The 57,671-nt window shown below is 40.1% G+C and carries 55 protein-coding genes (1 of these 55 running past the window's edge); 39 read left to right on the top strand and 16 right to left on the bottom strand.

Going from position 1 to position 57,671, the window contains the following annotated elements:
• Positions 1-547, bottom strand: the start of a protein-coding gene (gene dnaA, locus K3T81_RS16875) for a chromosomal replication initiator protein DnaA (protein ID WP_106898436.1). Its footprint begins 800 nt before the window's first position; only the first 547 of its 1,347 coding nucleotides appear in the window; it begins with the start codon at positions 545-547; its stop codon lies beyond the left edge, outside the window.
• A gap of 867 nt (positions 548-1,414) precedes the next feature.
• Here dnaA and rpmH point away from each other — a divergent pair.
• From rpmH to K3T81_RS16820, 11 genes are all read left to right on the top strand, one after another.
• A complete protein-coding gene (gene rpmH / locus K3T81_RS16870) occupies positions 1,415-1,549 on the top strand; it encodes a 50S ribosomal protein L34 (protein WP_019377820.1) in 135 nt (44 codons plus the stop codon).
• A gap of 256 nt (positions 1,550-1,805) precedes the next feature.
• A complete protein-coding gene (rnpA, locus tag K3T81_RS16865) occupies positions 1,806-2,147 on the top strand; it encodes a ribonuclease P protein component (RefSeq protein WP_036578112.1) in 342 nt (113 codons plus the stop codon).
• A gap of 109 nt (positions 2,148-2,256) precedes the next feature.
• Entirely contained in the window at positions 2,257-3,024 is a 768-nt protein-coding gene (gene spoIIIJ / locus K3T81_RS16860; RefSeq protein WP_106898435.1) for a YidC family membrane integrase SpoIIIJ, read from the top strand.
• The gene (gene jag / locus K3T81_RS16855) at positions 3,021-3,635 is read left to right on the top strand and encodes an RNA-binding cell elongation regulator Jag/EloR (RefSeq protein WP_106898434.1); all 615 of its coding nucleotides are present in this window, start codon (positions 3,021-3,023) and stop codon (positions 3,633-3,635) included. The genes spoIIIJ and jag overlap by 4 nt, the downstream gene beginning before the upstream one ends.
• A gap of 434 nt (positions 3,636-4,069) precedes the next feature.
• Entirely contained in the window at positions 4,070-5,446 is a 1,377-nt protein-coding gene (mnmE, locus tag K3T81_RS16850; RefSeq protein ID WP_238021125.1) for a tRNA uridine-5-carboxymethylaminomethyl(34) synthesis GTPase MnmE, read from the top strand.
• Positions 5,447-5,595: 149 nt separating this feature from the next.
• Positions 5,596-7,482: a tRNA uridine-5-carboxymethylaminomethyl(34) synthesis enzyme MnmG gene (gene mnmG, locus K3T81_RS16845; RefSeq protein ID WP_238021124.1), complete on the top strand. Its 1,887-nt coding sequence runs from the start codon at positions 5,596-5,598 to the stop codon at positions 7,480-7,482.
• A gap of 113 nt (positions 7,483-7,595) precedes the next feature.
• A complete protein-coding gene (gene rsmG / locus K3T81_RS16840) occupies positions 7,596-8,312 on the top strand; it encodes a 16S rRNA (guanine(527)-N(7))-methyltransferase RsmG (RefSeq protein WP_106898431.1) in 717 nt (238 codons plus the stop codon).
• 479 nt (positions 8,313-8,791) lie between these two features.
• Entirely contained in the window at positions 8,792-9,673 is an 882-nt protein-coding gene (noc, locus tag K3T81_RS16835; RefSeq protein ID WP_238021131.1) for a nucleoid occlusion protein, read from the top strand.
• Positions 9,674-10,027: 354 nt separating this feature from the next.
• Positions 10,028-10,801 (top strand): ParA family protein, encoded by a 774-nt coding sequence (locus tag K3T81_RS16830; protein ID WP_036578103.1) that lies wholly within the window; start codon positions 10,028-10,030, stop codon positions 10,799-10,801.
• Entirely contained in the window at positions 10,782-11,621 is an 840-nt protein-coding gene (locus K3T81_RS16825) for a ParB/RepB/Spo0J family partition protein (protein WP_238021123.1), read from the top strand. The genes K3T81_RS16830 and K3T81_RS16825 overlap by 20 nt, the downstream gene beginning before the upstream one ends.
• Before the next feature lie 143 nt (positions 11,622-11,764).
• Positions 11,765-12,469, top strand: coding sequence for a DUF554 domain-containing protein (locus K3T81_RS16820; protein ID WP_106898429.1), 705 nt, complete (start codon positions 11,765-11,767; stop codon positions 12,467-12,469).
• A gap of 63 nt (positions 12,470-12,532) precedes the next feature.
• Here the strand turns inward: K3T81_RS16820 and yyaC are convergent, their stop codons facing one another.
• On the bottom strand, positions 12,533-13,165 hold the full coding sequence (gene yyaC, locus K3T81_RS16815) for a spore protease YyaC (protein ID WP_106898428.1): 633 nt from the start codon (positions 13,163-13,165) through the stop codon (positions 12,533-12,535).
• An 86-nt stretch (positions 13,166-13,251) separates the two neighbouring features.
• Between yyaC and K3T81_RS16810 the strand changes: the two genes are divergently transcribed.
• From K3T81_RS16810 to rpsR, 7 genes are all read left to right on the top strand, one after another.
• Positions 13,252-14,262, top strand: coding sequence for a YkvI family membrane protein (locus tag K3T81_RS16810; RefSeq protein WP_106898427.1), 1,011 nt, complete (start codon positions 13,252-13,254; stop codon positions 14,260-14,262).
• Between the two features lie 34 nt (positions 14,263-14,296).
• On the top strand, positions 14,297-15,196 hold the full coding sequence (locus K3T81_RS16805) for a mechanosensitive ion channel family protein (protein WP_238021122.1): 900 nt from the start codon (positions 14,297-14,299) through the stop codon (positions 15,194-15,196).
• Between the two features lie 48 nt (positions 15,197-15,244).
• Positions 15,245-15,442, top strand: coding sequence for a DUF951 domain-containing protein (locus K3T81_RS16800; protein ID WP_161464219.1), 198 nt, complete (start codon positions 15,245-15,247; stop codon positions 15,440-15,442).
• 250 nt (positions 15,443-15,692) lie between these two features.
• Positions 15,693-16,793, top strand: a complete 1,101-nt coding sequence (ychF, locus tag K3T81_RS16795) for a redox-regulated ATPase YchF (RefSeq protein ID WP_106898424.1) — start codon at positions 15,693-15,695, stop codon at positions 16,791-16,793.
• Positions 16,794-16,965: 172 nt separating this feature from the next.
• Positions 16,966-17,256 (top strand): 30S ribosomal protein S6, encoded by a 291-nt coding sequence (rpsF, locus tag K3T81_RS16790; RefSeq protein ID WP_036578087.1) that lies wholly within the window; start codon positions 16,966-16,968, stop codon positions 17,254-17,256.
• A 15-nt stretch (positions 17,257-17,271) separates the two neighbouring features.
• Positions 17,272-17,772 carry a single-stranded DNA-binding protein gene (gene ssb / locus K3T81_RS16785; protein ID WP_106898423.1) on the top strand — a complete coding sequence of 167 codons (501 nt, stop codon included), beginning with the start codon at positions 17,272-17,274 and terminating at the stop codon, positions 17,770-17,772.
• 20 nt (positions 17,773-17,792) lie between these two features.
• Complete coding sequence (rpsR, locus tag K3T81_RS16780) at positions 17,793-18,023, top strand: 30S ribosomal protein S18 (RefSeq protein ID WP_106898422.1); 231 nt, start codon at positions 17,793-17,795, stop codon at positions 18,021-18,023.
• 117 nt (positions 18,024-18,140) lie between these two features.
• Here the strand turns inward: rpsR and modA are convergent, their stop codons facing one another.
• Together modA and K3T81_RS16770 are read right to left on the bottom strand one after the other, a co-directional pair.
• Positions 18,141-18,917 (bottom strand): molybdate ABC transporter substrate-binding protein, encoded by a 777-nt coding sequence (modA, locus tag K3T81_RS16775; RefSeq protein WP_106898421.1) that lies wholly within the window; start codon positions 18,915-18,917, stop codon positions 18,141-18,143.
• A 41-nt stretch (positions 18,918-18,958) separates the two neighbouring features.
• Complete coding sequence (locus K3T81_RS16770; protein ID WP_238021121.1) at positions 18,959-19,441, bottom strand: DUF1189 family protein; 483 nt, start codon at positions 19,439-19,441, stop codon at positions 18,959-18,961.
• A gap of 354 nt (positions 19,442-19,795) precedes the next feature.
• Here K3T81_RS16770 and K3T81_RS16765 point away from each other — a divergent pair, with 354 nt between their 5' ends.
• The 11 genes from K3T81_RS16765 to K3T81_RS16715 all read left to right on the top strand — a co-directional run bounded on the left by K3T81_RS16765 (position 19,796) and on the right by K3T81_RS16715 (position 33,654).
• Positions 19,796-20,740 (top strand): YybS family protein, encoded by a 945-nt coding sequence (locus K3T81_RS16765; RefSeq protein ID WP_238021120.1) that lies wholly within the window; start codon positions 19,796-19,798, stop codon positions 20,738-20,740.
• A gap of 39 nt (positions 20,741-20,779) precedes the next feature.
• On the top strand, positions 20,780-22,750 hold the full coding sequence (locus K3T81_RS16760) for a DHH family phosphoesterase (protein WP_238021119.1): 1,971 nt from the start codon (positions 20,780-20,782) through the stop codon (positions 22,748-22,750).
• Positions 22,747-23,193 (top strand): 50S ribosomal protein L9, encoded by a 447-nt coding sequence (gene rplI, locus K3T81_RS16755; protein WP_036578077.1) that lies wholly within the window; start codon positions 22,747-22,749, stop codon positions 23,191-23,193. The genes K3T81_RS16760 and rplI overlap by 4 nt, the downstream gene beginning before the upstream one ends.
• Positions 23,194-23,382: 189 nt before the next feature.
• A complete protein-coding gene (dnaB, locus tag K3T81_RS16750) occupies positions 23,383-24,750 on the top strand; it encodes a replicative DNA helicase (protein WP_238021118.1) in 1,368 nt (455 codons plus the stop codon).
• A 418-nt stretch (positions 24,751-25,168) separates the two neighbouring features.
• Positions 25,169-26,455, top strand: coding sequence for an adenylosuccinate synthase (locus tag K3T81_RS16745; RefSeq protein WP_238021117.1), 1,287 nt, complete (start codon positions 25,169-25,171; stop codon positions 26,453-26,455).
• A gap of 320 nt (positions 26,456-26,775) precedes the next feature.
• The gene (gene yycF, locus K3T81_RS16740; RefSeq protein WP_106898416.1) at positions 26,776-27,480 is read left to right on the top strand and encodes a response regulator YycF; all 705 of its coding nucleotides are present in this window, start codon (positions 26,776-26,778) and stop codon (positions 27,478-27,480) included.
• Between the two features lie 6 nt (positions 27,481-27,486).
• Positions 27,487-29,328 (top strand): cell wall metabolism sensor histidine kinase WalK, encoded by a 1,842-nt coding sequence (walK, locus tag K3T81_RS16735; protein WP_238021116.1) that lies wholly within the window; start codon positions 27,487-27,489, stop codon positions 29,326-29,328.
• Positions 29,325-30,641 carry a YycH family regulatory protein gene (locus K3T81_RS16730; protein ID WP_238021115.1) on the top strand — a complete coding sequence of 439 codons (1,317 nt, stop codon included), beginning with the start codon at positions 29,325-29,327 and terminating at the stop codon, positions 30,639-30,641. Before walK ends, K3T81_RS16730 begins: the two co-directional genes overlap by 4 nt.
• Positions 30,622-31,566 carry a two-component system regulatory protein YycI gene (locus tag K3T81_RS16725; protein WP_238021114.1) on the top strand — a complete coding sequence of 315 codons (945 nt, stop codon included), beginning with the start codon at positions 30,622-30,624 and terminating at the stop codon, positions 31,564-31,566. The genes K3T81_RS16730 and K3T81_RS16725 overlap by 20 nt, the downstream gene beginning before the upstream one ends.
• A 2-nt stretch (positions 31,567-31,568) precedes the next feature.
• A complete protein-coding gene (locus K3T81_RS16720; RefSeq protein WP_238021113.1) occupies positions 31,569-32,354 on the top strand; it encodes an MBL fold metallo-hydrolase in 786 nt (261 codons plus the stop codon).
• An 82-nt stretch (positions 32,355-32,436) separates the two neighbouring features.
• Complete coding sequence (locus K3T81_RS16715; protein WP_238021112.1) at positions 32,437-33,654, top strand: S1C family serine protease; 1,218 nt, start codon at positions 32,437-32,439, stop codon at positions 33,652-33,654.
• Positions 33,655-33,917: 263 nt separating this feature from the next.
• Here the strand turns inward: K3T81_RS16715 and K3T81_RS16710 are convergent, their stop codons facing one another.
• The gene (locus K3T81_RS16710; protein ID WP_238021111.1) at positions 33,918-34,304 is read right to left on the bottom strand and encodes a DoxX family protein; all 387 of its coding nucleotides are present in this window, start codon (positions 34,302-34,304) and stop codon (positions 33,918-33,920) included.
• A gap of 348 nt (positions 34,305-34,652) precedes the next feature.
• Here K3T81_RS16710 and K3T81_RS16705 point away from each other — a divergent pair, with 348 nt between their 5' ends.
• Positions 34,653-36,368, top strand: coding sequence for an ABC transporter ATP-binding protein (locus K3T81_RS16705; protein ID WP_238021110.1), 1,716 nt, complete (start codon positions 34,653-34,655; stop codon positions 36,366-36,368).
• 118 nt (positions 36,369-36,486) lie between these two features.
• On the opposite strand, the gene K3T81_RS16700 is transcribed toward K3T81_RS16705, so the two are convergent.
• Entirely contained in the window at positions 36,487-37,086 is a 600-nt protein-coding gene (locus K3T81_RS16700; protein ID WP_238021109.1) for a TetR/AcrR family transcriptional regulator, read from the bottom strand.
• 192 nt (positions 37,087-37,278) lie between these two features.
• On the opposite strand from K3T81_RS16700, the gene K3T81_RS16695 reads away from it, so the two are divergent.
• Positions 37,279-38,040, top strand: a complete 762-nt coding sequence (locus tag K3T81_RS16695) for an SDR family oxidoreductase (RefSeq protein ID WP_238021108.1) — start codon at positions 37,279-37,281, stop codon at positions 38,038-38,040.
• A 120-nt stretch (positions 38,041-38,160) separates the two neighbouring features.
• On the opposite strand, the gene K3T81_RS16690 is transcribed toward K3T81_RS16695, so the two are convergent.
• The 3 genes from K3T81_RS16690 to K3T81_RS16680 form a co-directional block, all read right to left on the bottom strand.
• Entirely contained in the window at positions 38,161-38,925 is a 765-nt protein-coding gene (locus K3T81_RS16690; protein WP_238021107.1) for a class I SAM-dependent methyltransferase, read from the bottom strand.
• 350 nt (positions 38,926-39,275) lie between these two features.
• Positions 39,276-39,770, bottom strand: coding sequence for a GNAT family N-acetyltransferase (locus K3T81_RS16685; protein ID WP_238021106.1), 495 nt, complete (start codon positions 39,768-39,770; stop codon positions 39,276-39,278).
• A gap of 57 nt (positions 39,771-39,827) precedes the next feature.
• The gene (locus K3T81_RS16680) at positions 39,828-40,406 is read right to left on the bottom strand and encodes a histidine phosphatase family protein (protein ID WP_106898404.1); all 579 of its coding nucleotides are present in this window, start codon (positions 40,404-40,406) and stop codon (positions 39,828-39,830) included.
• A gap of 129 nt (positions 40,407-40,535) precedes the next feature.
• On the opposite strand from K3T81_RS16680, the gene K3T81_RS16675 reads away from it, so the two are divergent.
• The 4 genes from K3T81_RS16675 to K3T81_RS16660 all read left to right on the top strand — a co-directional run bounded on the left by K3T81_RS16675 (position 40,536) and on the right by K3T81_RS16660 (position 46,088).
• Positions 40,536-40,874, top strand: coding sequence for a DUF3889 domain-containing protein (locus K3T81_RS16675; RefSeq protein WP_238021105.1), 339 nt, complete (start codon positions 40,536-40,538; stop codon positions 40,872-40,874).
• A gap of 695 nt (positions 40,875-41,569) precedes the next feature.
• Positions 41,570-42,160: a CalY family protein gene (locus K3T81_RS16670; RefSeq protein ID WP_161463977.1), complete on the top strand. Its 591-nt coding sequence runs from the start codon at positions 41,570-41,572 to the stop codon at positions 42,158-42,160.
• 30 nt (positions 42,161-42,190) lie between these two features.
• Complete coding sequence (locus K3T81_RS16665; protein ID WP_238021104.1) at positions 42,191-43,786, top strand: M4 family metallopeptidase; 1,596 nt, start codon at positions 42,191-42,193, stop codon at positions 43,784-43,786.
• A 79-nt stretch (positions 43,787-43,865) separates the two neighbouring features.
• Positions 43,866-46,088: a M6 family metalloprotease domain-containing protein gene (locus K3T81_RS16660; protein ID WP_238021103.1), complete on the top strand. Its 2,223-nt coding sequence runs from the start codon at positions 43,866-43,868 to the stop codon at positions 46,086-46,088.
• Positions 46,089-46,269: 181 nt separating this feature from the next.
• Here the strand turns inward: K3T81_RS16660 and K3T81_RS16655 are convergent, their stop codons facing one another.
• The gene (locus K3T81_RS16655) at positions 46,270-48,450 is read right to left on the bottom strand and encodes a Xaa-Pro dipeptidyl-peptidase (protein WP_238021102.1); all 2,181 of its coding nucleotides are present in this window, start codon (positions 48,448-48,450) and stop codon (positions 46,270-46,272) included.
• 246 nt (positions 48,451-48,696) lie between these two features.
• On the opposite strand from K3T81_RS16655, the gene K3T81_RS16650 reads away from it, so the two are divergent.
• Positions 48,697-49,110 (top strand): GNAT family N-acetyltransferase, encoded by a 414-nt coding sequence (locus K3T81_RS16650; RefSeq protein ID WP_106898399.1) that lies wholly within the window; start codon positions 48,697-48,699, stop codon positions 49,108-49,110.
• Positions 49,111-49,174: 64 nt separating this feature from the next.
• Here the strand turns inward: K3T81_RS16650 and K3T81_RS16645 are convergent, their stop codons facing one another.
• The 5 genes from K3T81_RS16645 to K3T81_RS16625 form a co-directional block, all read right to left on the bottom strand.
• Positions 49,175-50,041: an SDR family oxidoreductase gene (locus K3T81_RS16645; RefSeq protein WP_238021101.1), complete on the bottom strand. Its 867-nt coding sequence runs from the start codon at positions 50,039-50,041 to the stop codon at positions 49,175-49,177.
• A gap of 569 nt (positions 50,042-50,610) precedes the next feature.
• Positions 50,611-51,744 carry a DUF4179 domain-containing protein gene (locus tag K3T81_RS16640; protein WP_238021100.1) on the bottom strand — a complete coding sequence of 378 codons (1,134 nt, stop codon included), beginning with the start codon at positions 51,742-51,744 and terminating at the stop codon, positions 50,611-50,613.
• The gene (locus K3T81_RS16635; protein ID WP_234368408.1) at positions 51,737-52,261 is read right to left on the bottom strand and encodes a sigma-70 family RNA polymerase sigma factor; all 525 of its coding nucleotides are present in this window, start codon (positions 52,259-52,261) and stop codon (positions 51,737-51,739) included. The genes K3T81_RS16640 and K3T81_RS16635 overlap by 8 nt, the downstream gene beginning before the upstream one ends.
• Positions 52,262-52,514: 253 nt before the next feature.
• Positions 52,515-53,276: a GNAT family N-acetyltransferase gene (locus K3T81_RS16630; RefSeq protein WP_420830849.1), complete on the bottom strand. Its 762-nt coding sequence runs from the start codon at positions 53,274-53,276 to the stop codon at positions 52,515-52,517.
• Between the two features lie 99 nt (positions 53,277-53,375).
• Entirely contained in the window at positions 53,376-53,744 is a 369-nt protein-coding gene (locus K3T81_RS16625) for a group-specific protein (RefSeq protein ID WP_238021098.1), read from the bottom strand.
• A gap of 202 nt (positions 53,745-53,946) precedes the next feature.
• Here K3T81_RS16625 and K3T81_RS16620 point away from each other — a divergent pair, with 202 nt between their 5' ends.
• Positions 53,947-55,416: an MDR family MFS transporter gene (locus K3T81_RS16620; protein ID WP_106898395.1), complete on the top strand. Its 1,470-nt coding sequence runs from the start codon at positions 53,947-53,949 to the stop codon at positions 55,414-55,416.
• 50 nt (positions 55,417-55,466) lie between these two features.
• On the opposite strand, the gene K3T81_RS16615 is transcribed toward K3T81_RS16620, so the two are convergent.
• Complete coding sequence (locus tag K3T81_RS16615; RefSeq protein WP_036578047.1) at positions 55,467-55,814, bottom strand: winged helix-turn-helix transcriptional regulator; 348 nt, start codon at positions 55,812-55,814, stop codon at positions 55,467-55,469.
• A 150-nt stretch (positions 55,815-55,964) separates the two neighbouring features.
• Here K3T81_RS16615 and K3T81_RS16610 point away from each other — a divergent pair, with 150 nt between their 5' ends.
• Both K3T81_RS16610 and K3T81_RS16605 read left to right on the top strand, forming a co-directional pair.
• Entirely contained in the window at positions 55,965-57,023 is a 1,059-nt protein-coding gene (locus K3T81_RS16610; RefSeq protein WP_238021097.1) for an LLM class flavin-dependent oxidoreductase, read from the top strand.
• A gap of 12 nt (positions 57,024-57,035) precedes the next feature.
• Positions 57,036-57,602, top strand: coding sequence for an NADPH-dependent FMN reductase (locus K3T81_RS16605; protein ID WP_238021096.1), 567 nt, complete (start codon positions 57,036-57,038; stop codon positions 57,600-57,602).
• Positions 57,603-57,671: the final 69 nt, after the last annotated feature.

Here is a 57,671-nt window from a genome sequence, read left to right as displayed (position 1 = left end):
CTGAAGATAAGTAAACAACCTTCGCATTTGGGTCGTGTTCACGTACATAATGGCCGATCGCATGCATTAAATGGGTTTTCCCCAATCCTACGCCACCATAAATGAATAGCGGATTATAGGCCTTTGCAGGAGCTTCTGCTACAGCAAGTGATGCAGCATGAGCGAATCTGTTACCTGCACCTATGACAAAGGTATCAAAGGTATATTTCGAATTCAGCATGGATCTTGGAGATTCGTGATTTGCTTCATTACCTGCAGTTTGCTTGGGTGCGACCTCTGAATCTTCAATTGGCGGTGTAGAATCTGGAATAATGAATTTAGTAGCCAAACGAGAACCTGTGATGTCTAGCAAAATATCAGATATGAGTGCGGTATATTGGTTCTCAAGCCAGTCTCTGGCAAATTCGTTGGGTGCTGAAATGACGAGTGTATTTTCTTCAAGAAATTCAGCTTTTGTGTTTTTCAACCAGGTATCGAAGCTAGGCTTACTAATTTTTTCTTCAATTTTTTCAAGGGTTGCGACCCAAAGTTCTTCAATGTTTTCCAAGCGGTTATTCACTCCTTCCTGGGTTTATATCATGACAGAAAAAGCCTCTCTCAATCATAACGATGGACAGGCATTCATTCATAAAAGGCGGTTTATTTGACCTTGAGTAGGCATGCTGTAATGAACGATATAAAAATGGGACTTGTGGACAGTTGCGTACAGTACACTAATACATCTGAAAAGCTTATAAACGTTATTAACATTTCTGTGGATAACATTATAAACGATGGTGTTAATAAATATCCACATGTTATCCACAGTTTGTGAATAACTAAAATCCCTCAAATCGATTTACACAAGTTAAACACAATTATAATACCAAAAAAAGTCGCGGTATGCAATGTTCTTTCGACATTTATCCACAAGGTCCATTGCTTGTAGATAATAAATATCCACACCACTATATTTTGTGATTTTCCTGTCGATATGTGTTGTGGATAGTATTTTTTTGTCATAAAAGAGTGAACAATAGATTGTGGATAGTAGAATATAAGGCAAACTCTTTTTTAAATGAGCCTCTCTAGAAAAGTTGTTCACTTATTCATCGATTTTGAAGAATATCGTCTAGTGGAAGTAAAGGTATGTCGACATGGAGTTGATCAACCGAATTTTGGAATGTAATAATTTTTCGTCGAAGAGAATTTTTTATTGGTAGAGGTATGGTATGGCTGCTAACCACCAAGTAGGTAGAGAAAAAGGTGATATTCTATCCACACGTGAGCAGACCAGGGGTATAATTCTGTAAAAAACAGCCAATAACAAAAAGGAAGTTGACAGAAGGGCTGGTTATTATTTATAATTACAAAGACTGTCTATGAATATGACTTTTAAACAGGATATTTCATCCCTTGGGGAGGTGCATGATAAATGAAAAGAACGTTTCAACCAAATAACCGTAAACGCAAAAAAGTACATGGCTTTCGTACGCGTATGAGTACTAAAAACGGACGTAAAGTTTTAGCTCGTCGTCGTCGTAAAGGAAGAAAAGTATTGTCTGCATAGGCCACTGAAAAGTCAGTGGTCTTTTTTCACACTTAGGAATTTATGAATGGTTAGCTAAGAAGTAAATCGTTATCGTTTTTATTATTAAATTCCAAGTAGAGGGAGTACTTACAAATTCGCTACATGATGGCGAATTTGAGTATTTCTAACTGACTTTAGGCCATAGCAACAATCTGGTACATCGGGTTTTATCCCGGTACCATTACATAGAATACGAAGGACAAGCTGTATATGTAGAGTAGTAAAGGTGATCATGATGAAAAAAGAGTACCGCATCAAAAAGAACGAAGAATTTCAACAAACATTTAAGCATGGAAAGTCTTTTGCAAATAGACAGCTTGTCATCTATTATATAGAGAAAAAAGGTCAAGAACATTATCGTGTAGGTCTTTCAGTAGGAAAGAAAATTGGAAATGCGGTCACCAGAAATCGCATTAAACGCTATTTACGACAGGCTTTCCAGGAGATGGATGACCGGATAAAATATCCCCATGATATTGTGATCATTGCAAGACAACAAACGAAAAAAATGTCGTATGAAGAAATTAAAAAAAGTCTCAATCATTTACTTTATAAAGAGCGACTACTAAAAAAATAACGTTATTATATAGAAAGCTATATGGTTTTAAGGTAAAATTTATATAGGACAATCTGTATAAGGCTTATGTTAAGCGTTTGCGCTTTTCATATAGTTAGGAGGAAACAATTTGCGTAAAAAGTATTTTCTGCTTGTAACACTGATTTTGTTGCTGGCAATCCTTTCTGGTTGTACACAGGTTAACGAACCAATCACACCAGAAAGTGAAGGATTTTGGAATACTTACTTCGTGTATCCATTATCCAAGGTTATTATTTATTTTGCCGAGTTATTCAACGAAAACTATGGTCTTTCCATTGTAATTGTGACCATTTTAGCCCGGTTAATCCTAGTACCGTTAAACGTTAAGCAATTAAAAAGCTCGAAAGCGATGCAGGATGTTCAACCGGAATTAAAAGAAATTCAGAAAAAGTACAGTTCCAAGGATGCAAATACGCAACAAAAACTGCAACAGGAAACAATGGCGCTGTTCCAAAAGCATGGTGTAAATCCGCTAGCTGGTTGTTTACCTATTTTTATTCAAATGCCGATTTTAATTGCGATGTATCATGCTATCATGCGAACTGAAGAGATTAGTACACATAGCTTTTTATGGTTTGAACTAGGTTCACCAGATCCAATTTTCTTATTACCGTTAATTGCAGGTGGGGCAACCTTTATTCAACAAAAGCTTATGATGGCTGGTAGTCCGGCAGCAAACAATCCGCAAATGGCAGTTATGCTATATGTTATGCCGATCATGATTGCTGTATTTGCAATTTTCTTCCCAGCAGCACTAGCACTATACTGGGTTGTAGGGAATATCTTTATGGTTATACAAACTATTTTTATCCGTAAACCAATGATGAAACAAGTAGTTGGAGGAGACAAAAAGTGAGAGAAATAACTGCGAGTGGACAAACAGTTGAGGAAGCGGTCCAGTCAGCATTAGAGCAGTTGAACACCACAAAGGATCAGGTTGAAATTGATATAATAGACGAGGGTAAGAAGGGCTTGCTTGGTCTATTTGGTTCCAAACGTGCTTTTGTAAAAGTGACGTTAGCAAAGAACAAAGTGGAAGAAACACAAGTATATCTTAGCCAAGTGATTGCAAATATGAATGTAGAAGCAGAAATCAAGATGGACGTGGTGGGGAACCATGTTAATTTTGAGCTGAGCGGTGATAATATTGCTGTATTGATTGGGAAACGTGGTCAAACACTAAATGCGATGCAATATTTGCTACACCTTGCAATAAATAAAGATGGAAAGCAGTTTTACACCGTCTCCCTTGACGCAGAAGGGTATCGCCAACGCAGGAAAGACACACTAGAGTCTCTTGCTGCAAAAATGGCTGATAAAGCTGTTCGGTTAAACAAAAAAGTTGCACTAGAGCCAATGCCTTCATTCGAACGCAAAATTATTCATAGTGCCCTGCAATCCAATAAAAACATCAACACCTATTCAGATGGAGTCGAGCCACACCGACACATCGTCATCAAGCCATAATTGAAAAACAATTTAAGTTTCTATGTTTTAATCTAAGTGTAGAGAATACATGGCGACTCCGACGGGAAAGCGAAATGTTTTCTCAGAACGACATAACGTATAAGTTGAATGAAACTAAAATCCGTTTGGTTTTCAAGTGAAACCAAACGGATTTTTTGCGTTATAAAAGTGTAAAACTGTACCAGTCTAGCAAGTTCAATCTTTGGTGAGCGTAGTAATAGAACCTCCACTATCCACAAATAGAGGTTTAAAGTCGGCGATTCAGTTTCAGGAACTATACACATGTGGATAAAAACACAATAAAGAGAAGTGAAAAACTGTTGTGGATAACTTTATTTTTGGGTAAAGATGTGGTATTCTATTAAGTTAGTGGCGATAAAAATATAATTCGTTATTAATATAGATAAAGAACACGTTTCTGGAGGTGAAATGTAGTGGAGACAGATACAATTACAGCAATATCCACACCTATTGGCGAAGGAGCGATTGCCATCGTCAGGCTAAGCGGTCCTGAGGCAATCTCCATTACCGAACAAATTTTTAAAGGAAAAAGCTTAAGCGAAGCTGATTCTCATACGATTCACTATGGCAAAATCCTTGATCCACAAACCCAAGAGGTTGCCGAGGAAGTTATGGTTACCTTAATGCGTGGGCCAAAGACATTTACACGGGAAGATGTCGTGGAAATCAACTGTCATGGTGGAATGGTCGCCGTAAACCGTGTGTTGGAAATTATTTTGAGTAAGGGTGCAAGACTGGCTGAACCCGGAGAGTTTACAAAGCGCGCCTTTTTGCATGGAAGGATTGACCTTTCTCAAGCAGAGGCAGTAATGGACTTGATCAGAGCAAAGACAGACAAAGCGATGTCTGTTGCCTTAAAGCAGATGGATGGAAGGTTATCCGGGCTGATTCAAACTCTGCGGCAGGATCTACTCGAAACAGTAGCCCATGTTGAGGTAAACATCGACTACCCGGAGTACGATGATGTAGAGGAAATGTCCAATGAAGTGATGCGTGATAAAACAAAAGAAGTGCATCGCGAAATTGATAATCTTTTACAGGTTGCCAAACAAGGAAAGATATTACGTGAAGGGCTTGCTACAGCGATTATTGGCCGGCCAAATGTCGGCAAGTCTTCCTTGATGAATGCACTAGTTCAAGAAAACAAAGCCATTGTAACCGAAATACCTGGCACGACTAGAGATATCATTGAAGAGTATGTAAATGTTCGCGGGGTTCCCTTGCGTCTTGTAGATACTGCAGGGATAAGAGAAACAGAAGATATAGTAGAAAAGATAGGGGTAGAGCGTTCACGCAAGGTTTTAAAGGAATCTGACCTTATCTTATTTGTTTTAAACCATAACGAAGTACTGTCCGAAGAAGATGAAAAGCTTTTTGAAGCAATTCAAGGACTTGAATATATCGTAATTATTAATAAAACTGATTTAGAACAAAACTTAGATCTAGATAGAGTAAAAGAGCTAGCAGAAGGAAACCCGATTGTGACAACCTCTTTATTGGTAGAAGCAGGGATTGATAAGCTAGAACAAGCCATTGCTGACACGTTTTTCTCTGGTGAGATTGATACCGGTGATTTAACCTATGTATCAAACATACGTCATATCCAACTATTGAAACAGGCGAAAGAAGCATTGGAAGAAGCGATGCAAGGGTTGGAAATGAACATGCCACTGGATATCGTGCAAATTGATGTAACGCGAACGTGGGAATTTTTAGGTGAGATTATTGGTGATACTGCTAGTGACAGCTTGATTGATCAATTGTTCTCCCAATTTTGTTTAGGAAAATAATCGATGAGGTAGGGACAGAACAAAAAGTTTTAGCTAAAAGACGGATGATAGTAGAGAAGCGGTTTTTCAAAAGTCATTCATCGGATTATTCTTTAGCGTAAATATTATTGTCCCAACAACACTTTAAATAATAGGAAGGATGAAAAACAATGACATATGATGCTGGGCATTATGATGTAATCGTGATTGGTGCAGGGCATGCTGGTGTAGAAGCAGGATTAGCTTCAGCACGTATGGGTGCAAAAACTTTAATGCTGACACTCAATTTGGATATGATTGCTTTTATGCCATGTAACCCCTCTATCGGTGGGCCGGCTAAGGGAATTGTTGTCCGGGAAATAGATGCGCTTGGTGGCGCGATGGCAAAGGTAATTGATAAGACGCATATCCAAATGCGTATGCTGAACACAGGGAAAGGTCCAGCTGTTCAAGCGTTAAGAGCACAAGCTGATAAGCCTTTATATATAAAAGAAATGAAAAATATTATTGAAAACGAAGAAAACCTAACAATCAGACAAGGTATGGTAAATGAGTTAATTGTTGAGGATGGGGTATGTAAAGGAGTAATAACAGAATCAAAGGCTGCATATAGCGCCGAGACAGTTATTATTACGACAGGTACGTTTATGCGTGGTAAAGTGCTGATGGGAGATTTAGAATACGAAAGTGGTCCAAATAACCAAAGAGTATCTGTAAAACTTTCAGAGCATCTTGAGGAGCTAGGCTTTGAGCTTACTCGTTTTAAAACAGGGACTCCACCACGAGTGAACAGTCATACCATTGACTATTCGAAGACGGAGATTCAACCAGGGGATGAGAAGCCGCAAAGCTTTTCATACGAAACAACTGAATATATTACAGATCAAATTCCATGCTGGTTGACCTATACAAATGAATTCACACATGAAATTATTAATGAGAATCTTTCCTTATCTGCCATGTATTCGGGAATGAAACGTGGTACAGGACCGAGATATTGCCCATCTATTGAAGATAAAATTGTGCGTTTTAATGATAAACCACGTCACCAAATCTTTTTGGAGCCAGAAGGAAGAGATACAGAAGAGGTTTATGTTCAAGGATTATCAACCTCACTTCCTGAATCGATCCAACATGACATGGTGCGAAGTGTAGAAGGGTTGGAAAACGCAGAAATTATGCGTGCTGGTTATGCCATTGAGTATGATGCAGTTGTTCCAACACAGTTATGGCCAACATTAGAAACGAAAAAAATTCCTGGGCTTTATACAGCTGGCCAAATTAACGGTACTTCTGGTTATGAAGAAGCAGCTGCCCAAGGGATTATGGCAGGAATTAATGCAGCAGCAAAAGTGCTTGGAAAAGATCCGGTTATTTTAGATCGTTCACAAGCCTATATTGGTGTTCTCATTGATGATCTTGTTACAAAAGGAACTAATGAGCCATATCGACTGCTTACCTCACGTGCGGAATATCGTCTGTTGCTTCGTCATGACAATGCTGATCTACGTTTGTCAGAAACAGCAAATGAGCTGGGCTTGATTACGGATGCTCGTTACCAAAAATTTGTTAATAAAAAGCGTTTGGTAGAGGAAGACAAGAAACGGTTGAATAAGCTTATTATTAAACCAAGTGAAGCCATCAATCAGGTGATGGAGGAAGCAGGAGCAACCCCATTAAAAGAAGCAGTAAAGGCGTACGATTTATTAAAGCGACCGGAGCTTTCTTATGACATTATTGAACAAATGATAGAACCTAATCCGGAACTTTCAGAAGAAATGAAGGAACAGGTTGGCATCCAAATTAAGTATGAAGGTTATATTAAAAAAGCCTATGAACAAGTTGCTAGAATGCTTAAAATGGAAGATAAAAAAATTCCAGTTGATATCGATTATGATGAAATAGGGGGAATTGCCACAGAAGCGAAAGAGAAGCTTAAAAAGGTCCGTCCATTATCTGTTGGGCAAGCGTCACGGATCTCTGGTGTTAACCCGGCTGATGTTTCGATCCTGCTTGTTTATATCGAACAAGGTAATATTGCGAGGATGGCTAACTAGTTTAAAAAAGTGGAAGAATAAAGTAGTAAAGGTTATATGGTGCGGGATAGATGCAATCTACCCGCATTATAATACATATTAAAAGTGTAAAAACGTAAAGGAGATTCCATACTATGAATCCAGAAGAATTTGCTGCTGCATTGAAAGAAAAGGGGATTGAGCTAACAGCATATCAGCTCGAGCAGTTTGCCACTTACTTTCAAACCTTAACAGAATGGAATGAAAAGATAAATTTGACAGCGTTGACAGCTGAAGAGGATGTTTATTTGAAGCATTTTTATGATTCTATTTCTGCTGCGTTTCATTTTGACTTCATTGGTCCTTTGCATATTTGTGATATAGGGGCAGGTGCGGGATTTCCAAGTATTCCGTTGAAAATTTGCTTCCCAGAGTTAAAGGTAACGATCGTAGATTCATTGCAAAAGCGGATAGGTTTTCTTAACCATTTAGCAGCACAACTCGGGCTTAGCGATGTAGCCTTCTATCATGATAGAGCGGAAACTTTTGGTAAAAATAACAACTTCAGGGAGAGTTTCGATATTGTGACGGCTAGAGCGGTGGCAAGGATGTCTGTTCTCAGTGAATTATGCTTGCCGCTAGTTAAAAAAGGGGGCGTCTTTATTGCGATGAAAGGAGCCCAGGTTAAGGAAGAACTTTCTACAAGCAAAGCTGCGGTAGAGTTATTGGGTGGAAAGACAGCCGATACCTTCTCATTTACATTACCCAAAGAAGATAGTGAACGTTCAATAGTTGTAATAGATAAAGTACGAAAGACACCAAAGAAATATCCGAGAAAGCCTGGTACACCCAATAAGGAACCTATCGAATAAGTTTTAAAAAAATTCTATGTAATATGGGTCATATAGTTACAATTAATTACTTTCTTCTGCTTTATTATGGTAAAATAGAAGTAGAGTCTGCGTGACGTTGATTTTAACGTATTTAAAATTTATTCCGGTGTAACTGTCCGTAAGACTCCCCCTTTCAAGACATTAAGTTAAAGCGTCATGTTAAAGTGGGAGTAACGGACGCTAACACCTCGATTCGTTCAACTAACAATCAGTGGGGGAAGAATAAAGAACTCCACTGATTGAAGGTTCACTTTATTGTGCTAGGGATCCTTTATTTTGGCATGTCGAATAAAGTGTTTTTCTTTGCTAGCATTTAATAGTAGGGCTACATGCCATGAAAACAATAATGTTTCACGTGAAACATTTGATACATAGATCATCATTATTTGAGGAACGCAGTCGCTTACCAGGACTAACACGTTTCTTTAAACTAGTAAATCAAAAGGTGGTGTCTGATGATGGTAAAGCCTTTTAATAAAATTTTTGGTTTGGGAGAAAAACCTTCTTCTGACTCTGAAACAGAAGTAGAGGTAGAAGTAGAAGCCTATCATCCGGATGAAGTGATTCAGCTTCCAGTAAGTGATATTGAGCCCAATCGTTATCAACCAAGAACTATTTTTAAGGAAGAGAAAATAAAAGAACTCGCACAAACCATTAATACACATGGTATGATCCAGCCGATTGTTGTGCGTAAAATGGAAGATGAAGAAGGCAAGTATGAACTGATTGCAGGAGAGAGACGCTGGCGCGCTGTACAGTTTTTAGGCTGGGAGAAAGTCTCTGCAATCGTTCGAGAAATGACAAATACAGAAACGGCTTCTGTAGCATTAATAGAGAACCTGCAACGTGAAGAATTAACAGTCATTGAGGAAGCAAAAGCATATGCCCAATTATTGGAGCTCCATTCTTTAACACAGGAAGCATTGGCACAACGGTTGGGGAAAAACCAATCAACCATTGCCAATAAACTTCGATTATTAAAGCTTCCGGAAGAGGTTCAAGAAGCGTTACTAAATAAAATGATTACCGAACGTCATGCACGCGCATTAATTAAATTAAAAGATCCAGTAAAGCAGCTCGAAATTCTTAAGGATATACTTGAGAATGAATTAAATGTAAAACAGACAGAAGAGCGGATCGCGAAGATCAATGATCCAAAAGAGGCCCCGCCTAAAAAGAAGGCAACCCTAAAAGGCTTCAGCAAAGATATTCGAATTGCGATGAATACTATTCGGCAGTCCTTAAGCATGGTTTCTGATACTGGGGTCGAAGTGGAGTCAGACGAGCAGGAAATGGATGACTATTATCAAATAACAATTAAAATACCGAAACAGAAATAATTCTCCTACTTTATCTTAAATAATCCATACCCATCTTAAAAGGAGATGGGTATTTTTCTCACACATTAGGAAAAAGTATAAAATTTCAGCTAGGAAGCAATTACGATGCAGTTAGAATTTTAATGTTCCAAGTATATGAAAAACGTATACATTCGCTAAGAGGCGTGCGAATGCGGGTTTTCTAATAACACATTCCATCCCTTTGCTAGATTGCCTACTAATAGGCTAATTCATCGATATTTCTCCTCTTTATTTCTCCTGTAATTACAAATTCTTAACAAAAGTGAAAATTATCTCGTCCTTTTATTGCAATTAGTGATAAAATAAAATGTATATCGTTAGGTAGGTGTCAACATGGGAAAAATTATCTCCATCGCAAATCAAAAAGGTGGCGTAGGGAAAACAACTTCATCCGTTAATTTGAGTGCTTGCCTCGCCCATTTAGGTAATAAAGTGTTACTTGTCGATACAGATCCTCAAGGGAACGCAACTAGTGGGGTAGGCGTGAATAAGGCAGATGTTAAGCATTGTATTTATAATGTGCTAGTAGAAGACATGCCGGCTGAAGAAGTTTGCATTCCCACAAACGTAAACAACTTAGATATAATACCTGCAACCATCCAGCTTGCCGGAGCAGAAATTGAGCTTGTTCCGACTATTTCGCGGGAAATTAGGTTGAAAAAATCCCTGGAGAGTCTAAAAGAAGAGTATGATTACATACTTATCGACTGTCCACCTTCATTAGGTCTATTAACACTAAATGCACTAACTTCATCTGATTCAGTGTTAATCCCAGTACAATGTGAATATTACGCGTTGGAAGGCCTAAGCCAACTATTAAATACTATTCGTCTTGTTCAGAAGCATTTGAATAAACACCTTATGATTGAAGGGGTTCTTCTGACTATGCTGGATGCTCGTACAAATCTAGGTATCCAAGTAATTGACGAAGTAAAAAAATACTTCCAAGACAAAGTCTATCAATCTATCATACCGAGAAATGTAAGGTTGGGAGAGGCGCCAAGTCATGGACAACCCATTATAACGTATGATCCTAAGTCTCGAGGTGCAGAAGTATATCTTGAATTAGCGAAGGAAGTGGTGGCCAATGGCGAGAGGGTTAGGTAAAGGTATAAATGCTTTCTTTCCTGAGATTGAGGAAAAGCCAGATGAAAAAATAGAAGAAATAGCTATTTCGGAGTGTAGGCCAAATCCTTATCAACCTAGGAAGACATTTCATGCAGACGCAATTGAAGAACTTAAAGAGTCAATTTTAGAATATGGCATTATACAGCCACTAATAGTTCGAAAAAGTATTAAAGGATATGAAATTGTAGTAGGGGAGAGAAGATTCCGTGCTGCAAAAGAGGCAGGTCTGGAAACTGTTCCTGTAGTCATCAAAGAACTATCTGATGACAGAATGATGGAACTAGCTCTGTTGGAAAATCTCCAAAGGGAAGATCTAACACCGATAGAGGAAGCACACGCCTATACAAATTTAATGACCGAGCTAAAAATTACCCAGGAAGAATTGGCAAAAAGACTTGGGAAGAGTAGATCACATATTGCAAACATTGTTCGACTTCTTTCCTTGCCAGAGCAAATTATCGCTTATATTAATAACGGGGAAGTTTCCATGGGTCATGGGAGAGCATTATTAGGTTTAAAGGATAAAACAAAGGTAATCCCGCTCGTGAATAAAGTCCGTAAAGAAAAATTAAACGTGAGGCAAGTCGAACAGCTAATTATACAACTGAACGAAAACCCAGTTAAAAAAGATGTGGAAAAACCTAAAAAGGACGTATTTCTCGAGGAGAGAGAATCCTTTTTACGTGATCGATTTGGTACAGCAGTAACAATCCAGCGCGGAAAGAAAAAAGGTAAAATCGAAATTGAGTTTTATACAGACGATGACTTACAGCGAATCATTGAAGTGTTAGAGGATTGATCTAAAAAAGACTGGCGGTGTTTATCGTCAGTCTTTTGCTATTAAGTACACTAACTACAAGCATTTCTTAGCTTTTCTTGGACACATTGTTTCACGTGGAACAATTCTTTAAGAGAGACTTTTTACATACTGGAGAGGTAGCAATGGTATTATACGGGACACTAGTAAATGGCGCACTTATTATTATTGGAAGCATATTAGGTTTATTCTTCACCAAAATCCCAGAGCGTTATAAAGAGACAGTCATGCATGGGATTGGATTGGCAGTTTTGCTCATTGGTTTACAAATGGCATTCACAACAGAAGTCATTATTATCGTGTTATTAAGTCTGTTAACGGGGGCAATTATTGGCGAACTTCTGAGGTTAGAAGAAGGCCTAAACCGCCTAGGTAATTGGATAGGAAGCAAATTTACGACAAAGAACGACAATTTTAGTGTGGCACAAGGCTTTGTTACGGCTTCTTTGATTTTTGTGATTGGTGCTATGTCCATACTCGGTGCATTAGATAGCGGCATACGTGGAGACCATGAAGTGCTTATAACAAAGGGTATACTGGATGGGTTTGTTGCACTCGTGCTCACGACAACACTGGGATTTGGTGTGATCCTATCTGCAATCCCTGTAGTTATTTATCAAGGAGCAATCGCCTTACTCGCAACACAAATAGAAAACTGGCTTCCAGAAGCCTTCCTTAATGGACTTATTGTTGAATTAACGGCAGTCGGTGGATTACTAATCGTAGCAATTGGTTTAAATCTTTTGAAGTTAACTCAAATCAGAATTGGGAACCTACTTCCTTCCATTCTAACAGTGGGTGTTATCTACTCTATTTATTATCTTATATAAATATGAAAAACAACGGGTGAATACTCGTTGTTTTTCTATTTGTTCTTAAATTTTATTCAACACCTAGGATGGCGGTGCAGTTGTCTTCATTTGTTCACTAAATCGCAGTACGACAGAGGGCTTAGGCTGATTATATGTCATGCGTTGATCAATTTGATCCAATACACCCGTGATTCTGGTTGCCATATCCATTACAATCGAGAGTCTCGTATTTTGAAGGACGGAATGCTCCATGAATCCACTTATATTTACCACTCCAGTAAGATGCACATCCCCGATATCTGGTAAGGGCTTGTTTAAGGCCGCTCCTGGCTTAATAGGACCAGTCCCGGATATAATGTGACCTATGGAAGAATTTTTCCCGAGACAGGCATCTATGGCGATAATAAAAGGGTTAATATGTCGCTTGTTTATAAGTTCAATATAATCGTGGAGATTTGTAGCATGAACTGGTTCGTGAAGGGTTCCATATACAGACATATGCTTTGGTTTAGTTTCGGTAAAGAGGGTACCAATTAATGGACCCAGGGAATCACCTGTTGAGCGGTCGGTACCAATACATACGAGGACATAATCTCTTGGTATAGCCGGCAGCCATGAAATTATCTTTTCGCTCATGACATGAAATAGCTCGGGGTCTGTGTGGTGCATACGAAAGTTTTCTTTAGTAGGGGTGATACGACTTTTTAGATTCATAGCTTATCCTCCAAATACATATTGGTATAGTATACGGAAAATTTCAGAAATCTATACATACAATATGGATATATGGGGGACAAAACATGCGAGCAGGGATAAAGTGGATGTTTTTAATTATTGGGACGACAATCGGGGCAGGATATGCCTCAGGGAGAGAGCTATGGCAATTTTTTGGCCATGAAAGTGGACTTGCTATTCTATTGTTTGCTATGTTTTTTTCCCTTTCATGTGGGGTGATCATGAGTCTGAGTTTTAAAAAGCAATCGGTGCATTATTTGCCAGTGTTACGTATTATCGTCGGCAAGAGGATGACGGGGATTTACGATGTCATGATATTTCTATATCTATTTACTACAACGGTCGTTATGATTGCTGGGAGCGGTGCTACAGGACAAGCGTTTAATTTCCCCTACTGGTGGGGTATAGGTATTATGTTAATGGCGTTGATAGCACTGTTTATGAAGGATATAAATGGACTGCTTTCTATAAATCAATTCATTCTCCCACCTTTGTTAGGCGGTTTGGTGTACGTTTTACTATTATTTACGATCGATCAAGAACTCGAGCTGTTCTCCCACTGGCGTGAACAACGTAATTGGACAGCAGCTTTTCCATTCACAGCATTAAACATCCTACCATTAATCGCCGTACTTGGGGCAGTTGGGAATAAAGTGAAATCAAAAAAAGAAATATGGGTAGCCTGTATTGGGAGTGGTTTTCTGTTAGGAATCATTTCCTATATCTATAACAATAGTCTTATCCAAATTGCAGACGAGCTACTCCTTTACGAGATTCCGTTATTTGCCATTCTACAGCATTACCCCGTGCAAATGATTATTTTCATAAGTATCTTATTATGGTTTGCGATTTTTACAACCGCAGCTTCTGGTATTCTAGGCATTGTGACTAGAATTCAAAGTTATGTAAACAAACCATTATGGTTGATTGTCGTGGTTACCTTGGTTACAATGATTCCATTAACGGCATTAGGATTTAGTACACTGGTTAGTTATTTGTACCCCATCTATGGGATATTGAATTTATATGTGTTAACTAGACTGCTGCTATTTCCTTTATGGTATAAACAAACGTAGAAAAAACATAGCAACATGACGAGGAGGAGAAGTAGTGAATATTGGAGAGAGGTTACAAGAATCTTGGGATTATCTGACAGGCCCTGGCCTATGGCTTAGTATCGGGGAGGGCGTTTTAAGAATTATTTTGATTATTGTCCTAGCATTAATTATCGTCCGGGTTACGAGAAACCTAGTGGACCGGCTCTTTAAAAAAAGAGAAAAGGGGCCAATTCGTATAACAGAAAGGCGAGAAGCTACATTAAAAAAATTAATAAAGAATGTGGTAGCCTATGTTGTCTATTTTGTTGCCATTCTTATGATTCTGGACAATGTTCTAGGATTTAAAGTTGGGCCATTACTGGCTGGAGCTGGTGTTGCTGGACTGGCTATCGGGTTTGGTGCGCAAAACCTTGTGCGTGATATCATTTCCGGGTTCTTTATTATTTTTGAGGATCAATTCTCAGTAGGGGACTATGTTGGAGTAGCCGGAATTGAAGGAACGGTAGAAGAAATTGGACTACGTACTACAAAGGTGCTGAGCTGGACTGGTGAGTTGCACGTGTTACCAAATGGCAATGTCACACAGGTTATAAACTACTCTATTCATAATGGTCTTTCTATTGTAGACGTTAATATTCCCTATGAAAGCAATGTAAATGATGCTGAAAATGCGATCAACAATATTGTCGCTACACTACCAGATAAGTACGACTTTATTGTTGGGGTTCCAGAAATCATTGGCGTACAAAATTTAGATGTATCACACTTTACGATCCGCATCATTGCTGATACACTTCCTGGTTTCCAATGGGCCGGTGAACGAAATATTCGAAAAGAAATTCAAAACCAATTGTACAATGCAGGAATCGAAATCCCTGCGCCGCGTATTGTAATGTACTCTGGAAATGATAAAGAAAAATTACTAGATAAAAATCGCGAGCGCGGTGAGTAATTTCCCTATATAATAGAGCTATTAACTTTAAATAAAGGAGAAAAGGGAATGGCGGAGAAAGATTTTAACTTACATGATGTTGTGCAAATGAAGAAGCCTCATCCGTGTGGAGAGAATCGCTGGAAAATAATTCGGATGGGAATGGACATTCGAATTAAGTGCCTTGGATGTGATCATAGTGTGATGATTCCACGAAGAGATTTTTCAAAGAAAATGAAAAAGGTTTTGGAAAAAGCAGAATCGTAATCTGAACAGATGCTTGCGAAAGGATCGAAAACTTTAAATATGTGTAAAATGGACGATTCTCCTCGAAAAATGGTATCATGAGAGTAGAAAAAGATAGTGTTAGATAAAAAAATAAGGTTAAAAACAAAAATAGGCATTTTAAAATGCCTATTTTTGTTTTTTGCTAGCTTGTCAATTGATTGTCTACTATCTATAATTAGGAGGACTACCACGTTCATGTGAATGGAAATCCTTAAGGAGTGAAGGTTGTATGGCTTTAACAGCAGGAATCGTCGGTCTTCCGAATGTCGGAAAATCAACATTATTTAATGCAATAACGCAAGCGGGAGCAGAAGCTGCGAACTATCCGTTTGCAACGATTGATCCCAATGTAGGTATTGTGGAAGTACCCGACGAGCGCTTAGATAAATTAACAGAATTAGTAAAACCGAAGAAAACCGTACCCACTGCATTTGAATTCACTGATATCGCAGGAATTGTAAAAGGTGCAAGTAAAGGAGAGGGACTAGGAAACCAATTCTTATCCCATATACGCCAGGTGGATGCGATTTGTCAGGTCGTCCGCTGTTTCCAAGACGAAAATATTACACATGTTTCCGGAAAAATAGATCCAATTGATGATATCGAAATCATTAATTTGGAGCTAATTTTGGCTGACTTAGAAACCGTCAACAAACGGTCTCAACGTGTAGAGAAACTGGCAAGACAAAAAGATAAGGAAGCTGTGGCAGAGCAGGAAATCCTTGTGAAGCTAAAAGCTGGCCTAGAGGAAGAAAAGCCTGCTCGAGCATTGGACTTCTCGGAAGATCAATGGAAAATAGTAAAAGGCCTTCACTTACTAACAGCAAAGCCGACTTTATATGTGGCAAATGTTAGTGAAGAAGAGGTTGCAGATCCTGACGGCAATGAAAACGTACAAAAGGTAAGAGAATTTGCAGCTGCAGAAAATGCAGAGGTTATTGTCATTTGTGCGAAGATAGAAGAAGAAATTTCGGAGCTTGATCAGGAAGAGAAGGAAATGTTCCTCGAAGATCTCAACATTACGGAGTCTGGACTGGATAAGCTTATTAAAGCTTCTTACCATCTATTAGGACTAGCTACGTATTTTACTGCTGGAGAGCAGGAGGTTCGAGCTTGGACATTCCGTGAAGGCATGAAAGCACCACAAGCTGCAGGTATCATTCATACAGACTTTGAAAGAGGGTTTATTCGTGCTGAAACGGTGTCTTATGGGGATTTGGTAGATGCAGGTACGATGGGACAAGCAAGAGAAAATGGTAAAGTACGTTTGGAAGGTAAGGAATACATCGTTAAGGACGGCGATGTCATTCATTTCCGTTTCAATGTGTAATTAAAAAGTATAACGAAAAAAGGATCTCTCGAAACCTTGTTATTTCAATAAAGATTTGGTATAATACACTATTGTGAGTAATTATTATTACGATTACTCCTTGCCCTTAGTGAGAATGGCATCTTGCCTGACAAAAAATAAGGGCCGCTAAGACCAAAAGGAGGTGTAACGGATGAGAAAATACGAAATCATGTATATCATCCGCCCAGATATTGAAGAGGATGCTCAAACAGCTCTAATTGAGCGCTTTAATGGTATTCTAACTGATAATGGCGCGGAGATTGAAAAAGTTGATGAAAAAGGCAAGAAACGTCTTGCTTATGAAATCAAAGACTATCGTGATGGATATTATGTAATCATTAATTTCAGCGGTGATGAAAATGCAGTAAATGAATTTGATCGCCTTGCTAAATTCTCTGATGACATTATTCGTCATATTGCAATTCGAGAAGAAGATAAATAATAGGGAGTGGTTCTGATGTTAAATCGTGTCGTACTAGTTGGCAGGTTAACGAAGGATCCCGATTTACGTTATACACCCAACGGAGTGGCCGTAGCTAATTTTACTATTGCAGTTAATCGTCCTTTTTCTAATCAGCAGGGAAACCGTGAAGCTGATTTCATTAACTGTGTGGTCTGGAGAAGACCTGCTGAAAACCTTGCAAACTTTATGAAAAAAGGAAGCCTGATTGGTGTGGATGGTCGTGTTCAAACACGTACATTTGAAAGCCAGGATGGAAAAACGGTATTTGTAACAGAAATTGTTGCAGACAGCGTTCAATTCCTTGAATCTAAAGGAGCCCAGGGTAGAGGGCAGGACAACTCAGGAGGTTTCCAACAAGATAGAAACCAAAATCAGTATCAGCCTAATCAGAATCAGAATCAGAATCAGAACCAAAACCAGAACCAAAATCAGGACGACCCATTCCGAAATAATGGGGAGCCTATTGATATATCAGACGATGATTTACCATTCTAATATAAAAAGGAGGGTTATCAATGGCAGCTCGTCGCGGACGCGCAAAGCGTCGTAAAGTGTGTTATTTCACAGCAAACGGAATTACACACATCGATTACAAAGATGTAGATTTGCTAAGACGTTTCATTTCTGAACGCGGAAAAATTCTTCCTCGTCGTGTAACTGGAACTTCTGCAAAATACCAACGTAAATTGACTGTAGCAGTTAAACGTGCTCGTACAATGGCATTGTTACCATTCGTAGCAGAGTAATTGTAAATAAAACCTCCAGATCCTTATATGGATCTGGAGGTTTTTTAATTGGTTGGAAAGTTGGCGATGTTATTCAGGATCCAATGGAGAAACTACCACGATGAGACATGCCTTTAATTAATTTTTTCTGTTAAACCCATGCTCATCTAAAATTTCTTTTGCTGCTTCGCTTTGTAGAAAATCAATAAATTTCTCTGAGTCAGCATGGTTGGTGCTATAGGTAGTAACTGCTACAGGGAACTCTATAGGATCATGGAGTTTTGAATCAACAGGAAAGAGCATTTCCAGTCGATCTGATTCAATAATATCGGAATAATAAACAAACCCAGCGTCCACTTTTCCTGATTCGATAAAAGTTACCACTTGGGAAACATCTTTTGCATAAAAGAAAGAATGGGATAAGCCATCCCAGGCATCTGCGGCTTGCAGTGCTTGCTTTGCATAGGACCCAACTGGTGAAGTCTCAGGTTGACCCAATATAACTTTATCAAACGAACTCTGCTTTAATTCCTCAAATGATGACACATCAGAATCGTCTCCAGCTGTACCGGCAAGCACTAGTTGATTTGTAGCAAAGTTCGTTCTAGAATCTTGTACAATCATGGATTGATCTGCAAGCATGTCCATCCACTCCTGATTTCCAGAGATAAATAGATCAACAGGTGCTCCTTGCTGTATTTGCTGGGCGAGCTCCCCGGAAGGACCGTAATCTACGTTAATGTTAATATACGGATTCTCCTCTTCAAATGCTTCCACTAACTCGGGCAAAACGCCGGACATACTTGATGTGGTAGCTAATAGCAAATGGGTTTCCTCAGTAGATTTTACAAATGGATCATTTGAGCAACCGGTAAGGCTGACTAAACCAATTAATACGAATACTAGATACTTCATAGGAAATAATCCTGCTCCTAACTATATGGATTCGGTTATTTTTACTTTCTTCGCTTTGGATAGATAGAGATAATAAAGAACAGCATAATTAAAATATAAACAAAAAAAGCGCCTAATAACATATCATCTACAGGAAGAAGTAAAGCAATGATCGTATATATAATAAACGGAATCGTTGCAATAAATACGCTCATTTTCCAAAGTAATGGGAACTGTAGCTTGCGTTCCATCAATTTTGCTAATCCAAATCCAATGTAGGCGATGATGGAGACGCCGATACAAACAAAAACAGCCATTGGCAAATAGTAAAAAATAAAGAAATATATAATGAGGAAAGCTATATTAAGTTCGGCAGACACGCCACTATTTTCCACAATGCGATCAATAAAAGCTGGAATGGAGACAAGTATAAGTAGAATAAACATATAAATAATTGTAACATCCATGCTAACACGGTTTAGCGAGAAGGTAGCTTGTTTACTTGGAAGTTTAAGGCTTTGCAGAAATACTTGACGGAATTTCATATTATTCATCCTTATTTAATAGTCTATGTTTTATTATAAAGGAAAACCAACTCACATGATGGAAAAAACATGACATTTTTATTAACGGGGCATGTAGCCATTCTGTAAGAGAAAAAAGCGTTACAAGTTATAACAGGATATTCCCCGGGAAATAATATTTTCTACTGTTTTCGACAAGCCTTTCAATAAAAAACATGTTATCATAATAGAAGGTAATCTTTTTGTCCGCTTTGAATTAGTATTAGGCGAATGAAGCTTCCCCCTACTTTACTGCTTACATCTTGCCGAGCAATAAAGTGGGGGGATAAATGTTAAAGTGGAATAATATTTCTTGAAAGTTAGATGAGGTGCGAAATGAATCAATCTAAAAAAATAGTAGACGGAACTATCCTGACTGCAGTATATGCAGTTCTTCTGCTTGTCAGTGTATTTGTTCCTGTAATATCAATCATAGCGGTGGTGCTTTTACCAATACCGTTCGTGATTTATACATCAAGACACGGTGGGAAGCCTGCTTTGTTGATGTGGCTTGCAGCAACGTTAATCTCGGTGCTTATCGCTACCACTTTCTCCTTACCTATTGCCGTTTTAGCGGGTAGTGGGGGAATAATGATCGGGGGCGCGATATATCGTAAGCTTTCTGCACATGAAACATGGGCCAGAGGAACGTTTGGATTTATCTTTGGACTTCTTTTTGTATTTGTTTTTACACAGGTTGTCTTTCAGGTAAATTGGACTGAAGAAATAGAACAGCAAATGAATTCGTCAATGGACTTGACCTTTGAGACACTTGGAGAATTCGGTTTATCAGAACAGGATCAGGGAGAGGAAATAGTTAGCCAGACAATCGACCTCCTCGTAAACTTATTGCCAGTTATCCTTGTCGGGGGCGCCATTGTAATGGCATTTATCAGTCAATGGCTTAGCTATAAGGTGCTAAATAGACTAGATAAAAAAGAATTGCGGTTTCCGCCGTTTCGAACACTTAGGTTTCCGGCATCACTAATCTGGGTATATTTCTTTGCTTTAATCGCATCATTTTTGGTAAGTGACACGACAAGCTTCTTTTATACTGGAGCACAAAACATACTTGCTTTAACAGGGCTACTGATGACCCTACAGGGATTTTCATTTATTTTCTTTTATGCACACCATAAGAAAATGTCAAAAGCAATTCCTATATTCAGTGTGGTACTCACCCTGCTATTCCCAACACTCTTACTGTTTCTTGTACGATTCATCGGAATTATAGATTTGGGATTTGGGATGAAAGACCGTCTTGATAAAAAAGATGAATAGTCCTCAAAAAATGGTTTTACGCAGTAGGAGCTGATGAAAATGCCAGATGGAAAGAAGAACCCCATGCTAAGTAGTCACTTATGGATCATTTATTTACTATCTATCGTATTGCTCGTTGTAATATGGTATTTCCAGTGGGTGCTTGGTCTTATCATGACATTGTTACTTGGGGCATCCTTTTTTTACAGCATTCGTACAGAAAGAACGCTGCAGGATGAAGCAGAACAATATATTTCAACATTATCTTATAGAATAAAGCGGGTCGGTGAAGAGGCCCTGCTTGAGATGCCGTTTGGAATTATCTTATATAATGAGGATTACACCATTGAGTGGGCAAATCCTTATATGAATCAGTTTGCAGACGATAGTTTGGTTGGGAGCTCACTTCAGCAATTATCCGAAGATCTTATTCCAATGATAAAAGAGAATAAAGATAGCATATGGTTTCACTTAGAAGGCTATGAGTTCCAGACAACGGTGAAAAAGCAAGAACGATTACTTTATCTTTTTGATCGGACAAAGCAGGCTGAGTTACAACAACTGTATCATGATGACCAGACAGTATTAGCCTTTATTTTCTTAGATAACTATGAAGAGATTACCCAGAACATGGATGACACTAGTAAGAGTCAACTCAATTCCAGGGTAACGGAAGTTCTAAATAAATGGTCTACCTCCTATGGGCTTTACTTAAAGCGTACATCCCAGGAAAGGTTCCTGGCAGTCGGTACAAAAGATATTTTACAAAAGCTTGAAAAAGTGAAGTTTGATATTCTTGATGCAGTTCGTGAGTTAAGTGGAGAGCAGAATAACCCTGTAACACTAAGTATCGGTGTTGGGCAGGGAGATGTTGATTTACCAACTCTGGGCGAGCTTGCACAGTCGAGTCTCGATTTAGCGCTTGGACGCGGAGGCGACCAGGTAGCAATTAAGGATGATTCAGGGAAAGTAAGATTTTATGGCGGGAAAACAAACCCGATGGAAAAAAGAACAAGAGTTAGAGCGCGCGTCATCTCACATGCTTTAAAAGAATTGGTACGTGCAAGCGACAATGTTATCATTATGGGGCATAAATCCCCTGATATGGATTCACTTGGTGCGGCGATCGGAATTTTAAATATCGCGAAAGCCAACGACGTAGAAGGCTATATTGTGTTTGATCCAGATGATGTGGATACGGGTGTCTACCGATTAGTGGATGCCATTAAGGAAGAAGAGAGTGTGTGGCAGCACTTTATTGAACCAGGTGAAGCAGAGTCTATTACAGGCAACAGAAGCCTGGTCGTTGTTGTTGATACGCATAAACCGTCCATGGTAGCGAGTGAGAGTCTGCTACACCAAACAGAATACAAGGTTGTTATTGACCACCATCGTAGAGGGGAAGAGTTTATCGATAACCCAACCCTTGTTTATATGGAGCCATATGCGTCTTCCACTGCTGAACTAGTGACAGAGCTTTTAGAATACCAGCCAAAAAAACTGAAGCTGAAGATGCTTGAAGCTACTGCACTACTTGCAGGGATTATTGTCGATACAAAAAGCTTTACATTACGTACAGGATCGAGAACCTTTGATGCAGCCTCTTACTTAAGAGCTAAAGGTGCAGATACCGTACTTGTTCAGCAATTTTTAAAAGAAGATCTCGATTTATATATTGAAAGAAGTAAGCTCATTGAGCGGGCAGACGTATACCGCGACCATATTGCCATATCAAAAGCGGATGAAGGCACTGCCTACGGGCCGGTATTAATTGCCCAGGCGGCTGACACATTATTGACAATGAGTGGAATTAACGCATCATTTGTCATTTCCGAGCGAAAAGATGGTAGAATAGGAATAAGCGCTCGTTCATTGGGCGAAGTAAATGTCCAGGTAATCATGGAAAAAATGAATGGTGGCGGCCACTTAACCAATGCTGCAACTCAAATAGAAGATACTACAATCGATGATGCAGAGAAACTGCTCAAAGATATTTTAGAAGAGTACTATGAGGGGAGAGAAGCTGAATGAAAGTAATTTTATTACAAGACGTTAAAGGAAAAGGCAAAAAAGGTGATGTGAAAAATGTTTCCGATGGTTATGCACGTAATTACCTTTTAAAAAATAACTTGGCAGAGGAAGCAACCAATGCTAATATGAAAGCTTTAGAGGCACAAAAGAAAAAGAGTGAGCAACTAGAGCAACAAGAAAAAGAAGAAGCAATGGACTTAAAGGACACACTTGCGGAGCTTACAGTTGAACTAAAAGCAAAATCCGGTGATAGTGGTCGACTTTTTGGTTCTATTACAAGTAAGCAAATTGCAGAAGCCTTGCAAAAAGAGCATGGCTATAAAATAGATAAACGTAAAATTGAGCTAGATGAGCCAATCCGTGCACTTGGGTATACAACAGTACCAGTTAAACTCCACCAAGAGGTATCTGGCTCGATCAAAGTACATGTAGCAGAAAAATAAGCATTCCACCGTACCATGTTTTTTATGAACGATGGCACGCTGATGGGAACATGCTATCTTTACACGTTAGGCAAGTATCAAATTTTAGCTAGGGAGTAATGCCGACGTAGTTAAAATTTTGAAGGAGGGCTCACTTTTAAAAAGGTGGGCCTTCTATCATGAAATCACAAAAGAAAGGGGGCGGGGTACATGAGCGACACATGGAGCGATCGTAGACCACCACATAATATAGAGGCAGAGCAATCCATTATCGGTGCTATATTTCTAGATCCAGAGGCGTTTTCGACAGCATCAGAACTGCTCGTAGCAGAGGATTTTTACCGGGCAGCACATCAACGCATCTTTGGTGCGATGATGAAGCTTGCTGACAGAGGTGAGCCGATTGATGTCGTTACGGTTACCACGTATTTGCATAATGCAAAGCAGCTTGAGGAAGCTGGAGGAGTAGCGTATCTTTCCGAGGTGGCTGAAAGTGTCCCAACCTCTGCGAATATAGCATACTATTGTAAAATAGTTGATGAAAAAGCGTTGTTACGCCGTCTGATTCGATCCGCTACAGACATTGTTACAGCTGGATTTGAACGGGAAGATGAAGTAGAAGATGTATTAAACGAGGCTGAGAAAACAATTTTAGAGGTTTCCGGACGTAAAAACTCTGGTGCCTTTAAAGCAATAAAAGATGTATTAATCGATGTCTATGATAATATTGAGCAACTTCATCACCAAAGCGCGGATGTTACTGGGATACCGACAGGCTTTCGTGATTTGGATCGTATCACCTCAGGCTTCCAACGAAATGATTTGATTATCGTAGCTGCCCGTCCATCTGTTGGTAAAACGGCCTTTGCCTTAAACGTAGCGCAAAACGTGGCCGTTAATACAGATGAAAATGTAGCGATATTTAGTCTGGAGATGGGAGCAGATCAGCTTGTACAGCGTATGCTCTGTGCTGAGGGGAATATTGATGCCCAGCGCATGCGGAATGGACAGTTGCAAGCAGATGACTGGAGTAAGCTAACGATGGCAATGGGGAGTCTCTCCAATGCCGGTATTTATATTGATGACACACCTGGTATTCGGGTTGCTGATATCCGCTCCAAATGCCGTCGATTAAAACAAGAGCATGGACTTGGGATGATTCTAATTGATTACCTGCAGTTGATCCAAGGTAGCGTTAATTCTAAAGAAAACCGACAGCAGGAAGTATCAGAAATATCTCGTTCATTAAAAGGACTAGCCCGTGAACTGAACGTACCGCTTATCGCGCTATCTCAGCTTTCTCGTGGTGTGGAACAAAGACAAGATAAACGCCCAATGATGTCCGACCTTCGTGAATCAGGTAGTATTGAGCAGGATGCCGATATTGTTGGCTTCCTATATCGTGATGATTACTATGATACAGAATCAGAGAAACAAAACATTATCGAAATCATAATTTCCAAACAACGTAACGGTCCAGTTGGTAACGTAGAATTGGCTTTCGTTAAAGAATACAATAAATTTGTGGACTTAGACCATCGCTACTCAGAAAGCGATGTTCCACCAGTCCCAGTGTAATAATTTGAGCAGTCTTTCCTTTAGGAGAGACTGTTTTTTTATTCGTTAAGAGTATATAAAATTTAACGACCCAAGTATATGAAAAAGACGAGCGAATACGAGTTTTTCTAATAAATTAGGACAGTATATAAAATGAGTAAAAATCTAGGTAGTGAAAAGGCATAGGTAAGACCCCCGGGTTGCAGAGTACAGCGCCCCCAGGAAATTGGGGTATTTCCCCCAGCGCCGATTTAGTAATTTTACAACCAGTGATCTTTAAGGATTTTGTAGATATCAAACAAAAGTCCCCTATTACGAACGATAAAAATTATTTATATACCAATGTTCGTATTTCGCATTGACTGACATGAATAAAATTGGTAAACTTACAATGGTGATTAAAGAAAACATATAATATAAATATTTGTGGAGGTGCACTATGTCCTCAGTAGTAGTAGTTGGAACACAATGGGGCGATGAAGGGAAAGGAAAAATTACTGACTTTCTATCGCAAAATGCAGAGGTAGTTGCCAGATATCAAGGTGGTAACAACGCTGGACATACAATCAAGTTTGATGACGTTACGTATAAATTACATTTGATTCCATCCGGAATTTTTTTCGATGATAAAATTTGCGTGCTTGGTAATGGGATGGTAATTGATCCAAAAGCATTCGTAGAAGAGGTTGCATATTTACATGAACGCAATGTCTCTACAGATAACCTGCGTATCAGTAACCGCGCACACGTTATCCTACCATATCATTTAAAACTAGATATTTTACAAGAAGAAGAAAAAGGTATAAACAAAATCGGGACAACGAAGAAAGGGATTGGTCCTGCTTACATGGATAAAGCGGCACGTATGGGAATTCGAATTGCCGACTTGATGGACAAGGATGCATTCCGTGAGAAGCTAGAACAAAACCTTAAAGAGAAGAACCGTTTATTTGAAAAAGTATATGAAGTAGATCCAATCCAAGTGGAAGAAATTCTTGAAGAATATTACGAGTATGGACAGCAAATGGCTAAGTACGTTTGTGATACATCCGTAGTGCTTAATGACGCACTTGATGAAGGTCGCAGAGTATTATTTGAAGGTGCACAAGGTGTCATGCTGGATATTGACCAAGGAACCTATCCATTTGTAACCTCCTCCAATCCGATTGCTGGTGGAGTAACAATTGGTTCTGGTGTTGGTCCAACTAAAATTAACCATGTTGTCGGTGTATCCAAAGCCTATACAACGCGTGTTGGTGATGGCCCATTTCCTACAGAGCTACATGACGAAGTTGGTAACCAAATCAGAGAAGTTGGTCGTGAATATGGTACAACAACAGGCAGACCACGTCGTGTTGGCTGGTTCGATAGTGTCGTTGTTCGCCATGCGCGTCGTGTCAGTGGTATCACAGATTTATCGCTAAACTCACTTGATGTCCTGACAGGAATTGAAACATTGAAGATTTGTGTAGCGTATCGTTATAAAGGGGAAGTTATTAACGAGTTCCCTGCAAGTCTTGTGGCACTTGCCGAATGTGAACCAGTCTATGAAGAAATGCCAGGCTGGACTGAAGATATTACGGGTGTTAAAAGCTTACATGAACTACCAGAAAATGCACGTCATTATCTAGAGCGTATCTCCCAACTAACAGAAATTCCGCTTTCTGTGTTCTCTGTTGGGCCTGACCGCAGTCAGACAAATGTTGTACGTAGTGTATATAGCTAAGTAAGGAATCGAGAGAGTCAGCCATGAAGGAAGAAGTACCTTAATAGGGTCCTTCCTTTATGGCTGTCTTTTTGATTTCTTTTTTAAATAAGCACTTTGTGTTTAGAAGAAGGAAATCAACCAGTTCACTAATAGGCGGGTAAAGACATTTGCCCCAAAGTACGGTAGAATAGAAGTAAGTGTTTTAATAAAGATGGTGAGCGGAAGTGTAATTTCGGGATGCTGCCACCAGCCGCCATTGCATTAATACGGCGATGGTTTAAAACCGGACTTTTTGAAAAACCTCAAGTAAGTATGCGAAAAAAAAGGATGTGGCAAAGATGAGTCAAAAGATTTTAGTAGTTGATGATGAACAGCCAATTGCAGATATATTAAAGTTCAACCTTGAAAAGGAAGGCTATGATGTTGTACTTGCACATGATGGCGATGAAGCCATACAAGTAGCAGAAGCGGAAAAGCCTGATCTAATATTATTGGATATTATGCTACCAAATAAAGATGGTAATGAAGTGTGCCGAGAAATCCGCAAAACACAGATGATGCCAATCATTATGCTAACAGCAAAAGACTCCGAGATTGATAAAGTCCTTGGATTGGAACTAGGAGCAGATGATTATGTTACGAAGCCATTTAGTAACAGGGAAGTAATCGCCCGAGTAAAGGCAAATCTGCGAAGACAACAAGCGGTACCTGACGATACAGTGAAAGCAACGAAGGATATTGTGATCGGTAGCCTTGTGATACATCCAGATGCCTATGTTGTATCAAGAGATGGAGAACAAATTGAGCTAACCCATCGCGAATTTGAGCTGCTTCATTATCTGGCCCGCCATATCGGGCAGGTGATGACAAGAGAGCATTTACTGGAGACAGTATGGGGATATGATTATTTTGGTGACGTGCGAACAGTAGATGTTACGGTACGTCGACTTCGTGAAAAAATTGAGGAGAATCCGAGCAATCCGGTCTGGATCGTAACCCGAAGAGGTGTTGGATATTATTTACGCAGTCCCGAGCAGGAGTAATGTGGAATGAATAAAGTTGGTTTCTTTCGTTCGATACAGATAAAGTTCATTATTATCTATATTCTGTTGCTTTTAATAGCGATCCAGGTGATTGGCTCTTTTTTTACAACGGAGTTGGAAAACCAGCTGGTTGAAACGTATAAAGACTCTGTTAATGACCGGGTTAATCTGATCTCTCATAATCTTGAACAGGCATTAAACAGGATGCCGTCCGGAGCCGAGGATGAGGTAACACCTGATGAAGAAGTGCGCGGTATTATTACCGAAGTAGGCTCAGAGGATAATATGAAGCTTCAGGTTATTACCAACCAAAGCAGAATAATGGCAACGAACGATTATCAGAGTCAAAGCGATGTAGGAAAGAAAATATCAAATGAACTTGTTCAGAGTGTACTCACGCAAGGTGGAGCGACTGAAATAAAGGAAATGCAGGATAGAGAGACGAAAGACCAGTTGTACGTGATTGTGAAACCTCTTTATAAAGAGGGGGAGGAAAACGTGACGGTCGGCTGGCTCTATGTTGTAGCGAATATACAAAGGGTTTATGACCAGCTCGATAACATTAACGATATTTTCCTCAAGGGTTCTCTTCTTGCAATTGCGGTATCTGCTTTTATAGGTATTCTAGTAGCCCGAACCATTACCAAACCGATTAAAGAGATGCGTCGTCAGGCACAGTTAATGGCACGGGGAGATTTTACCCAAAAGGTAAATGTTTATGGAAGAGATGAAATTGGGCATCTTGCCGATACATTTAATGATTTGAACAGCAGGTTAAAACATTCCTATGCAACGATTGAAGAGGAACGAAGAAAGCTTAGTTCGGTGCTCTCGAACATGTCCGATGGTGTTATCGCAACAGACAATGCTGGAGCTGTTACGTTAATGAATGATGCAGCAGGCAGGTTAATCGGTCATGACCCAGACGATATTATCGGGGAGCTACTCATTGATGTATTACAGCTTGAAGATAAAATTGTAGATATAACAGAGTTACAGGAAAGTGGCTCGATGATCATTGATTTTAGTAGTGAAGAAGAAGAGTTTCTGGTCAAGGCAAATTTCTCCACAGTTGCGGATGACGAAGAGGAGATAACTGGTTTTATCACCGTTATAAGCGATGTCACCGAACAGGAGAAGGTAGAACAAGAACGTAGGGATTTTGTTTCCAATGTATCACATGAGCTTAGAACACCATTGACGACAATGCGAAGCTATATAGAAGCATTAACCGATGGTGCCTGGAAAGATAAGGAGATTGCGCCTAAGTTCCTTGATGTAGCACAAAATGAAACAGACCGTATGATCCGTATGGTTAATGATCTACTGCAGTTATCTAAAATGGATGCAAAAGAGTATCCACTTCAAAAGGAACGGACGGAATTTGTCAGCTATTTCCATCACATTATTGACCGCTTTGAGATGAATACGCCAGAACATATTACGTTACATCGTGACTTGCCTCGAGGTAAGTATCTTGTTTGGCTTGATAAGGATAAAATGACGCAGGTACTTGATAATATCATTTCTAATGCCATTAAGTATTCGCCTGAAGGTGGAACCATTCAGCTTAAGGTTGAAAACAACCGTCATCACATCCTGGTTAGCATTCAAGATCAGGGGATGGGAATCGCGTATGATAAGCTAGAAAAAATCTTCGAACGTTTTTACAGAGCGGATAAGGCGCGCACAAGAAAACTGGGCGGAACAGGCTTAGGATTAGCTATAGCCAAGGAGCTAGTTGAAGTACACCACGGGAAAATTTGGGCGAAAAGTGTAGAAGGGAAAGGAACGACTATTTTCTTTACACTACCACTTATGAACAAGAAGTGGAGGGGTGAGCGATGAGAATGGAGACGACCAAATCGTTTTTATTAATTATACTAATTGGTGTGAGCTTATTGCTGACCTTTGGCCTATGGACCTACCAGCCCTCAGAAGGCGATGCTTCTTTGGGCGATGAAGATACCGTTAGCGGGGATCTTGGGGGTACAGAGGAAACAATTAAAACCATTGTTGAGCCGCAGTCCCTCGTTTTTCATTCACAAGGGGAACACTACGGCTTTCCCTCCCCTCAGCTGGAGCGAGAATTCTATGAAGAGGTCCAAAGGTGGAAGATGAGTAATTTTCGGGAGAAACAAAGTATAAGTGGGTTGGATCCTGAAATGGAAATGGAATTCTCAGATGCATTGCCTATGACGCTTGCAAACATTCTATTTAATTTAGATCAACCTGCCGAAAACTTGCCAAACTGGTCGTTTAATCGTGTTTTGCTCGATTACGAAGAGAATAGTTCATTATTAGAGGTGACCTTTGTTTCGGTAGATCAACAACGCCAAGCAAGTGCGGTTATTAATGATGCAAGCAGTTTTGAACTATTTCAATCTAAGCTTATCGATAAAGAGGATTTAATACAATATATCCATTTATCAGAAGGAGCAGGTAACGTTTATTTGCCTAGTGAAGTGGAAGATATGAACAACTATTCGCTTTCCATTGTACCTCTTAATGAACAAATGCTGGTTAACTCGTTATTCCGAGATCCAACCATGGTGAGTCGGTCCCTAACTCCATTAGGACAACCCTATTTCAGTGATGCTGTACGAGAATTAAAAGTTGTAGATAATGGTCGGGCTATGAATTTTATTAACCCAAACTCGGCGGAAGGGATACCTGCCCAAAGGCATGAACTGCTTCAAAGTAGTATGGATAGTATTTCCGATCATGGTGGTTGGACAGATGATTACAAGCTGCTTTCGGTAGATAGACGTGCTGGAATCGTTCGTTATCAAATGTTCTATGCAGACTATCCTGTCTTTGATAAGCCGTCGGTAACTACGGAACTTACAAGGATCGAACAGGAATTCAAAAATGGAATCCTTGTAGGTTATCAACGCCCACTGTTTCGAGTAACTTCTGAAATTGGTCCCGATCCAGAGCCTGCAAACCTTGACACAGGAGAAGAGATTTTGACCTATTTACGGAACGATAAAGAAATTTCTTTAGAAAATATTGAAGCTATTCGTCTTGGTTATCAACTTACTTACAATGATAACGATAATGCTAACTTCCTAAGTCTAGAAGCTAAATGGTACATGAACTATAATGGTTCCTGGAAGCCGGTAAGGGAGGAGAACAAGGATGCAATGGAGTCAAATTAAAACCCTATTTATCCTCTGTTTTCTCGTGTTGGATATTTATTTACTTGTACAATTTATCGATAAGCAGGACAGAGCAGCTCAAGAGCAGTATCCAGGTGGAGAAGACCTCACTCTTCAAGAAGAATTGGAGAGAGAGGATATCACCCTCGGAGATATTGATGTAGGTGTAGAGAAAGATTCTTCTATCTCTGTTTTACCAATGGATTATACTGATAAGCAAGTAGGAGAAATTGAAAGCTTGGAAAACCAGGAAGCAGTATTAAACACGGAAGATCTTATCGTTGGCCATATGGATGAGCCAGTACCCATAGCCGAGGACGCAGGCGGTGAGGAAATTAGTAATACAATTAGTAATTTTATATACCAATTCGACAGTTATCAATTTTGGAAATGGGATAAAGACTTGAATGTTCTCCTTTTCTTCCAGGAGAAAGAAAACCAGCCCATCTATTACAACCAAAGCGCCCTTTTACTTGTCTATTTAAATAAAGACAATGAGATGGAGTATTATACCCAATCCATGCTTGGAGTGCCAGAAAGTAAAAATGACAGGGGTAAGCGAATGCTCATCCAGCCAATTCAAGCAATTGGCACGTTGTATAATAATAACGAATTAGTTTCTAAAGACACGGTAGATGTTGATTATGGCTACCATACATGGATTTCGTCTCTTGAGAATGGAAAGCAGGTTTTCGCGCCGACCTATAAGGTATCTGTGAATGATGAGCGGGATTACTTTGTAAACGCCATTGAGGGACAAGTATTTTCCAACTCTGATGAAAGCTTTACGCGGGATATGGTAAGGGAGAATTTAGGTGATATTCAGCTTATCCCACAGGATGTTGACTGGAAAGAGGATTTGATTAACAAACTTAGAACTTTGACACAAAAAGAAACGGAAACAGAAACAAATCGGAGTGAATAACCATGACATTACGTTTTAGTGTGCTTGCATCCGGAAGCACAGGAAATGCGTTTTATATAGAATCCGACAAGGAAAGACTACTTGTGGATGCAGGATTGAGCGGAAAACAGATGGATCATCTTTTTAGTGAGATTAACATCGATCCTTCCACACTTACAGGCATTCTTGTCACACATGAGCATAGCGACCATATTAAAGGGCTTGGCATCATAGCCAGAAAGTACAACCTACCGATTTTTGCTAATGAAAAAACGTGGAATGCGATGGAGCGCAGCATTGGCAAGATTGGATTAGATCAGAAGTTTTACTTTAATATGGAGCAAGTGAAGACGTTTCAGGATTTGGATATAGAATCCTTTGGCGTCTCACACGATGCGGCGGAACCAATGTTTTATACCTTCCATCATGAAGGGAAAAAGGTGGCACTAGTCACAGACCTCGGCTATGTATCTGAACGGATTAAAAAGACCGTAGAGGATGCAGATGCCTATATTTTTGAAGCAAATCATGATGTAGGGATGCTACGAATGGGGCGCTACCCTTGGAATGTAAAAAGGAGAATACTCGGGGACTCAGGCCACGTATCCAATGAGGATTGTGGATTGGCCCTTACCGATATTATAAGTAACCGAACGAAGCGGATATATCTGGCCCATCTAAGTCTTGATAATAATATGAAAGACCTTGCTCGTATGTCAGTAGATAGCGTTTTACAGGAAAGAGGCATTACGCTTGATCTGCATGATACAGACCCTAAAGCACCGACACCTTTATACGAAGTTGTGTAACATTTTTTGTTTATTATATTAGCGATTAAGGAATACTATACTAGAGTGTTTAGACTTATTTCGGATAGAAGGGGATAAAGTTATGGGCTATTATGATCAGAACTACCCACCAAACCCTCATCGCCGCCGGAAAAATAAAGGTTGGCTTGTTCCGGCATTACTTGGTGTCATAATTGGTATTTTATTAGTAGTTGTCGCATTGCCGGCATTGCAAGAGAATAATGTGCTCCCAGGTAATACATCAGAACAGAGCCAACTAGAAAGCTCCAGTATGAATGACGGCAACCAAGGGTCAAGTAACGCAGTAAACGTAGATGTCTCTACCCAGGTTACAGATGTAGTAGAACAAGTAACCCCTGCAGTAGTAGGCGTAATTAATATTCAACAGCAGGGTGACTTTTGGCAACAACAGGAGTCAAATGAAGCTGGAGAAGGATCAGGTGTTATTTACAAAAACGAAGACGGTACCGCCTATGTCGTGACAAACCATCACGTTATCGAAGGTGCAGATAGCGTTGAAGTGGTGCTATATGATGAGACACATTTAGAAGCTGAGATTATAGGCAGTGATGTGTTCTCTGATTTAGCTGTTTTAAGAATGGATGGAGAACAGGTTGAGCAGACAATTGAACTAGGTTCTTCTGCAAATGTAAAAGTAGGTGAGCCTGCCATTGCTATCGGAAACCCGCTCGGACTTATGTTTTCAAGCTCTGTAACCCAAGGTGTTATTAGCGGGACAGAACGTACGATTCCTCAAGATTTCAATCAGGACGGACGTGCAGACTGGCAAGCTGAAGTAATTCAAACAGATGCTGCCATCAATCCTGGTAATAGTGGTGGAGCGTTAATCAATATTAATGGGCAATTGATTGGAATTAACTCCATGAAAATTAACCAGACTGCCGTAGAAGGAATAGGCTTTGCCATTCCAATTGATTCCGCCCTACCAATTGTAGATGAGCTGGAAACAACGGGCGAAGTTACCAGACCATTTTTAGGTGTGGAAATTTATTCGTTGGATGAGGTTCCACAGACTGAATGGAAAGGTACTCTCAATCTGCCTAAAGAAGTCGAGGGTGGTGTCTATGTTTGGAGTGTAGAGCCATTATCTCCCGCAGACCAAGCAGGCTTAAAACGGTTAGATGTCATTACAGAACTGGACGGCAATCCAGTGATGAATATGATCGACCTTCGTAAAATCCTTTATCAGGAAAAAGAAATAGGAGATGAAATCACCGTCACCTATTACCGCGAAGGCGAAAAAAAGGAAACAACCTTAGTATTGGGGACCCAACAGTAACGAGAGAAAAGCTATCCTGCGGCAAATAGAGGATAGCTTTTCCGGTTTATCCACAAAAACAAGAGAGTTATACACAGTTAGTGGATAATTATTTTGCCAAAATCAATATATGGTATAGAAAGAATGTTCGGCAACAAAATAACTACGAACATTTGTGCATATGTGTATAACTTTGTGGATAAGGGTAGGTTTTCCACATGAATAAGACAAGTTATCCACTGCTTTTCAACAGAAAAGCTTCATAAGCTTGTTTATAACTATTCTTAGAGCACTATTTTCCCTCTAACATGCTGCCAAACCAGGAGTAAAAGAATAAGCATGACAATATCGAGTCTCGCCGCAAAGGCAAAGGAGAGCACCCCTTCATTAAAAAGGGTGGGAAGCTTTGAGAAATAAAGTGCACCAAACATGATGAGCAGTAATGGTGGGACAGCAAGATGAATATAGAGCCTCCCCGCAATAAGAATGCCACAACCAAGCTCAACGACTGCTACTAGAAATAGTGTTGCCTCAGGAAAAGGTAATCCCATGCTGGCAAACATCCCTCTAAAATCACCATCCACAAGCTTCATCATTCCTGAAATAATAAAGACAAAGCCAATTGCATAGCAGATCCACGTATACGTTGGCATAGATAATTTCAACTTCATTTAATTCACCCCCAATATTTCTACATCCTATATGTAACTATATGCAAGTAACTGGACAACCTTGCCAAGCAATTAATAAAGTGAAACTTCAATCAGTGGGGGTTTTCGCTCTTCCCCCACTGATTGTTAGTTGAACGAATCGGGGTGTTAGCGTCCGTTTACTCCCACTAAAAACTAACTGTTTCATTTCATGTTTTGAAGTGGGAGTCTTACGGACGGTTGCACCGGGATAAATAAGAAAAGTTGGGAAAATCCCTTTAAAAGCGGTCATGCCTTGTCTCCTTTCCTTGCCAAGCCTTGAAATTAACCTTATAATTTCTTTTAGACTGTAAAAAAGGAAGTGAAGCCATGCTAAAGCGATTTTTCTCTTACTATAAACCGCATCGGCGGTTGTTTATAATTGATTTCGCCTCTGCTTTTTTCGTTGCCATTCTGGAGTTAGCGTTTCCGGTTGCGGTGCAACGATTTATAGATGTATTATTACCAAAGGGAGATTGGAATGTAATTGTAACCGTGAGTATCTTGCTCTTATTGGTATACGTCATTAGTACCCTCATGCAATTTGTAGTGGTTTATTTGGGACATAAGCTCGGTATTAATATTGAAACAGATATGCGTCGTGACCTGTTCCACCACGTGCAAAGGCAATCATTCCGCTTTTTTGATAATACGAAAACAGGGCATATTATGAGTAGAATAACCAATGACCTCTTTGATATCGGTGAACTTGCCCATCATGGACCAGAGGATTTCTTCATTTCCATCATGACCTTTATTGGTGCGTTTCTTATCATGTTCACGATCAATGTGAAGCTAGCCCTCATCATTCTAATTGCTGTGCCAATTCTCATTTTCTTGATTACGTTCAGCAATATTAAAATGAATAAGGCATGGAAGCGAATGTACGAGGAAATCGCTGGAGTAAATGCACGCGTAGAAGATGCCGTCTCAGGTGTGCGTGTTGTGCAATCTTTTACAAACGAAAAGTTTGAAATGGAGCGTTTCTCTAAGGATAATAACAACTTCCGTATTGCCAAAATTGGTGCCTATAAAGTAATGGCATTTGTGCATTCCAATATTTATATGATGATGCGTCTGATTACATTGCTTGTTCTTGTGGTCGGTGCTTGGCTAACCTATCAGGAGGAACTAAAATACGGTGAGCTTGTCAGCTTTGTATTGTTTGTAAATGTGCTGTTTAATCCAATCCAAAAAATCACGGCATTACTGGAACTATATCCAAAAGGAATGGCCGGCTTTAAACGGTTTATGGACCTGATGGATGTTGAGCCGGATGTGGATAACAAGCCAGATGCGAAAAAAGTAGAAGACCTAAAAGGAAATATCGCCTTTAATGACGTTACGTTCGCTTATGAAAAAACACAGCGTCCTGTTTTAAATGAATTGAGTTTTTCCATTAACGCAGGGGAAACCATTGCCTTTGTTGGGCCATCTGGTGCTGGTAAGACCACAATTTGCTCGCTTATTCCACGTTTCTACGATGTGGACCAGGGTGGTGTTACCATTGATGGGTTAGACCTACGTGATATGACGAAGGAGTCGCTACGTGCACAGATTGGTATTGTGCAGCAGGATGTCTTCCTCTTCACAGGTACGTTAAGAGAAAATATCGCTTACGGTAAGCTTGATGCTACAAATGAAGAAATAGAAAAAGCTGCCCGCCAGGCACATATGGAGGAATTTATTAAGGAATTACCTGATGGTTATGAAACACAGGTAGGCGAGCGTGGATTGAAATTATCAGGTGGTCAAAAGCAACGAATTGCGATTGCCCGTATGTTCCTGAAAAACCCGCCAATCCTAATTCTTGATGAAGCAACCTCTGCATTGGATACAGAAACCGAAACCATAATTCAAAAGGCACTAACAGAGCTTGCTAAAGATCGCACCACGTTGGTCATTGCGCATAGACTGGCAACGATCAAAAATGCTGACCGCATTATGGTGGTAACAAAAGAAGGTATTGAAGAAGAAGGAAGTCATGAAGAATTATTAAAACGAGATGGTATTTTCGCCCATTTGCATAAAGTGCAGATGAGGTAAAAAGAAAGGCGTTTAAGCTAAAGAGCTTAGACGCCTTTTTTGGTACGTAGTTTGTAAAAAATGGCGATAAGTGAACTAGCATACGCGCAACGTTTCACATGAAACATCTTCATCTGTCTTACTTGTTTGGCATTGTATGGTAACCAGAGGAAAAGGGTTGGTTAGACAAAATTTCCAATAACTGTTGTGCCATATGCTCTGGTGTATACTTAAACCCACCTTTTACCCATTCAAAGATCATACCAAATAAAGCATGCGATTGGTAACTTGCTTGTAAATCCACATCAATGGTGCCCGTGTTAGGGATAAACTTTAAATCTTGTATAGAAAGCTTTTTTAACACCTCACAGAGTCTATTCTGAAAACCAGGTAAGACACTTGGATGCAACATAATAACACGGTAAAAATCAGCATTTGCAGCCACATGTTCAAAGAGCTTTATTTTAGAAGCTGAAAGATCTTTTATGGTAAATCTCTCCTTATTTAAATAAGGATGGCGGTAAGCTTGTATAAGACTCTTTATCACATCTTGTATAGTTGCTTCCAGTAACTCTTCTTTAACCTCATAATGCTTATAAAATGTACCACGATTAACATCTGCTTTTTTCACAATTTCTGTTACGGTAATATGCGGAAGATCTTTTTCTTCCATCAACTTTATTAAGGCTGACTTTAAGGCTTTTTGAGTTTTATCGATGCGCCGATCATGTTGGGTCATTTACACTTTACCACCCTTCTGTTCATTATCCTCTTTCGATTGAACAAATCCTTTATAATTGTTGATTTATCAACATTTCAGTGGTCTTTTGCTTATTGCTACCTTAAGTATAGTACATTATACTTAGCGTATTCAAATGTATATTTTAAGGCATTTCCTAGATTTAAATTTTAAATTAAGGGAGAGATAGAAATGAGACTAGAAGGAAAAGTAGCAATTGTAACTGGTGCAGCTTCCGGGATGGGACAGGCTATTGCCAACCGGTATGCAGAAGAAGGAGCAAAAGTGGTTGTATCTGATATTAACCTAGAGGGCGCAGAGACTGTAGCCGAAGAGATCAAGGATAAAGGCGGAACAGCTAAAGCTATCAAGACAAACGTGGCAGATAGAGTAGATATTGACCATTTAATTGATTCAACAGTTAAGGAATTTGGCTCATTGGATATTCTCGTTAATAATGCTGGAATCATGGATAGCATGGAGCCAGCAGGCGATATTGAGGATGACAAATGGGAGCGTGTATTTGCTATTAATACTACCGCTGTTATGCGCGCAACACGTAAAGCATTGCCTATTTTCCTTGAGAAAGGGAAAGGGGTAATTATTAATACAGCATCAACTGGTGGATTAAATGGTGCACATGCTGGTGCGACATACACGGCTTCCAAACATGCTGTGATCGGTTTCACAAAAAACACTGGCTACATGTACGCGGAAAAAGGAATTCGTTGTAATGCCATTGCTCCAGGCGGTGTAGCAACAAATATAGCAGCAAGCATGAAAAACTTAAATGAATTCGGTGCATCGAGAGCAGGAAAATCCCAAGCTGTTATGCCACGTGCTGGAAAATCAGAAGAGATAGCAAACGTTGCATTATTCCTAGCATCTGATGAAGCAAGCTTTGTAAATGGCACCGTGATAACTGCAGACGCTGGTTGGACAGCAGCGTTTTAAGGTCCTTAGAAGGACTTACACCATTAAGCACTATCGACGTGGAAACTCCGCTAAGAACTGTAGCGGAGTTTTTGAATTCTCTCTTTTTTCCACATTAATATCCCCCACTTCTTTAACTCATTAATTTATTTTCTTACAGAGATAAATCATGTTCGAAGCATTAGAGGTCAAAGGCGTTTCATTCCAGTCTTGGTATACCCCTTCAATGGTAAAGCCGTGCTTTTCAAGTAGTCGTTCCATCTCTAACGGAAAGACGAAGCGTAGATCAATTATAGAGCGTTTCTCATCTTGTAGTTTCCCATTCGCATCAAAAAATCTTCTTATGGTGATATTATGTTGGACTTGATTGAGTGCATCGTATTCACTGATGTAGGAGACGTGGACAGAAAGCGTTCCATCTTTATAAGAAAACCCTGGATCTTCACAATTCGTGGAGACTAGTTCCTCTTCACTTGGAAAACGAGTGTTAAAAAGAAAGCGACCTCCCTTAACAAGATGTCGCTGAATGGAATCCAACATCTTGTTCTGCGCTTCATTGGTAAGGAAATGTTGAAAGGAATTTCCAACCATGAAAATAAAGTCACTTTTTAAACCAAGCTCCAGTTTTGTGCAATCCTGTTCAATAAAGCCTATATCAAGCTTTTCAGCCACTGCCTTCTCTCTTGCTCGTCTTAGCATATCGCGATGTAAATCCACTCCTACTATGCTGTGTCCTGTTTTTGCTAAGGGGATGGTCGCCCTTCCTGTACCACAGGCTAAATCCACAATTGGACCTGTAGCCTTGTCTGCCCATTTTGTTAAATAGGTAATATCCTCCTTATAGGCAACGTGTTCCTTATCATATTGAATGGGATCCTGATATTCCTCTAAATTTTCTATTGTCATCAGTGTTCTCCTAATTTTAAATTTTCTGTTTAATGGGATGGTTAAAGTTTATCATTATAAGCTGTACAAGTATTCTAAAATCGTTGCAGATTGAGGAAAAAATTCTATTGGAGGAAGAAGGAAACTCCGGATTAAAAGAGAAAAGATAACCGCATTATATAACGGGTTATCTTTTGATAAAGTGAAACTTCAATCAGTGGGGTTTTCCATTCTTCCCCCACTGATTGTTAGTTGAATCGGGTTGTTAGCGTCCGTTTACTCCCACTTAAACATCTCCGTTTTACTTTATGTTTTGAAGTGGGAGTCTTACGGACGGTTGCACTGCGATAAATAAACTTAAGATTACGTCTTTACACGAGGTCGTTATCTCTTTCATGGGAAAGCATGCCTCTCATCCGAATTACTTTACCGTCAAATTCTGTTTTTATAGGATCCATACCAATTTTGCGGTAAAAGTTTACGGCAGCAGTATTCGAGGGAGAAACTCTTAGTTCATAGCTAGCCACTTTGTATTGAAGAAAAAACTGTTTTGCATATTGGTACAATTCCAAGCCCTTTCCTTGACCGCGTTTTTCAGGCACAAGGTAAAATAAATGGATATACCCAATGGACTCCCCACTGTATTCTTTAATGGATAATTCAAGTTGTCCAATATAATCATCATTTTCACAGACCAACATAAACCCAGCGGGGAATGCATGCTTCTTTTCTTCTAACCAACGCAAGTAATCCTCTTCGTCACCAAAGCCTGAAGTATTACCAAAGCTAACTCTAAAGGAGTCTTTACGAAATGCAATGACTTTAGCTTGGTGCTTCATTACATCAATTGCCTCGAATGTTAGCATGTCATCCCTCTTTAAAATTTGATTTAAAGATCACTTCACAAGATCTGCTGCGTTACCTTAAAGTTCTTCACTTAAATGCTCGACCTGATTGTAGTTCAGCACTTCCCACTTCTCTTGTTTATAGTGGATGTTATTAATACAAGCGTTCATTAGCCTTGTTTTCCCGGCACCGATTTCTCCACCAGAGACAGTTGCTAAAATAGCATTTATTACCGCACCGTGGGCAACAATAAGAACGCGCTTATCGGGATACTTCTTCAGAACATCATCCACTCCGCTCATCACACGTTTGATGAAGTCTTCTGGTTCTTCACGATTTGGATAGGCTTTATCAGGATATTGAGTCGTTCTTTCCTCCATTGTCAGTCCTTCCGCGTCACCAAAAGAGCATTCTGCAAAATTGCTCATTTCTTCGTATGGGAGCTGTAGAGAAGCATTAATAATTTCAGCTGTGCGTTTGGCCCGTTTCATGGGGCTTGCTACCATAACATCATAATCCTCTGCATTAAGATAGGCTGCGCTTTTTTCAGCCTGACGAATCCCTGTTTCGTTTAGTGGGATATCTGTACTCCCTTGTAGCTTTCCTTTTAAATTCCAGTCTGTTTCACCATGTCGTATAAGGCAAATTGTCGTCATTACCATAACCCCCTGTTTATTGCATTATGTATATTAATAAAATAATAACAGATTTCCCTCTATCTGCGGGCTGTCAGCTGAATAAATCTGTCCCAATGTCACAACCTAGATCTAAAAGGAGTGTGCGACATGCAAAATTTACTTATAGCAATCAGCCTAGGTCTATCCACCTTTATCGGACAAGCTTTACCAACAGCGGATATGGAACCTCAACAAGAAGAAGAGCAAATCCCTTCCTATGCTAAGTGGGGAAAGCTTGCCATGAAAGAAACGAAAGCCAAATACCCTCAAGCAGACATTATCGATTATCTACATGAAGGCAGCAAAGAAAATGCCAACTCTGAGGTAGAGATTTTTAAATTATGGTTAAAGCAAGATCAAAAAGAATTCGGTGTCTATGTGAATATTGAATTTCATCCAGAAACGGAAGAAGTTATCTCCGTTACATTTAAAGAAACAGATCGATAGCAGCAGGTGTCGCGTGAGAGCGCTGCAGAGACGCGTGTGAACAATGTATAGACGCATGAGGCCACCACAAAGTCTCGTATGAGCAAGGCAAAGTCGCTTGTGCTCTTCACAAAGTCGCGTGCTAACTCCAGCCCAGAGCACCACCCAAAGGAAGAGCCACATTCGTCCTCTTCCTTTTTCTTCAATCGACAATAATTGCCCCGCTGGTAGATGAAGAATAAGTTAGCTCCAAATATACATAAGCCAAAAGCCACAATCCGCCCTTCACCTTGCTCCCATTTGTAGGGAATTTCGCTTGAATTGTATGCTTATCTCCCCCTTTTCATTGAATCAGCTGCTTTGCGAAATTTGTTATTGGGCATTTCTATTTATTTTTCAATTCTATTAAACTAGCAATTTCATCTAAATGAATCCTATGTATGAGTAAAAGTGTTTTGCCTATGCTTATTGTAAAATATATCCATGCTGAATACCTATAAGCTTTAGAATGGTCACTAGTACTTCCTGTTCATTTTTGTAAAAGCATAAAATCGCCAACAGGCTTCGACACATCTAGTAGATGGGCGTACCTATAATAGAGTTACAAGAATAGCAGGCAGGCATCAAGGTGATTCCAAGAAATAATGGAGGTGAAGGATCACTGTAAGCGGTCATGCAGGGATACGGTAGACAAAAAATGAAGGGGAGGAACGGGTATGAAGCTGAAAAAGCAGTTGAGTTTGGCACTAGCATCAAGTGTATTAGGGGTGGCACTGATTAGTGGAGGCACCTATGCCTATTTTAGTGATCAGGAGGTGTCGAGTAATTCTTTTGCTGCAGGCACCTTGGATTTATCCATGAATGAAACGGCGTTAATAGAATTGGAGAATCTTAAGCCTGGTGATACGATGATGCGAGAATTCAACTTAGCAAATGATGGAAGCTTAAAGATTGAAAATGTCTTTTTAGAAACCGCCTACTCTGTAAATGACATAGAGAACAACAATGCAGAGGATTATGGCAAGCATATCAAAGTTAATTTCCTTTGGAATTGGGATCAGGAGAGTGAGCCTGTGTTTGAAACAACCTTGTATGATTTACAGCAAATGGATCCAGATGTCGTGAAGCGGGATATATGGGACCCATTGTGGGAGCAAAAAGGTGGGTTGGATTCAGAGGAATCGCATGATTTCTGGGTTGAATTTGAATTTGTTGATAATGACGCTGACCAGAACATGTACCAGGGTGACGCACTCTCATTGGAATGGACCTTTAACGCGACACAGGGAGATGGAGAGGAAAAATAACAAATAAATCCAAAGGAAGGGATGAGGGGAATGAAATTACGCCAAAAAATTGGCTTTTCCACCATAGTACTGTCGCTATCAATAGGGATTGTTACACATGGAACAACTGTTTCTGCAGAGGAGGCCAACATAAAATTAAACGACACCTACAATACACCATCTTATATTGTGGAAAAGTGGGATGCACCAGGGGGAATGACCAAGCAGGAAATTGTCCGAGCTTACTTTTCCCAGAATAAAGGAGACTTCCAACTTCAAGGTAATAAAGATGTAGACTTTGAAATTGTAGAGGAATTAAAGGATGACCAAACAGATAACTCCCATTTTAAAGTCCAGCAAACGTACAAAGGGATTCCTATTTATGGAGCAGATCAAACTGTAAAGTTAGATGAAAATAATAATGTAACCGCATACTTTGGAGAGGTGATTCCGGAACTTGATAAGAAAAAGATAAACATGCAAGCGAACCTATCAAAATCTGATGCGATTAAGCTTGCAAAAAAGGAAATTGAGAAAAAGATTGGCAAAGTGAAAGACTATGACGGGCCACTTGAGGTAGAACCTTATATTTATGAATATGAGGATGCCTATTATTATACGTATCTCGTAACAGCATCGACCACCGAGCCTGCAGTAGGATTTTGGCATTATTTTATCGATGCAACGAATGGAAAAGTTGTTGACTCCTATAATACTGCACATGATGTAACAGCCTTTGGCACAGGGGTTTTTGGAGATAGGAAAATGTTTGAGGCACAAGCCTTTGAAGGAAAGTTTCGTCTGTTTGATGTGACAAGAGGAGATGGTGTGGTCACATATGACAATACAACAGGAACAAACTTGGATGTGTTCAGCCTAAATAAAATGTTTAAAGATGGGTCCGCAGTAGACGCGCATGCCAATGCACAAATTACGTATGATTACTACCAGGACACATTTGGGAGAGATTCTGTTGATGATAACGGGCAAGTTCTCATTTCAGCTGTCCATGTGGGTAATAATTGGAATAACGCCTCCTGGAATGGTAGACAAATGTCATATGGCGATGGGGATGGCCTCAGGTTCCACCCACTTGCTGCAGGGCTTGATGTAGCAGCACACGAGATGAGCCACGGCGTTGTCCAACATACTGCTAATTTAATTTATCGAGGTGAATCAGGAGCACTAAATGAGTCCTTTGCTGATATTTTTGGAGCAATGGTGGACCGAGATGACTGGCTTATTGGAGAAAATATTATGGCAGACGGCACGCTTGCCCTAAGATCGATGGAGGACCCGACTGACCTTATCGAACGGAGAACGGAAGCACCGTATCCAGATCACTGGAGCAAAAGATATACGGGTACACTTGATAATGGTGGGGTTCATATTAATTCGAGTATCAATAACAAGGCAGCCTACCTTATTTCTGAGGGTGGAGACCACTTTGATGTAGCGGTAAATGGTATTGGTAGAGATAAAACCGAGCAAATCTACTACCGGGCGCTATCACTCTATTTAACTCGCAGCTCTGACTTCAGCATGATGCGAGAAGCGGCAATACAGGCAGCTGGCGACCTTTATGGTAGCGACTCGGATGCAGTGGCAGCAGTTGAGCAGGCGTATAGTGCAGTAGGCGTTTACTAATAAAATGGCAATTCCAGCTATATAGAGAATATAGCTGGAATTGTTGTTGGTTGGTCCATTAAATAAGGAGGGGTTATGCATGAAGTTGGCAAAGTCGCTCGTATTGGCCGTTCTTATCATGATGCTTTTATCAACCACGGCACAAGCTGCATCGGAAGGGTTACCAGCCTTTCCTAGTCCGATAGATTCTCAGAATTGGACGCTGCCAGAAGATATGACGTGGGAAGACTATGAACCGGTTCCTGGGATAGATTGGCGGAATTCGGAGGTGGAGCCGGAAAGAGTGCTGAAGGGAGCCCTCATCGTTGTTGATTTTCAAGATCGCGATTTTATCATAAGTCAGGAGGAGGGCTCTATGGAAGCTGGGAATCCGGTTGGGAATGGAAATATCCCTAGAGAGGATGTTGGGGAATATTGGGTAGACTTTCTCAATAAACCACAGCCACTGAATAATTATCGTACGATCAATGAATACTGGAGGGAAAATTCTTATGGAAAGTGGGCAGTAGAGCTGGAAGCTTTTGGCCCTTACCGAATGGATGGAAATGAGTTCCAGTATGGGTTAAATGAATTCGGACAGCAGGAAAATATGCCACCGGGTTATGAAGCAAAAAGTCTCCGTCCAGAGGCGATGAGCAAAGCAGAGGTAGATATGGAAGCATCTGGGGAGGAATTTGATTTTACTTTTATTTTGCACGCAGGATACGATGAATCAGGCATATGGCAAGAATTTGGTGAAATGATGTTTTTAAATGAAGAGGCAGTGACAGACGAATTCGGCCCACCTTTAGACTACGATATGCCAAATTGGGCACTGACAAGGTATGTGGACTGGACTTCGTGGGTCGCGGGAAAAAGTATTTGGTCTAGTGCCGATATTCGGAATGGCATATCTGTTCAAGGGGAAAATGACGGTATGGGCACGTTCGCTCATGAATTCGGTCATATTATGAATCTGCTGGATAATTATAATAATCCGTATGCCAATCCGGTTTCTCGTACGTATTCTGGTCCATGGGAATTAATGAGCAGGGGGAGTTTCAACGGGCCAGGAGGGCCGCATACACGTTGGATGGTCATGCCAACACTAGGCGGTTCAGCACCGTCTCATCATATGCTTCGAAATAAGATCAAACAAGGATTTCTATCAGAAGAGGATTATCTAAATGTCGATCGAGATGCCCTGGCAGAGACTGGGCCGGTATTCGCTGATATTCTCGCACGTGCTGTACCAGAAGAAAGTACAAGTGACGAGTCCGCAATACATGGCATTAATATTATGATGGAGGACCTTACACCGGCCAATTCCCTGGAAGATGATTGGCGGGCTGATATGCAACGCGGAGAGAAATGGTATGACAATTACACTGTGGAAGTAGTCGACCGTGTTGGAATGGATTCATTTACACCAGATTCTGGTGTACTGCTGGCGAAGACGAAGGATAGTGAATCTGCACCAAATATTTGGGTGATTGATTCCCATGAGGAAGACATTAATCAAAAGGATTTTACCAGACCTGATGGGACAGATGCAATGTATTCGAAGGGTGATTATCGTCAACTATCGGATGCCTTGTTTAAAGCAGGAACAGGAAATGATGTCGTTAGTGAATATGTAGATGAATATAACAGACTACACTTCTATATTCTTAATCATAATCGGGATACAGAAGACCCATTATCGTATAGGGTCGCGGTAAGACATCTGGATGGTGGGGGTGACTTTGCTCGCGGAGTCAGAACGGAAAGTGGCGAGCAAGAACAAGCGATCCCGGGAAAAGTAGCCAAACATTATTTCCAGGTTACCAATACAGGCGAAGCAACGGACCTTTTCCGTTTGCGAGCAGATATAGATGGCGGCTGGGAAACAATGCTGGAACAAGAAGTAATTGAAGTAGAATCAGGAGAAACGGTAAAGGTGCCAGTATATGTTGAAGTACCGGAAAATAAGAAGGAGGCTGTAGCACTGAGCTTTACAGCAACATCGGAAACGGACACGAGTCAGGTCGAACAGGATGTGACGCTTCTATTGAGTAATCTCACCGCTACAGGATTAAAAGAACTTCTTAACCGCTATGAAGTATTAGAGGATATCTCCAATGAGGAGACTTTGCGAGCATTACAAACCCATTTAACTGTTGTAGAGCGATTCGAGAAAAAGGAGGAACCTGAAAAAGTCATCAAACATATGGAAGGCTTTATACAGCTTGTCACCCATCAACGTGATCAGGGGAATATCACCGAGATATCTGCAGGCGCACTACTGGATTATAGTGATTACATGATCGATTTGTGGCAGTAAAAATAGTGGTTGATCTGGGGTAGAGGTAGCCTGCCCCAGATCTTTTTTTATACTTCTGAAAGTCGTGTAGAGATAGAACCCGTCTTTCTCTCTTCCTCTCTTTCTCAAAAAAAAGCCACCTATATCAGATGGCAATAAGCATGGTTATTTCTCTCGACTTATTTAGACTATCTAGCGTACTTTATTTCCATTTGTCTATGATTGTATTGGCATCAGCAGTCAGAACAAGGTACGCCTCGTCTGTAAGGAAGTTGTTGTTCTTTTGATTATCGAGTAGGTTTTTAAGATTTTCCAGATGCTTGATTACTTTATCACCGCGCTCTTTTCTCTCAAACTGTTCGACTGATCGAATGTGAGCTTGTACTGCTCGGGATACGCCTGGATTTGAAAATGCCCCATTATCCAAGTAATAGTCCACAATCTCTTTCATGTCCCCAGCATTTTCAGGGGATGTCCCCCCTTCGTAACCTAGTGCGTTATCTAGCGCGTTTTTTCCACCAACAACAGGAAAGGAAATAGTACTTTCGCCTAGGGACACGTCAAATGTTGCACGGTTGTTGTCAGGGATTAACCATCTGTCATCACTCGCTGCAATCACAATACCAATTCGATGCCCTTCTTTAAAAATATAATCTTCCGGCAATGCCTCCCATTCGAATGAATATGAATTTCCGGGAATTAGCGGGTTAGACGTGGATAACGACTCCCAATTTTGGGCATCCATCCAGCCGTGTGTTACGATCTCGTATGGGGCTTCCACGGTCGTCTTTTCTGTTTCTTTGTAGCAGGCATCATCGGATGCAGAGCTCTCTCCCCAGCAGGATTCAGAATCTAGTGTACGAATCCCCTCTCCACGGTCACGATGGTCCACCCTCTCATCAACACCATAATCGACGACTAATGCGGTTAAATGCGTATTTTCTTTATCTACAATAGCATCGAGCTTTAGCTCTGGAACCCCACTTAAGTGCACCTCATCCCCTAATTCCGGAGAGAGAAATAGGAGCCTGTTTTCTTTTGAATTAAAGGCATTTTCCACCATTTGTTGTTCGGTTTGATAAGGATCATCTGTAAAGGACTGGGTGCTAGCATCTAATAATGGGCTTGTTAGCCATGTGCCTGGGAGGGTTTCCGAAGCTGGTGCAAATCGCACATTGACAGCAGAAGCCTTTTCGTTAGGCCAAGCGGATTGAGTTTCCCACTCGTCAGCTGCCCGCTCGATGTCCACTACTGGATCATCCATGATGCCATTATCAATATCAAGTAACCAATAATCAAACCATTGATGGAGGGTGTCTACCCATTCCGATCTACGAAAATCAAACGGATCAACATGGCCAGTCTGTGTTAGCCAAAGCTTTCTCGGTACATCGTTCTCTGCTAGAGCTTCCCACCAATTAGAAAAATGATTTGCTTTAACGTTATAATCATTTATGCCATGAATGGCAAACACACTTGCCTCCACCTGATCGGCATTTTTCACAAAGTTACGCTCGTCCCAAAACGCATTATAATCACCGGTTTCGTCATCGGCCGCCAAGCGCATCTCTTCCCGGACAACAGCACAATCTTCTACACGCTCGCTGCTTGTTACAAGGCGTGATAGATTACCCGGACCATTTGTATAAAAAGGTGTCCCTCCATAGCGGTAATAGTCATACCAGCTGCTGATAGCACCGATTGGCACAATTGTCTCTAAACCTTCCACACCAGATGCAGCAGCAGCGTTTGCTAAGGTTCCGTCATAGGACTTCCCAATCATACCTACTTGCCCGGTTGACCAATCAGCTTCCATTTCTTCACCAGCTTCATTCCACGCTTTTCCTTTACCGTTTAGCCAGTTTATCACGACATTCACACTTTCGGTCTCTTCTTCCCCTCCAGTTGGCGGACAGCCATCAGAGTTATTGGTTCCTACCATATCTACTTGTACAACCGCATAACCTCTCGGCACAAAGTAGTTGTCGTAGAATAGTGGAAACATTTCATTTACTCCATCGTGATCTGGGTCCTTGATTTCCGATTCATTTCCACGCCCAAGTCCTTCATAGTATGGACTCGCATCCATAATGATAGGGACGCTTAAGTTATCTTCTGTTTCCAACGGACGAATAATGTCTACAGCGATTCTATCAAGTTCCCCATCTCGATCACTATCCATGGTGGATTCTACATAGATCGTTTCCGTAATCGCATCTTGATAAGAATAAATGGGTTCCGTCACCCCATTTTCCAGCTCGTATCCTTCCTTTTCCTGCGCGGTATCAGCCGCACCATGTACGATTTCAGGAGTGGCTAGTGCAGACAAAACAGCAAGTGACAGGACAGCATGTACTACTTTTTTATTCGTTTTTCTAAACAATACATTCCCTCCTCTATTAATCTAGTATAAAAATAGCATGTAAGGAGGTAAGCTAGAAGAGGGAGAAGCACTATATTTCAGATAATTTAGATTTTAAAATAGATAATTGGTTCTGATAAAAAGGAACGTCTTTAGAGAAGGTTTTCAAGTATATTTGTCGAATAATTATAAAGGAAGGAGAGATTAGACAGTGGATAAATTGCGAATTTACTCTTCAAAATAAATAAATTTTGAGGAGGAGAAGAAATGAACATAACATTTCAAGGTAGTAAAGACATAGACAAAGAACAGGTCATAAAATTATATAATGATGTGGGATGGTATGCGTATACGAAGGATCCAAACACTCTGTACAATGCGCTACAGCAGTCTCTTAACGTAATCTCTGCTTGGGATGGTGAGGAGTTAGTCGGCCTAATCCGTGTCGTAGGCGATGGGTTAACGATCCTCTATATCCAAGATATTTTGGTATTAAACGCTTATCAAAACCAAGGAATCGCTACAAAGTTGATGGAGCAAGTGATGCAGAAGTATGAGCATGTGCGGCAGAAGGTCTTGTTAACAGAAGAGGCACCAGATGTGAGGCATTTTTATGAGAAAAATGGCTTCGAGTCCTGTGACAAGGGTTCATTGGTGGCTTTTGCAAAACTAGAAGGATAATAAAAAGTGCAGGGAGCCGTAAAGAATCCCTGCACTTTCATCATTCTATTTAAGTGGCTACGTCTTAAGATGAGGTCCAAGCGCCACCATTAACATGGATAGCTTGTCCTGTGATATAAGAACCTTCATCTGAAGCCAGTAGTACATATGGCATTGCGTGTTCAGATGGTTGGCCAGGTCGGCCCATTAACGTGTCTTGTCCGAACCCTTCTACGCCATCTTCATCAAAGGAAGATGGAATAAGTGGGGTCCATACAGGGCCTGGTGCTACTGCATTGGCACGGATTCCTCTCTTCGCAAGGCTTTGGGCAATGCTTCGAGTAAATGCCGTGATAGCGCCTTTAGTTGCGGAATAGTCCATAAAGATTGGGTTCCCTCGATATGCGTTAATGGAAGAAGTACTAATAATAGAATCGCCTTCCTGCATATGAGGCACTGCCGCTTTTGTTAAATAAAATTGGGAGAAGAAATTGACTTGGAATGTCTCTTCAAATTGTTCATCTGAAATATCTTCAATATTTTCTCGAACAAATTGGATTGCTGCATTATTTACGAGAATGTTCAATTTGCCAAATTCATCAACTGTTTTTTGTACGAGATCTCTACAATGAGCGGCATCTTTAATGTCCCCAGGAAGTAGCAGGCATTTTACACCTTCTGCTTCAACTGCTTTTTTCGTTACTTCTGCATCGTCATGCTCATCAAGATAAGAAATGGCAACATTTGCCCCTTCCTTCGCGTAAAGCATTGCTACAGCGCGTCCGATCCCGCTGTCGCCGCCTGTAATTAAGGCGCTTTTTCCTTTCAGTTTTTCTGAGCCTTTATATTCAGTTGGCTGTGCCGGTAATGGGTTCATTTTTGACTCAATACCTGGTTGTTTCTCTTGTTTTTGTCTAGGGGTACTACCCTTTTGCATCTCTTTCGGATCCATAAGTGACATTACCTCCTTGATTAAATACATTACTTTTTGCGTCACAATAGTCTATTCCACCCTATGGTGAGAAGAAAACATGAGATAGCGCTTACGATTAATATTAAAAAAATTCCCTTAAAAACACCTTTATCTACTGCCAAATTGAATTTGCGTAATCCCCGAAAAGAATGAGATTATTTCAAGTTATAATGATAATCTAGTAAAAGTGGTAAAGTAGGATATACTTAATATATAAAAAAATAACCGCTTGGTGCTGTAACACCAAACGGTTAAGTGCAGTAGCCCTTCAAGGGGGCAGCTCACTAATAAGATGATAAAATAACCACCACTTAATTAGCTTGCTAGGCTGGGATGGTTATTTTTTACACGTTAGGAAGTATAAGATTTTAGTAAGGAAGCAACATCCACGCAGTTAAAATTTCGAGGTGCCAAGTATCAGAAAAACTTTCACATTCGCTAAAGGACGAGCGATTTTTTTAATGAGGATCGGCACAATTAAGGTCCAAAAGAGATCCTTAATTTTAATTAGGAATGAAAGTGTGCACTTTTACAGTATCCGTGTGTATTTACTTAGTTAATGGGATTTTAATTTCTTCACCAACTTTAAGAATGGAGCCTTGGCGATCTTCAACCGGAGCGAAGGTCATCACATATTCGTCCTCGGCACCCTCTACTTCACCTTTACTAAAAATTGGATCTATCTTTTCATTTGCTGATTGCAAAAACACACCAGATTTTTCGTCATCAACACTGTAACCATACTCTTTACTATTTTTCCTTGCATTAAGGAATTGATGTTCCAACTTGCTCATTACCCTGTATTGCATGCCACTTTCATCTGTAAGGAGCTTTGTATCAGATCCAGTCACCACAACTCGTGTTTCAAGATCTGAAAACTCAACTTGCTTAATGTTGTATGTTTCTCCTTTAAAAGTAAATTCTTTATTTACTTCCACTGTTTCTCTATCCGAGACAGCAGATGGTTTGAGTTTGAATTCTAGAGGCCATGTCGTTTGTAAACTCTCCATTCCACTGTCATTCCAGATTGTTAAATTTTCGATTTCTAAACGAATTTCTTGATCTGCATATTCTTTAATTGAAGCAAAGGATAAAGCTTCCGTTATTTTATTTTCCTTGCTATCGTAATAGCTGCTTCCCCAACCAACATTATCTAAAGGTACTTTTTGTCCACTTTCAACTATTAAATTAATTGAACTTACTCCCTCAAAAAGGTCAATATAATGATTTTCTAGATTTGTTTCTTCGCTCTGATAGGTAAGTAAGAGTTTTGTCTCCTTATCATCCGTCAAGACTCTGTCAAAGTGGACAGTTATGTCATATTTTTTATCGTAGAATGTTTGATCAAGTGCTTGCCCTTTTCCTGATATAACTGCCATTCTAACACCTGTATCATCAATATGCTCGCTGGTAAATATTTTATTATATACCTCTTGTATAGCTGCTAATGCGGGTGTGAAAGTTAATGTCGAAACAATAGTCAAACAAATTGCTGCGACAATCAAAATTCGTTTATAATAAGCGACCTTTTTATTTAGAGGACTAGTGGGAATCTGGTTATCAGCTATTTGATTTTTCTTTTCGCTCTCTTTTTTAGCTTGCATGACCCCTAATTTTGCCCTATTATGCAATTCCTCTGGGATTTCAATTTTTTCTAACTCACGTTTTACTTTATTACTCATACATATCAACCTTTCTAACCTTTTTTTCAAGCTTAGCTAATGTACGATATAAAACCGATTTTACTGTTCCCAGTGGCAATTCCTCGATCTTTGAAATCTCTTTAAGGGTATAACCGTAATAAAACTTCAAAAGTATTATACTTTTTTCGCGTTCATCTAAAGTATCTAGTAAATCTTGTAGGGTTAACGAAAGAGGTAGATCATGATCATCTGACTCAATAAAATCTTTTTGTTCAAGATTTAAGTGAATTACCTTCTTTTTTTTCCTTAGGACATCAGTTGCACAACTTTTTGCTATCTTTATTAACCAAGTCTTAAAAAACTCCGGATTCTTCAAGGTGTTAATTTTTTTAAACGCACGATAAGCAGTTTCTTGAACAACATCAAGGGCATCTTCCTTATTTTTCACATACAAATATGCCATCCGATAAATGTCTTTTTCGTACTTTTGAAATAGTGATAAAAAAGACTCTTCATTGCCTTTTTGTGCTTTATAAACTAAGTCAATAATTGTCACTCACCTACATTTCCTTAATGTATTTTACTTATTAGACGCACGTTTTAGTTGTTTGGCTTCATCTTTATGAATATGACATAATAACAAAAAGCAGGAGAGAACTCCTGCTAAAATGTCTCATTGCTGTTTAGACAATGTTGATGAATTTGCGGGTTACTATTTGTTGAAGAAGTTCCTCGAAAAAAGGTGGTGGATAATTAAAGCATATAGAAAAGAATGTTGAGATACTTCAGTTTAAAAATACTTCTCTATCTTAACTTTTCCGCCAAATTGCCTTTGTGTAGGCAAGTCTCATCCCGGCTCTTTCCATATTCCGCTGGCTTGTGCTCAGGTAGGCTGCCTCTCCGACTAGCAGGTGGCAATTTGCCTCCAATGCGTGTTTAATCCGTTCTTGAAGTAGTGCCTGGTGTACCCCTTTATTACGGAATTCTGGTAACGTAGCTGCCGCCGCCATCTCGGCAATTCCATCCTGGATAAACAGTACCCCAATACCTGCAGGCTCTTGTCCGATAGTAGCAAGGTAGAAGCTCCAGCCTGTTTTCCCGTATAAAACAGCATTATTTTGTGCGACTGCATCTTTTAAAAAAACAGGCATTTGAAAGGCTTTCGTGTAAATGTCTGCAAACGTATGGAAGTCATTTTTAGCGAGTTTATGTATGGCCACTTCAGGATGATACACGGGAAAAGATTCCTCACAGGCTCCGTAGAGTGTAGTATGAAATCGAATCTGGCTATATCCCCTTTCCGTTAACAAGTTTAATAGCTCCTCAGATACAGAAGCTGGCGTTAGCTCGAATTGGGCAGGGATTTTTCTCTCCTGAAAAAAGGAAATAATTTCGTCTATCTTATCTATATCCTTTCCGTGAAGCCCCCTCACTGTGTTAAACGCAGGACCAGGGATTTGCTTAGCAGTAAACGCTACCGCCTTCCCAAACAGCTCCATCTCTACCCGCATGGGGTTTCCCTGAATTCCTTGAATTGCTTTCAGTCGGGAATCAAGTACTGCTACCTCCATTTTCTCTATCTTCTGAACGAGAGATGGTGTCAAAATTCGATGCAATAGGATCACCCCTTTCTTTTTATATCTGCCTGCTTAATATAGTTTCTTAGAAAGTCAAAATAACTTAAATAGCTTCTCCAAGTCCCCAAAAACATGGTTCACACCCTCAACGTAATAAAAACTCGATGCTTCTTCTGGTGAAAACGCCTTTTCCCTGTAGATAATAACTTTTTTACCATAGGCTAATGCCAAACCAAGTTCAACATGGCTACCCTTCCCACCCGGTAAATACAGAATAAATAGGTCACAGTCTGCCACTGCCTGTTTTTCTAATGTGCCAATCCTTTCAAGTTGGTCAACAGTGTTTGCACGTTCATTTAAAGTCCAATCGTATGTATTCACATGTCCTTTAGAGAAAAGATACTGACTGACAGCTTGGACATTTTCTTTGTTTTGAAAGCTTGATGCAATATAATATTTCATCCTGTATCTCCTTCTTCTTTTTATGGTAAGCACCTTTATTATACCACTATGTCAAAATATTCAATTATAAACAAAAATTAATAAAAATTACAGGCACATTAATTGTTTGAAAGCGAAAGTATCCGATATAGTAAAGAGATGTCTTAGGTTTTTACATAAAAAACCCACGATTAACAAAGATAGAAAGAAGGAGAGGATATATATGGCTACATCTGCGAATTCATTTAATCTGCCTAAAGGCCAAAAAATTGCAATGATTATAGCATTGCTAGTTGGCGCATTTATGGGGATTATTAATGAAACGCTTTTAGCGACAGCACTTCCAACGATCCAGCATGCGTTTCAAATATCACAAGCTCAGGTTCAATGGCTGACAACAGCATTTCTTATGGTGAATGGGATTATGATCCCGATTTCAGCTTACTTTATTGAACGATTTACGACCCGCGGGCTGTTCTTAACAGCAATCAGTCTATTCGGAATAGGAACATTGACTGCAGCGCTTGCTCCTGTTTTCCCTGTACTACTGTTAGGGAGGGTTATTCAAGCATCTGGCTCTGGGATAATGCTGCCACTCTTAATGACAGTATTGCTGGCGATTATTCCAGTAGAGAAACGTGGAACAACAATGGGATTGATTGGTATTGTCATTGCGTTCGGACCTGCAATCGGACCTACCTTATCCGGATGGCTACTGGAACACTTCGAGTGGCGGGCACTGTTCCTCACTGTACTACCAATAGTGGTGGTTACCATAATCTTGGCAGCACTTTTCCTCAAAAATGTGACGGATCTTGGCAAACCAAAGTTAGATGTCCTATCGGTTATTCTTTCTTCACTTGGGTTTGGAGGGTTTCTTTACGGATTTAGTATTGGCTCAGAGCACGGCTGGGGAAGCGCTGCTGTCCTGATTGCGATTATCGGCGGAGCAATTTTAATTACGTTGTTCATACTGAGACAATTGAAGCTTCGACAACCGATTCTCGAGTTCCGTATTTTTAAATTCCGTATCTTTAGCCTGGCGATTGTAATAACAATGGCAGTGATGATTTCTCTAATTGGTGCAGAGACACTCCTTCCACTATTTATGCAAAACACACTTGGATTTAGCCCACTTGAATCAGGGCTAATGCTATTACCAGGAGCCATTGTTATTGGAATTATGTCTCCGATCACAGGCATTCTGTTTGATCGATTTGGTGGTAAGTATCTAGCAATCACGGGTCTTACCATTGTTACGGTAACGACCTTCTTCTTCACAAACTTATCGATGGAAACATCATTTGCTTACCTGTCCACAGTATATGCCATTCGGATGTTTGGTTTATCTTTCGCTTTGATGCCAGTTATGACATCGGCATTAAATCAGTTACCACCAAAATGGTATGCACATGGATCGGCAATGGCTAATACATTGCAGCAAATCTCAGCTTCGATCGGTACAGCTATTCTTGTCACCTTGACGACAGTTGGGGCGAAGCAGTTTACACCAGAAGAAAATGAATCAGCAGATGCGATTGGTCAGCTTGCCCAAATCCAAGGGTTTGAATGGGCGTTTATGGGAAGCACCGTACTAGCATTCGTTGGTCTACTACTCGCATTTTTCCTAAGCTCACCAAAGGAAGAAAAAGAAATGACACGTAAGATTAATGAAGAAAGCATGTCAGAGTAAACGAAAAAAGCTCTTCCATAAAGGGAGAGCTTTTTCGTTTATATATAAAGTTAGGAGGTTTGCTGGTCGAGCTTCGCTTGTTTATGGATGGTATGCTTTGTTCCCCATTCATGCATTGCTTCTAGGATAGGCTCTAGACTTCTCCCATATTCCGTCATAGAATATTCTACTTTTGGAGGGACCTGTGGATACACAACCCGCTCAATAATGTCCTCTTCCTCCAGCTCACGTAATTGTTTTGTTAACATTTTCTGTGTTATTCCGGGCATACTGCGTTTAAGCTCACTGAATCGTTGTGTCCCCTTTTGCAGTAAATGAAGAAGAATGATGGGCTTCCATTTTCCGACCAAAATACTAAGTGCATCCTCAACGCGACATAACTCTGGTACCTTATCCATGCTTTTCGCTCCTTTAGTATCCCTTTGTATACTATACCACTTTATAGTGCGTACTTCATAAAAAATTCATTATACCTTACAATAGCATTATAATGGAAAAATAGAAAGAATGCAGATATAGATTATGTTAGATAGAAAGGTTGAGAATGAATGGAAAAATATCGTATAGATCCTAGCAAAGGAATGGAATTCGGGCTTTACACACTCGGCGATCATCTGCCAGACCCACATACAGGAAAACGAATTCCTGCACAGCAACGCATACAGGAAATTATTGAATTAGCAAAACTGGCCGATCAGGCGGGAATTGATTTCTTTAGTGTCGGCGAGAGTCATCAGGACTTCTTCGCTACCCAGGCACATGCCGTTGTTTTGTCAGCAATCGCCCAGGCTACAGAGAATATAAAAATTGCCAGTTCCTCGACTATTATTAGCACATCAGATCCCGTGCGTGTTTATGAGAATTTTGCTACAATTGATCTAATTTCTGGTGGGCGTGCGGAGATTGTTGCCGGGCGAGCATCAAGAATTGGCTTGTTTGATTTACTTGGCTATAATGTTCGCAATTATGAAGAGCTTTTTGAAGAGAAATTTGATTTATTAAGACAAATTAATGAAGAAGAGGTTGTAAACTGGGAAGGCGAGTTTCGCGCTCCGTTAAACAATGCCAAAATTCTTCCACGCCCACTTAACGGCTCATTGCCAATCTGGCGTGCTGTCGGTGGTTCGCCTGCAAGTGCGATTAAAGCTGGCTATGCAGGTGTACCAATGTTCTTAGCCCATTTAGGCGGACCGGCAAGCAGCTTTAAACGATCAATTGATGCGTATCGCCAAGCAGCTCAAAGCCGAGGGTTTGATACGGACCAGCTGCCTGTTGCAACTGCTGGATTCTTTTACGCGGCGGAAGACATGCAAACGGCGCTTAGGGATATGTATCCACATATTAACGAAGGTATGAAGCGTACAAATGGACAAGGCTTTCCAAAACAAGCTTTTGCACAAGGTGCAGACCCGCATAGTATTATGAATATAGGGAGCCCAGAGCAAATCATCGAAAAGATGCTTTACCAGCATGAAATGTTTGGCCATCAGCGCTATATTGCCCAAATAGATTTTGGTGGTATGCCGTTCGATAAGCTACGTAAAAACATTGAAATCATCGGTACAGAAATTCTTCCGGCAATCAAAAAGCATACAGCAAAAAAATAGAGGTGAATTCAGATGAAGATTGTGGGACTATCCGGCTCAAAAGTTGGCTCCAAAACAAGAACCGCTATGAATTATACGATAACGAAATTACAAGAAAAGTATCCAGAAATAGAGACAGAACTACTCGACCTAGCCGATTATGATATCCAATTTAGTGATGGGCGCAACTACCTTGATTATGAGGGAGATACCGGCTATGTGACGAAAACGATCATGGAAGCAGATGCTGTGATTATAGGAACCCCAATATTCCAGGCTTCTATCCCGGCTACTTTAAAAAATATCTTTGATCTACTGCCAATAAACGCTTTTCAAGATAAGGTCGTCAGTATGCTTGTGACGGCTGGATCTGCAAAGCATTTCTTAATTGTAGAACAGCAATTAAAGCCGATTCTTGGATACATGAAAGCCCAAATCGTGCAAACCTATGTGTTCATTGAAGAAAGTGACTTTTATCGCAAAGAAATCACCAATGATGATGTCCATTTTCGAATTGAAAGACTCGTCGAAGACACCGTCGTATTAACTGATACCTATACGAAAATTCGCGAAGCTAAAGAAGCGGAGTATGATTTTTAAGTTATAGAAAGTCGCGCGGGAAGAGTAGAAAGTGGACTTCTGTCAAGAAAATAGACACTTTAAAATGGT

It is taken from the genome of Oceanobacillus jordanicus (genome assembly GCF_022095695.1).
GTDB classification, from domain to species: Bacteria; Bacillota; Bacilli; order Bacillales; family Amphibacillaceae; genus Oceanobacillus_B; species Oceanobacillus_B jordanicus.
This window is presented reverse-complemented; position numbering and strand designations above follow the sequence as displayed.

Bases quoted from the DNA above. Each gene is read 5' to 3' on its own strand.
- K3T81_RS16615 (WP_036578047.1), bottom strand. From the start codon at position 55,814: ATGGATAAGGTACCAGAGTTATGTCGCGTTGAGGATGCACTTAGTATT.
- rsmG (WP_106898431.1), top strand. From the start codon at position 7,596: ATGAATCCAGAAGAATTTGCTGCTGCATTGAAAGAAAAGGGGATTGAG.
- K3T81_RS16665 (WP_238021104.1), top strand. From the start codon at position 42,191: ATGAAATTACGCCAAAAAATTGGCTTTTCCACCATAGTACTGTCGCTA.
- K3T81_RS16745 (WP_238021117.1), top strand. From the start codon at position 25,169: ATGTCCTCAGTAGTAGTAGTTGGAACACAATGGGGCGATGAAGGGAAA.
- yycF (WP_106898416.1), top strand. From the start codon at position 26,776: ATGAGTCAAAAGATTTTAGTAGTTGATGATGAACAGCCAATTGCAGAT.
- K3T81_RS16680 (WP_106898404.1), bottom strand. From the start codon at position 40,406: ATGACGACAATTTGCCTTATACGACATGGTGAAACAGACTGGAATTTA.
- K3T81_RS16640 (WP_238021100.1), bottom strand. From the start codon at position 51,744: ATGAGTAATAAAGTAAAACGTGAGTTAGAAAAAATTGAAATCCCAGAG.
- ssb (WP_106898423.1), top strand. From the start codon at position 17,272: ATGTTAAATCGTGTCGTACTAGTTGGCAGGTTAACGAAGGATCCCGAT.
- dnaB (WP_238021118.1), top strand. From the start codon at position 23,383: ATGAGCGACACATGGAGCGATCGTAGACCACCACATAATATAGAGGCA.
- K3T81_RS16830 (WP_036578103.1), top strand. From the start codon at position 10,028: ATGGGAAAAATTATCTCCATCGCAAATCAAAAAGGTGGCGTAGGGAAA.
- rnpA (WP_036578112.1), top strand. From the start codon at position 1,806: ATGAAAAAAGAGTACCGCATCAAAAAGAACGAAGAATTTCAACAAACA.
- yyaC (WP_106898428.1), bottom strand. From the start codon at position 13,165: ATGAATCTAAAAAGTCGTATCACCCCTACTAAAGAAAACTTTCGTATG.
- K3T81_RS16675 (WP_238021105.1), top strand. From the start codon at position 40,536: ATGCAAAATTTACTTATAGCAATCAGCCTAGGTCTATCCACCTTTATC.
- K3T81_RS16660 (WP_238021103.1), top strand. From the start codon at position 43,866: ATGAAGTTGGCAAAGTCGCTCGTATTGGCCGTTCTTATCATGATGCTT.
- K3T81_RS16690 (WP_238021107.1), bottom strand. From the start codon at position 38,925: ATGACAATAGAAAATTTAGAGGAATATCAGGATCCCATTCAATATGAT.
- noc (WP_238021131.1), top strand. From the start codon at position 8,792: ATGGTAAAGCCTTTTAATAAAATTTTTGGTTTGGGAGAAAAACCTTCT.
- K3T81_RS16725 (WP_238021114.1), top strand. From the start codon at position 30,622: ATGCAATGGAGTCAAATTAAAACCCTATTTATCCTCTGTTTTCTCGTG.
- walK (WP_238021116.1), top strand. From the start codon at position 27,487: ATGAATAAAGTTGGTTTCTTTCGTTCGATACAGATAAAGTTCATTATT.
- K3T81_RS16650 (WP_106898399.1), top strand. From the start codon at position 48,697: ATGAACATAACATTTCAAGGTAGTAAAGACATAGACAAAGAACAGGTC.
- K3T81_RS16770 (WP_238021121.1), bottom strand. From the start codon at position 19,441: ATGAAATTCCGTCAAGTATTTCTGCAAAGCCTTAAACTTCCAAGTAAA.
- K3T81_RS16825 (WP_238021123.1), top strand. From the start codon at position 10,782: ATGGCGAGAGGGTTAGGTAAAGGTATAAATGCTTTCTTTCCTGAGATT.
- K3T81_RS16625 (WP_238021098.1), bottom strand. From the start codon at position 53,744: ATGAAATATTATATTGCATCAAGCTTTCAAAACAAAGAAAATGTCCAA.
- rplI (WP_036578077.1), top strand. From the start codon at position 22,747: ATGAAAGTAATTTTATTACAAGACGTTAAAGGAAAAGGCAAAAAAGGT.
- K3T81_RS16820 (WP_106898429.1), top strand. From the start codon at position 11,765: ATGGTATTATACGGGACACTAGTAAATGGCGCACTTATTATTATTGGA.
- K3T81_RS16630 (WP_420830849.1), bottom strand. From the start codon at position 53,276: ATGGAGGTAGCAGTACTTGATTCCCGACTGAAAGCAATTCAAGGAATT.
- modA (WP_106898421.1), bottom strand. From the start codon at position 18,917: ATGAAGTATCTAGTATTCGTATTAATTGGTTTAGTCAGCCTTACCGGT.
- rpsF (WP_036578087.1), top strand. From the start codon at position 16,966: ATGAGAAAATACGAAATCATGTATATCATCCGCCCAGATATTGAAGAG.
- K3T81_RS16695 (WP_238021108.1), top strand. From the start codon at position 37,279: ATGAGACTAGAAGGAAAAGTAGCAATTGTAACTGGTGCAGCTTCCGGG.
- K3T81_RS16685 (WP_238021106.1), bottom strand. From the start codon at position 39,770: ATGCTAACATTCGAGGCAATTGATGTAATGAAGCACCAAGCTAAAGTC.
- K3T81_RS16810 (WP_106898427.1), top strand. From the start codon at position 13,252: ATGCGAGCAGGGATAAAGTGGATGTTTTTAATTATTGGGACGACAATC.
- K3T81_RS16710 (WP_238021111.1), bottom strand. From the start codon at position 34,304: ATGAAGTTGAAATTATCTATGCCAACGTATACGTGGATCTGCTATGCA.
- mnmG (WP_238021124.1), top strand. From the start codon at position 5,596: ATGACATATGATGCTGGGCATTATGATGTAATCGTGATTGGTGCAGGG.
- K3T81_RS16720 (WP_238021113.1), top strand. From the start codon at position 31,569: ATGACATTACGTTTTAGTGTGCTTGCATCCGGAAGCACAGGAAATGCG.
- K3T81_RS16730 (WP_238021115.1), top strand. From the start codon at position 29,325: ATGAGAATGGAGACGACCAAATCGTTTTTATTAATTATACTAATTGGT.
- K3T81_RS16700 (WP_238021109.1), bottom strand. From the start codon at position 37,086: ATGACCCAACATGATCGGCGCATCGATAAAACTCAAAAAGCCTTAAAG.
- K3T81_RS16620 (WP_106898395.1), top strand. From the start codon at position 53,947: ATGGCTACATCTGCGAATTCATTTAATCTGCCTAAAGGCCAAAAAATT.
- rpmH (WP_019377820.1), top strand. From the start codon at position 1,415: ATGAAAAGAACGTTTCAACCAAATAACCGTAAACGCAAAAAAGTACAT.
- K3T81_RS16705 (WP_238021110.1), top strand. From the start codon at position 34,653: ATGCTAAAGCGATTTTTCTCTTACTATAAACCGCATCGGCGGTTGTTT.
- rpsR (WP_106898422.1), top strand. From the start codon at position 17,793: ATGGCAGCTCGTCGCGGACGCGCAAAGCGTCGTAAAGTGTGTTATTTC.
- K3T81_RS16800 (WP_161464219.1), top strand. From the start codon at position 15,245: ATGGCGGAGAAAGATTTTAACTTACATGATGTTGTGCAAATGAAGAAG.
- K3T81_RS16760 (WP_238021119.1), top strand. From the start codon at position 20,780: ATGCCAGATGGAAAGAAGAACCCCATGCTAAGTAGTCACTTATGGATC.
- K3T81_RS16610 (WP_238021097.1), top strand. From the start codon at position 55,965: ATGGAAAAATATCGTATAGATCCTAGCAAAGGAATGGAATTCGGGCTT.
- K3T81_RS16765 (WP_238021120.1), top strand. From the start codon at position 19,796: ATGAATCAATCTAAAAAAATAGTAGACGGAACTATCCTGACTGCAGTA.
- K3T81_RS16670 (WP_161463977.1), top strand. From the start codon at position 41,570: ATGAAGCTGAAAAAGCAGTTGAGTTTGGCACTAGCATCAAGTGTATTA.
- K3T81_RS16645 (WP_238021101.1), bottom strand. From the start codon at position 50,041: ATGGATCCGAAAGAGATGCAAAAGGGTAGTACCCCTAGACAAAAACAA.
- K3T81_RS16715 (WP_238021112.1), top strand. From the start codon at position 32,437: ATGGGCTATTATGATCAGAACTACCCACCAAACCCTCATCGCCGCCGG.
- K3T81_RS16605 (WP_238021096.1), top strand. From the start codon at position 57,036: ATGAAGATTGTGGGACTATCCGGCTCAAAAGTTGGCTCCAAAACAAGA.
- ychF (WP_106898424.1), top strand. From the start codon at position 15,693: ATGGCTTTAACAGCAGGAATCGTCGGTCTTCCGAATGTCGGAAAATCA.